This is a genomic window from Lysobacter sp. TAF61 (genome assembly GCF_052113485.1).
In the GTDB taxonomy this organism is placed as follows: Bacteria; Pseudomonadota; Gammaproteobacteria; order Xanthomonadales; family Xanthomonadaceae; genus Lysobacter_J.
Map to the genome: position 1 here is coordinate 285998 of NZ_JBFRDH010000004.1, position 55126 is coordinate 341123.

55 protein-coding genes, 1 tRNA gene and 1 riboswitch (2 of these 57 cut by a window edge) are annotated in these 55126 nt (G+C 67.5%); of the genes, 23 read left to right on the forward strand and 33 right to left on the reverse strand.

Going from position 1 to position 55126, the window contains the following annotated elements:
• The 3 genes in view from AB4Y64_RS11410 to AB4Y64_RS11420 are tightly spaced (at most 45 nt apart) and all read left to right on the forward strand, a layout consistent with a single transcriptional unit that may run on beyond the window.
• Nucleotides 1-1234: the 3' portion of a phytoene desaturase family protein gene (locus tag AB4Y64_RS11410; RefSeq protein ID WP_441816566.1), read on the forward strand. 347 nt of this gene lie to the left of the window's left edge; 1234 of the gene's 1581 nt are visible here — the last part of the coding sequence; its start codon lies beyond the left edge, outside the window; the stop codon is at nucleotides 1232-1234.
• 17 nt (nucleotides 1235-1251) lie between these two features.
• Nucleotides 1252-2772: a phytoene desaturase family protein gene (locus AB4Y64_RS11415; RefSeq protein WP_441816567.1), complete on the forward strand. Its 1521-nt coding sequence runs from the start codon at nucleotides 1252-1254 to the stop codon at nucleotides 2770-2772.
• A 45-nt stretch (nucleotides 2773-2817) separates the two neighbouring features.
• Complete coding sequence (locus AB4Y64_RS11420) at nucleotides 2818-3525, forward strand: DUF998 domain-containing protein (protein WP_441816568.1); 708 nt, start codon at nucleotides 2818-2820, stop codon at nucleotides 3523-3525.
• Between the two features lie 57 nt (nucleotides 3526-3582).
• On the opposite strand, the gene AB4Y64_RS11425 is transcribed toward AB4Y64_RS11420, so the two are convergent.
• Entirely contained in the window at nucleotides 3583-4692 is a 1110-nt protein-coding gene (locus AB4Y64_RS11425; RefSeq protein WP_441816569.1) for an aromatic ring-hydroxylating oxygenase subunit alpha, read from the reverse strand.
• A 251-nt stretch (nucleotides 4693-4943) separates the two neighbouring features.
• Here AB4Y64_RS11425 and AB4Y64_RS11430 point away from each other — a divergent pair, with 251 nt between their 5' ends.
• Together AB4Y64_RS11430 and AB4Y64_RS11435 are read left to right on the forward strand one after the other, a co-directional pair.
• Nucleotides 4944-5564, forward strand: coding sequence for a ferritin-like domain-containing protein (locus AB4Y64_RS11430; protein ID WP_441816570.1), 621 nt, complete (start codon nucleotides 4944-4946; stop codon nucleotides 5562-5564).
• Entirely contained in the window at nucleotides 5565-6845 is a 1281-nt protein-coding gene (locus AB4Y64_RS11435) for an NAD(P)/FAD-dependent oxidoreductase (RefSeq protein WP_441816571.1), read from the forward strand.
• Here AB4Y64_RS11435 and btuB read toward each other — a convergent pair.
• The 3 genes from btuB to AB4Y64_RS11450 form a co-directional block, all read right to left on the reverse strand.
• Nucleotides 6827-8707 carry a TonB-dependent vitamin B12 receptor gene (gene btuB / locus AB4Y64_RS11440; protein WP_441816572.1) on the reverse strand — a complete coding sequence of 627 codons (1881 nt, stop codon included), beginning with the start codon at nucleotides 8705-8707 and terminating at the stop codon, nucleotides 6827-6829. The genes AB4Y64_RS11435 and btuB overlap by 19 nt on opposite strands.
• 162 nt (nucleotides 8708-8869) lie before the next feature.
• A riboswitch (cobalamin riboswitch) is annotated at nucleotides 8870-9088 on the reverse strand.
• Between the two features lie 154 nt (nucleotides 9089-9242).
• The gene (locus tag AB4Y64_RS11445; RefSeq protein WP_441816573.1) at nucleotides 9243-9632 is read right to left on the reverse strand and encodes a TfoX/Sxy family protein; all 390 of its coding nucleotides are present in this window, start codon (nucleotides 9630-9632) and stop codon (nucleotides 9243-9245) included.
• Nucleotides 9629-10114, reverse strand: a complete 486-nt coding sequence (locus AB4Y64_RS11450; protein ID WP_441816574.1) for a GAF domain-containing protein — start codon at nucleotides 10112-10114, stop codon at nucleotides 9629-9631. Before AB4Y64_RS11450 ends, AB4Y64_RS11445 begins: the two co-directional genes overlap by 4 nt.
• A 54-nt stretch (nucleotides 10115-10168) precedes the next feature.
• Here AB4Y64_RS11450 and bioD point away from each other — a divergent pair, with 54 nt between their 5' ends.
• The 3 genes from bioD to AB4Y64_RS11465 all read left to right on the forward strand — a co-directional run bounded on the left by bioD (nucleotide 10169) and on the right by AB4Y64_RS11465 (nucleotide 15418).
• Nucleotides 10169-10897 carry a dethiobiotin synthase gene (gene bioD, locus AB4Y64_RS11455; protein WP_441816575.1) on the forward strand — a complete coding sequence of 243 codons (729 nt, stop codon included), beginning with the start codon at nucleotides 10169-10171 and terminating at the stop codon, nucleotides 10895-10897.
• A 147-nt stretch (nucleotides 10898-11044) separates the two neighbouring features.
• On the forward strand, nucleotides 11045-12235 hold the full coding sequence (locus tag AB4Y64_RS11460) for an efflux RND transporter periplasmic adaptor subunit (protein ID WP_441816576.1): 1191 nt from the start codon (nucleotides 11045-11047) through the stop codon (nucleotides 12233-12235).
• 9 nt (nucleotides 12236-12244) lie between these two features.
• Nucleotides 12245-15418, forward strand: a complete 3174-nt coding sequence (locus tag AB4Y64_RS11465; RefSeq protein ID WP_441816577.1) for a multidrug efflux RND transporter permease subunit — start codon at nucleotides 12245-12247, stop codon at nucleotides 15416-15418.
• A gap of 233 nt (nucleotides 15419-15651) precedes the next feature.
• Here the strand turns inward: AB4Y64_RS11465 and AB4Y64_RS11470 are convergent, their stop codons facing one another.
• The gene (locus AB4Y64_RS11470; protein ID WP_441816578.1) at nucleotides 15652-16062 is read right to left on the reverse strand and encodes a phasin family protein; all 411 of its coding nucleotides are present in this window, start codon (nucleotides 16060-16062) and stop codon (nucleotides 15652-15654) included.
• A 282-nt stretch (nucleotides 16063-16344) separates the two neighbouring features.
• Between AB4Y64_RS11470 and AB4Y64_RS11475 the strand changes: the two genes are divergently transcribed.
• Nucleotides 16345-18705, forward strand: a complete 2361-nt coding sequence (locus AB4Y64_RS11475; RefSeq protein WP_441816579.1) for a patatin-like phospholipase family protein — start codon at nucleotides 16345-16347, stop codon at nucleotides 18703-18705.
• 6 nt (nucleotides 18706-18711) lie between these two features.
• On the opposite strand, the gene queD is transcribed toward AB4Y64_RS11475, so the two are convergent.
• Nucleotides 18712-19068, reverse strand: coding sequence for a 6-carboxytetrahydropterin synthase QueD (gene queD / locus AB4Y64_RS11480; RefSeq protein WP_441816580.1), 357 nt, complete (start codon nucleotides 19066-19068; stop codon nucleotides 18712-18714).
• A 47-nt stretch (nucleotides 19069-19115) separates the two neighbouring features.
• Entirely contained in the window at nucleotides 19116-20231 is a 1116-nt protein-coding gene (locus tag AB4Y64_RS11485; RefSeq protein WP_441816581.1) for a serine hydrolase domain-containing protein, read from the reverse strand.
• Between the two features lie 256 nt (nucleotides 20232-20487).
• Between AB4Y64_RS11485 and AB4Y64_RS11490 the strand changes: the two genes are divergently transcribed.
• The gene (locus tag AB4Y64_RS11490) at nucleotides 20488-20841 is read left to right on the forward strand and encodes a BON domain-containing protein (RefSeq protein ID WP_441816582.1); all 354 of its coding nucleotides are present in this window, start codon (nucleotides 20488-20490) and stop codon (nucleotides 20839-20841) included.
• A gap of 101 nt (nucleotides 20842-20942) precedes the next feature.
• On the forward strand, nucleotides 20943-21968 hold the full coding sequence (locus AB4Y64_RS11495; RefSeq protein ID WP_441816583.1) for an SDR family oxidoreductase: 1026 nt from the start codon (nucleotides 20943-20945) through the stop codon (nucleotides 21966-21968).
• A gap of 48 nt (nucleotides 21969-22016) precedes the next feature.
• On the opposite strand, the gene AB4Y64_RS11500 is transcribed toward AB4Y64_RS11495, so the two are convergent.
• The 10 genes from AB4Y64_RS11500 to AB4Y64_RS11545 all read right to left on the reverse strand — a co-directional run bounded on the left by AB4Y64_RS11500 (nucleotide 22017) and on the right by AB4Y64_RS11545 (nucleotide 31444).
• Complete coding sequence (locus tag AB4Y64_RS11500; RefSeq protein WP_441816584.1) at nucleotides 22017-22811, reverse strand: alpha/beta hydrolase family protein; 795 nt, start codon at nucleotides 22809-22811, stop codon at nucleotides 22017-22019.
• Nucleotides 22795-23976 carry a DUF3182 family protein gene (locus AB4Y64_RS11505; protein WP_441816585.1) on the reverse strand — a complete coding sequence of 394 codons (1182 nt, stop codon included), beginning with the start codon at nucleotides 23974-23976 and terminating at the stop codon, nucleotides 22795-22797. The genes AB4Y64_RS11500 and AB4Y64_RS11505 overlap by 17 nt, the downstream gene beginning before the upstream one ends.
• 6 nt (nucleotides 23977-23982) lie before the next feature.
• Nucleotides 23983-24183 carry a hypothetical protein gene (locus AB4Y64_RS11510; protein WP_441816586.1) on the reverse strand — a complete coding sequence of 67 codons (201 nt, stop codon included), beginning with the start codon at nucleotides 24181-24183 and terminating at the stop codon, nucleotides 23983-23985.
• 108 nt (nucleotides 24184-24291) lie between these two features.
• The gene (locus AB4Y64_RS11515; protein WP_441816587.1) at nucleotides 24292-25482 is read right to left on the reverse strand and encodes a BamA/TamA family outer membrane protein; all 1191 of its coding nucleotides are present in this window, start codon (nucleotides 25480-25482) and stop codon (nucleotides 24292-24294) included.
• Between the two features lie 30 nt (nucleotides 25483-25512).
• On the reverse strand, nucleotides 25513-26466 hold the full coding sequence (locus AB4Y64_RS11520; protein WP_441816588.1) for a SphA family protein: 954 nt from the start codon (nucleotides 26464-26466) through the stop codon (nucleotides 25513-25515).
• A 25-nt stretch (nucleotides 26467-26491) separates the two neighbouring features.
• Nucleotides 26492-29101: a hypothetical protein gene (locus tag AB4Y64_RS11525; RefSeq protein ID WP_441816589.1), complete on the reverse strand. Its 2610-nt coding sequence runs from the start codon at nucleotides 29099-29101 to the stop codon at nucleotides 26492-26494.
• Nucleotides 29102-29183: 82 nt separating this feature from the next.
• The gene (locus tag AB4Y64_RS11530; protein WP_441816590.1) at nucleotides 29184-29717 is read right to left on the reverse strand and encodes a hypothetical protein; all 534 of its coding nucleotides are present in this window, start codon (nucleotides 29715-29717) and stop codon (nucleotides 29184-29186) included.
• Complete coding sequence (locus AB4Y64_RS11535) at nucleotides 29714-30523, reverse strand: DUF2092 domain-containing protein (RefSeq protein ID WP_441816591.1); 810 nt, start codon at nucleotides 30521-30523, stop codon at nucleotides 29714-29716. The genes AB4Y64_RS11530 and AB4Y64_RS11535 overlap by 4 nt, the downstream gene beginning before the upstream one ends.
• An 80-nt stretch (nucleotides 30524-30603) precedes the next feature.
• On the reverse strand, nucleotides 30604-30729 hold the full coding sequence (locus AB4Y64_RS11540; RefSeq protein ID WP_441816592.1) for a hypothetical protein: 126 nt from the start codon (nucleotides 30727-30729) through the stop codon (nucleotides 30604-30606).
• A gap of 638 nt (nucleotides 30730-31367) precedes the next feature.
• Nucleotides 31368-31444 (reverse strand) — tRNA-Met (locus AB4Y64_RS11545).
• A gap of 174 nt (nucleotides 31445-31618) precedes the next feature.
• Here AB4Y64_RS11545 and AB4Y64_RS11550 point away from each other — a divergent pair.
• The 3 genes from AB4Y64_RS11550 to bfr all read left to right on the forward strand — a co-directional run bounded on the left by AB4Y64_RS11550 (nucleotide 31619) and on the right by bfr (nucleotide 33125).
• Nucleotides 31619-32224: an RNA pyrophosphohydrolase gene (locus tag AB4Y64_RS11550; RefSeq protein ID WP_441816593.1), complete on the forward strand. Its 606-nt coding sequence runs from the start codon at nucleotides 31619-31621 to the stop codon at nucleotides 32222-32224.
• A 93-nt stretch (nucleotides 32225-32317) separates the two neighbouring features.
• On the forward strand, nucleotides 32318-32521 hold the full coding sequence (locus AB4Y64_RS11555) for a (2Fe-2S)-binding protein (protein ID WP_241920572.1): 204 nt from the start codon (nucleotides 32318-32320) through the stop codon (nucleotides 32519-32521).
• A gap of 133 nt (nucleotides 32522-32654) precedes the next feature.
• Nucleotides 32655-33125 (forward strand): bacterioferritin, encoded by a 471-nt coding sequence (bfr, locus tag AB4Y64_RS11560; RefSeq protein WP_441816594.1) that lies wholly within the window; start codon nucleotides 32655-32657, stop codon nucleotides 33123-33125.
• Nucleotides 33126-33199: 74 nt separating this feature from the next.
• Here the strand turns inward: bfr and AB4Y64_RS11565 are convergent, their stop codons facing one another.
• Nucleotides 33200-33781 (reverse strand): DUF4126 domain-containing protein, encoded by a 582-nt coding sequence (locus AB4Y64_RS11565; RefSeq protein ID WP_441816595.1) that lies wholly within the window; start codon nucleotides 33779-33781, stop codon nucleotides 33200-33202.
• A gap of 77 nt (nucleotides 33782-33858) precedes the next feature.
• On the opposite strand from AB4Y64_RS11565, the gene AB4Y64_RS11570 reads away from it, so the two are divergent.
• The 6 genes from AB4Y64_RS11570 to AB4Y64_RS11595 all read left to right on the forward strand — a co-directional run bounded on the left by AB4Y64_RS11570 (nucleotide 33859) and on the right by AB4Y64_RS11595 (nucleotide 38439).
• Nucleotides 33859-34602 (forward strand): DUF6776 family protein, encoded by a 744-nt coding sequence (locus tag AB4Y64_RS11570; RefSeq protein WP_441816596.1) that lies wholly within the window; start codon nucleotides 33859-33861, stop codon nucleotides 34600-34602.
• An 89-nt stretch (nucleotides 34603-34691) separates the two neighbouring features.
• On the forward strand, nucleotides 34692-35111 hold the full coding sequence (locus AB4Y64_RS11575) for a bactofilin family protein (protein ID WP_441816597.1): 420 nt from the start codon (nucleotides 34692-34694) through the stop codon (nucleotides 35109-35111).
• A 148-nt stretch (nucleotides 35112-35259) separates the two neighbouring features.
• Nucleotides 35260-35970, forward strand: coding sequence for a DUF6776 family protein (locus AB4Y64_RS11580; protein WP_441816598.1), 711 nt, complete (start codon nucleotides 35260-35262; stop codon nucleotides 35968-35970).
• Nucleotides 35971-36084: 114 nt separating this feature from the next.
• Nucleotides 36085-36462 (forward strand): iron-sulfur cluster insertion protein ErpA, encoded by a 378-nt coding sequence (erpA, locus tag AB4Y64_RS11585; protein WP_241920470.1) that lies wholly within the window; start codon nucleotides 36085-36087, stop codon nucleotides 36460-36462.
• A 2-nt stretch (nucleotides 36463-36464) separates the two neighbouring features.
• Nucleotides 36465-37415 (forward strand): NAD(+) diphosphatase, encoded by a 951-nt coding sequence (gene nudC, locus AB4Y64_RS11590; RefSeq protein WP_441816683.1) that lies wholly within the window; start codon nucleotides 36465-36467, stop codon nucleotides 37413-37415.
• Between the two features lie 70 nt (nucleotides 37416-37485).
• Nucleotides 37486-38439 (forward strand): hypothetical protein, encoded by a 954-nt coding sequence (locus tag AB4Y64_RS11595; RefSeq protein WP_441816599.1) that lies wholly within the window; start codon nucleotides 37486-37488, stop codon nucleotides 38437-38439.
• A 7-nt stretch (nucleotides 38440-38446) separates the two neighbouring features.
• Here AB4Y64_RS11595 and AB4Y64_RS11600 read toward each other — a convergent pair whose 3' ends face one another.
• Together AB4Y64_RS11600 and AB4Y64_RS11605 are read right to left on the reverse strand one after the other, a co-directional pair.
• Nucleotides 38447-38791 carry a CD225/dispanin family protein gene (locus AB4Y64_RS11600; RefSeq protein WP_441816600.1) on the reverse strand — a complete coding sequence of 115 codons (345 nt, stop codon included), beginning with the start codon at nucleotides 38789-38791 and terminating at the stop codon, nucleotides 38447-38449.
• Between the two features lie 76 nt (nucleotides 38792-38867).
• Nucleotides 38868-40754, reverse strand: a complete 1887-nt coding sequence (locus tag AB4Y64_RS11605; protein WP_441816601.1) for an MFS transporter — start codon at nucleotides 40752-40754, stop codon at nucleotides 38868-38870.
• A 303-nt stretch (nucleotides 40755-41057) separates the two neighbouring features.
• On the opposite strand from AB4Y64_RS11605, the gene AB4Y64_RS11610 reads away from it, so the two are divergent.
• Nucleotides 41058-41330: a hypothetical protein gene (locus tag AB4Y64_RS11610; RefSeq protein ID WP_441816602.1), complete on the forward strand. Its 273-nt coding sequence runs from the start codon at nucleotides 41058-41060 to the stop codon at nucleotides 41328-41330.
• Between the two features lie 29 nt (nucleotides 41331-41359).
• Here AB4Y64_RS11610 and purD read toward each other — a convergent pair whose 3' ends face one another.
• From purD to prmA, 8 genes are all read right to left on the reverse strand, one after another.
• Nucleotides 41360-42661 carry a phosphoribosylamine--glycine ligase gene (gene purD / locus AB4Y64_RS11615; RefSeq protein WP_441816603.1) on the reverse strand — a complete coding sequence of 434 codons (1302 nt, stop codon included), beginning with the start codon at nucleotides 42659-42661 and terminating at the stop codon, nucleotides 41360-41362.
• Between the two features lie 202 nt (nucleotides 42662-42863).
• Nucleotides 42864-43361 (reverse strand): GNAT family N-acetyltransferase, encoded by a 498-nt coding sequence (locus tag AB4Y64_RS11620; protein WP_441816604.1) that lies wholly within the window; start codon nucleotides 43359-43361, stop codon nucleotides 42864-42866.
• 57 nt (nucleotides 43362-43418) lie between these two features.
• A complete protein-coding gene (purH, locus tag AB4Y64_RS11625) occupies nucleotides 43419-45002 on the reverse strand; it encodes a bifunctional phosphoribosylaminoimidazolecarboxamide formyltransferase/IMP cyclohydrolase (protein ID WP_441816605.1) in 1584 nt (527 codons plus the stop codon).
• Nucleotides 45003-45127: 125 nt separating this feature from the next.
• Nucleotides 45128-45820, reverse strand: coding sequence for a hypothetical protein (locus AB4Y64_RS11630; protein WP_441816606.1), 693 nt, complete (start codon nucleotides 45818-45820; stop codon nucleotides 45128-45130).
• Between the two features lie 8 nt (nucleotides 45821-45828).
• Nucleotides 45829-47037: a S1 family peptidase gene (locus AB4Y64_RS11635; protein ID WP_441816607.1), complete on the reverse strand. Its 1209-nt coding sequence runs from the start codon at nucleotides 47035-47037 to the stop codon at nucleotides 45829-45831.
• 251 nt (nucleotides 47038-47288) lie between these two features.
• Complete coding sequence (gene fis, locus AB4Y64_RS11640; RefSeq protein ID WP_441816608.1) at nucleotides 47289-47561, reverse strand: DNA-binding transcriptional regulator Fis; 273 nt, start codon at nucleotides 47559-47561, stop codon at nucleotides 47289-47291.
• Nucleotides 47562-47727: 166 nt separating this feature from the next.
• Nucleotides 47728-48570, reverse strand: a complete 843-nt coding sequence (locus tag AB4Y64_RS11645; RefSeq protein ID WP_441816609.1) for a DUF3426 domain-containing protein — start codon at nucleotides 48568-48570, stop codon at nucleotides 47728-47730.
• A 195-nt stretch (nucleotides 48571-48765) separates the two neighbouring features.
• Nucleotides 48766-49686: a 50S ribosomal protein L11 methyltransferase gene (gene prmA / locus AB4Y64_RS11650; RefSeq protein ID WP_441816684.1), complete on the reverse strand. Its 921-nt coding sequence runs from the start codon at nucleotides 49684-49686 to the stop codon at nucleotides 48766-48768.
• Nucleotides 49687-49892: 206 nt separating this feature from the next.
• On the opposite strand from prmA, the gene AB4Y64_RS11655 reads away from it, so the two are divergent.
• Complete coding sequence (locus AB4Y64_RS11655; RefSeq protein WP_441816610.1) at nucleotides 49893-50843, forward strand: hypothetical protein; 951 nt, start codon at nucleotides 49893-49895, stop codon at nucleotides 50841-50843.
• Nucleotides 50840-51253, forward strand: coding sequence for a hypothetical protein (locus AB4Y64_RS11660; RefSeq protein ID WP_441816611.1), 414 nt, complete (start codon nucleotides 50840-50842; stop codon nucleotides 51251-51253). Before AB4Y64_RS11655 ends, AB4Y64_RS11660 begins: the two co-directional genes overlap by 4 nt.
• A gap of 99 nt (nucleotides 51254-51352) precedes the next feature.
• On the opposite strand, the gene accC is transcribed toward AB4Y64_RS11660, so the two are convergent.
• The 5 genes from accC to dsbD all read right to left on the reverse strand — a co-directional run.
• A complete protein-coding gene (gene accC / locus AB4Y64_RS11665) occupies nucleotides 51353-52720 on the reverse strand; it encodes an acetyl-CoA carboxylase biotin carboxylase subunit (protein ID WP_441816612.1) in 1368 nt (455 codons plus the stop codon).
• Between the two features lie 9 nt (nucleotides 52721-52729).
• Nucleotides 52730-53200, reverse strand: a complete 471-nt coding sequence (accB, locus tag AB4Y64_RS11670) for an acetyl-CoA carboxylase biotin carboxyl carrier protein (RefSeq protein ID WP_441816613.1) — start codon at nucleotides 53198-53200, stop codon at nucleotides 52730-52732.
• An 84-nt stretch (nucleotides 53201-53284) separates the two neighbouring features.
• Complete coding sequence (gene aroQ / locus AB4Y64_RS11675; RefSeq protein ID WP_441816614.1) at nucleotides 53285-53722, reverse strand: type II 3-dehydroquinate dehydratase; 438 nt, start codon at nucleotides 53720-53722, stop codon at nucleotides 53285-53287.
• 131 nt (nucleotides 53723-53853) lie between these two features.
• Complete coding sequence (locus tag AB4Y64_RS11680) at nucleotides 53854-54450, reverse strand: TlpA family protein disulfide reductase (protein WP_441816615.1); 597 nt, start codon at nucleotides 54448-54450, stop codon at nucleotides 53854-53856.
• A 61-nt stretch (nucleotides 54451-54511) separates the two neighbouring features.
• Nucleotides 54512-55126: the 3' end of a protein-disulfide reductase DsbD gene (dsbD, locus tag AB4Y64_RS11685; RefSeq protein ID WP_441816616.1), read on the reverse strand. Its footprint extends 1752 nt past the window's final position; 615 of the gene's 2367 nt are visible here — the last part of the coding sequence; its start codon lies off the right edge, out of view — the gene reads right to left on this strand; it ends in the stop codon at nucleotides 54512-54514.

Genomic DNA, 55126 nt, shown 5'->3' on the forward strand with positions numbered 1-55126 from the left:
CGATGCCGAAGCCTCCGACGAGTACGGTCGGGTGATGGCGCGCGCCGCCAAGGCGATCAAGCCGATCATCGGCCTGGTGCCGCCCGATCCGTCGTCGCTGAGCCTGCGCGACCTCAAGGGCCTGCTCAAGCTTGGCCAGTACGGCAAGAGCCTGTCGGAAAAAGAGCTCTATCAGATCGCCAAGCTGCTCACCCAGTCGGCGGCCGACCTGCTCAACGACTGGTTCGAGTTCGATCCGCTCAAGGGCACCAAGTCCGCCAGCGGCATCATCGGCACGTTCCTCGGCCCGCATTCACCGGGCACCGCCTACGTGCTGCTGCACCACTACATGGGCGAGATCGACGGCGCCTTCCGCGCCTGGGGCTTCTGCAAGAACGGCAACGGTGGCGTCACCCAGGCGATCGCCAGCTCGGCGCGCGCGCTGGGCGTGGAGATCCGCACCAACGCCGCGGTCGAGCAGGTCGTCGTACGCGGTGGTCGCGCCTCGGGCGTCGCCCTGGCCAACGGCGACGAACTGCGCGCCAAGGTCGTCATTTCCGCAGCCGACCCGAAGCGCAGCTTCCTGCAGTTCGTCGAAGGCAAGCACCTGCCCGACGAATTCGTGCAGCAGATCAGGAACTTCCGCGTCCGCGGCTCCTCGGGCAAGGTCAACATCGCCTTCAGCGGATTGCCCGATTTCACCTGCCTGCCCGGCGAAGGCCCGCTGCACCGCGGCGCGGTGTCGATCAGCCCGAGCATGGAGTACATCGAGCGCGCCTACGACGAGGCCAAGTACGGCCAGTTCGCCAAGCAGCCGTACATCGACATGATCTTCCCGTCGATGATCGACCGCGACATGGCGCCTCCTGGCCACCACGTCGCCTCGTGCTTCGTGCAGTACGCGCCCTACGACATCGAGGGCGGCTGGGACGATGCCAAGCGCGACGCGTTCGGCGAGACCGTGATCTCAACGCTGGAGCGCTACGCCCCGGACATCCGCAGCAAGATCGTCGGCAAGCAGGTGATCACGCCCAAGGACATCGAACAGATCGCCGGCATCACCGGCGGCAACATCTTCCACGGCGAGCTTCTGCTGCACCAGCTGTTCTTCCTTCGCCCGGCGCCGCAGTGGGCCGACTTCCGCACGCCGCTGCCGGGCTACTACTTCGGTGCGTCCGGCGCGCACCCGGGCGGTGGCGTCATGGGCGCGGCCGGCAAGATGGCGGCGCAGGAAGTACTGAAGGACTGGAAGTGAGCGCGATGGCGATCAACATGACGAAACAGCGATACGACATCCTCATCGTCGGCGCCGGCCACAACGGTCTGGTCGCGGCGACCTACCTGGCCAAGGCCGGCAAGAAAGTGCTGGTGCTCGAACAGCGCGAGACCGCCGGCGGGCAGCTGGCCGCCGACACGATCGGCGACAGCGCGTTCGACCCATTGCACGCCGGCGCGCAGCTGCGGCCCGACATCGTCAGCGACCTCGGCCTGGGCAAGCACGGCGTGAGTCATGAGGCGGCCGCGCCGTACGTGTCGCTGCTCGCCGATGGCAAGCGCCTGCACCTGTCGACCGCGCCCGGCGACACCGCGACGCTCGAATCGATCCGCCAGTTCTCCGCCGCCGATGCCGCGCGCTGGCCCGAGTTCGTCGCCTTCATGGACCGCGCCGCGGCCTTCCTCGATGCCGCCTACCGCACGCCGATGCCGCGCCTGCCGCACGTCGGCATGGCCGAGGGCTGGCCGCTGGCGAAGCTGGCCTGGACGCTGCGCCGCCTCGGCGGCCGCGACATGTTCCGGGTGATCCGGGCGATGTCGATGTCGACGGTGGAGTTCACCGAAGAGTGGTTCGAGTCGGAGCAGCTCAAGTCCGCTATCGCCGCCGTCGGCATCCACGGCCACACGCTCGGTTCGATGTCGGCCGGCACCGGCTACACGCTGATGCACAACTGGCTCAACCGCGGCGGCCTTGCCCATCGCCAGGTGGCCGGCGGCAGCGGCAAGGTTGCCGAAGCGCTGGTGGCTGCGTTGAAGGCGGCCGGTGGCGAACTGCGCACCGGTACCGGCGTCGACCGCATCCTGGTCGACTCGCTGCGCGTGTCCGGCGTGCGACTGGCCAATGGCGAAGAGATCGCCGCGACCACGGTGCTGTCGGCCGCCGACCCGCGCCGCACGCTGCTGGGCCTGGTCGGCGCGCCGGAACTGCCGCCGGACTTCGTCTGGCAGGTGCAGTCGATCAAGATGCGCGGCGCCGTCGCCAAGGTGCACCTGCTGACCAACGGCAACCACAGCCTGCCATCAGGCACGCTGGCCGTGGCGCCGACCCTGAAGTTCCTCGAGCGCGCCTACGACGCGGCCAAGTACGGCGAGCTCTCGGCGCATCCGTACCTGGAAGTCACCACGGCCGGCAAGGTCGTCTCGATCCACGTGCAATCCGCGCCGTACAAGCTGCGCGGCATCGGCTGGGACGAAGCCCGCGAGACCATCGCGCGCACCGCGATCGCCACCGTGGCCGAGCACTTCCCGGCGCTGGAGGCTTCGATCCGCGAAGTGCGCACGATCACGCCGGCCGACCTGGAGCAGCAATACGGCCTGAGCGAGGGCGACCTCAACCATGGCCAGCTCATCCTCGACCAGATGTTCTTCATGCGCCCGCTGCCGGGCTGGTCGAACCATGCCACGCCGGTCGATGGCCTCTACCTGTGCGGCAGCGGCAGCCATGGCGGCGGCGGCATCAGCGGCGCGGCCGGACGCAATGCCGCGCAGGCGGTGTTGAAGGTCAAGCCAGGCGCGTAAAGTCGCAGGTGGCCGCGACGCCGCGGCCGCCTCGTTGGCACAGTCATGAAGGCGCCGGTCTCCGTCGGTGCGGCAGTCCAGGGGAAGCTGGCGCGAAGCGGCTTCCTCGACGGCGTGGTGCGGCACCGCTCGGGGCTGATCTGCCTTGTCGCCGTGCTGGTGTTCCTGGCAACCTGCCTCGTGCTGCAGTGGCTGCGCACCGACCTGGACTGGCGCCACGATCCGCTCAGCGCCTACCTCAAGGGACCCTACGGCGGCTGGCTGCGGATGGCCTATTACACGCTGAGCGCGGCCCTGGTCCTGCTCGGCGCAGGCCTGTACCGGAACCTGCAGCCGCAGGCGCGCAGCGCGGTGCCGGTGTTCCTGCTGACCGTGGCCGGCGTGGCGCTGGCGGTGACCGCGATCTCCGAAACCGACCTCCCGGGCCTGGACCATGGCCAGGAAAACCAGTTGCACCGGATCGCCGCGCTGACCACGTTCCTGTGCGTGACGCTGGCGATGATGGTGCAGTCCTGGCGCTTCCACTACGACCAGGCCTGGCGCGTCCACGTGGCATGGGCGCTGCCGTGGGCCGTGGCGACCTTCATCGCACTGTGGATCTATGCGTTGTGGCACGGCCTGCCGGAAGGTCTGCGACAGAAGACCGTGATCTCGATGATCCTGCTGTGGCTCGGGTTTGCCGCATCGTGGCTGCGCCAAGAACAACGGGTGCGGTTGCAGCCGGTGCAGGAGCGGCCGCCATTTCCGCAATAGTAGCGGCCCGTCATCCCCGCGAAGGCGGGGACCCGGCGACTTTGCTCCTGTGAGGGTTCAGTCGCCCGCGCTCAGATCCTCATGCAGCAACCGATGGAACAGATGCTCACCGGCTTCGCGCCGCACCGACAGCCGTCCGGTCGAATACGCGCGCGAGTGCAACCCGCGCTGCACCGACTTGCAGATCGCCATGTCCTCGTCCTGGATCTGCTGGCCAACATCGACACTGGCGCGATTGCGCGCATGGGCCGCCTCGGACACATCGTCGAACCAGAAGTCGAAGATCACCTCGGTCTTGTCCACGCCCAGCGGCAGCACGAGGTTGGTGTCCATCATGCCCTCGTACCAGTTGATCATCAGGTTCGGGTGCATCCAGTAGTAGAGCGCGCGATCGCCCTTGCGCACGGCGGCGTAGTCCTCCTGCGCCTTGGCCGTGGTCAGTGGACTGGACTGCAGGCAGAAGCGGCCGCCGTTTTCGATGGTGTAGTTCTTGTAGTCCAGCACGCTGTCCAGGCCCTTGTGCAGGTGCGGGACGTGGTAGCCGCCATCGAGGTAATTGTCGACGAACACCTTCCAGTTGCAGTCGAACAGGTAATGGCGGCGTTCGAAGAAATGCAGCTTCGACAGCTGCAGTGGGCGGATCTGCGCGATCAGGTCGGCACCGAGGAACTCCTCCAGGCTTGGCCCCTGCGCATCCAGCAGCACGAACACCCAGTTCTCCCAGACCGCGGTGGCGACAGGCGCCAGACCATGCTGCGAGCGGTCGAAGTGGCATTCGCTGTTGAAGCTCGGCGTGCCCTTGAGCGCGCCCTCCAGCGTGTAGGTCCAGCCGTGGTACGGGCAGCGCAGGTTCTGCGCGCAGCCGGAAGGCTCGGTCATCACCGCCGCGGCATGGTGGCGGCAGACATTGAAGAAACCGCGCAGCTCGCCGTCGCTGCCGCGCACGACCAGGATGGGTTCGCCCGCGATCTCGCAGGTGACGTACTGGCCGGGTTCGCGCAACTGGTCCAGGCGCGCGGCCATCTGCCAGGAGCGCGAGAACGTGGTACGCCGCTCGCGCTCGCTGATGCGCTCATCGACGTACCACGACGCCGGAATGGTCGAGGCCTCTTCCAGCGGCAACGTCGGATCGTACTGCCCAACCAGCTCTGCAACGGATGGATTCATTCGCCTCGCCCTGATGCGCGGGCCTGGCGGCCCGGACTGCTTCCCCGCCACATACTTTCCCGCGGCTGGCGACGGTGTCAATGCGGACCCTTCCGTGCGCACAGCGAACGCTTCCAGTCGCATTCGTGACGACGCCGTTCACTTCGACGGATGGGCGGATGTCGAAGGCGCCCACCGAATTTTCCACGTCCGGTTAACGCCGCGGTGTCTACACGTGGGTCTCCTTCAAATCAGTCAGTGGAGTCCCGGCAATGGCCAGGAAAGCAACGATCGAACAGGACCAGGTCAACGAACTGCTGTTTCAGGCGCTGGAGACCGAGCTGGGCGGCATCCAGATCTACGAAACCGCCATCGCCTGCGCGGTCAACGAAGACCTGCGCGAGGAATGGCAGGGATACCTGTCCGAGACCAAGACCCATCGCAAGGTCCTGCTCAGCGTCTTCGAAGCCCTGGGCCTGGATCCAGATACAAAGACGCCCGGTCGCGAGGTTGTCGGCCACATCGGCAAGTCGCTGGTCGAGGCGATGGCCATGGCGCGCAAGAACGGCACCCCCACCGCGGCCGAACTGGTGGCGACCGAATGCGTGGTGCTGGCCGAAACCAAGGATCACCACAACTGGGAGCTGATCGGACAGATCGCCGAACACACCACCGGCAACCTGGCGAGCGTGCTCAAGCAGGCATACGAGGCCGTGGAGAAAGACGAAGACCACCATCTGTACCACACCAAGGGCTGGAGCCGGGAGTTGTGGCTGCAGTCGCTCGGCATCCCCGCGGTGCTGCCGCCGCCGGAAGAGGTCAAGCAGGTCGAGACCGCCATTGGCGCGGCGCGTGCCGAGAAGGCGCGCGAATCGATGCCGAAGAAGCACTGATTGGACCTCAAGAGCGGATACCCGTACTGGGCCGTCAACAGCGGCCTGATGCATGCATTTCCGCGCCTGCAGGCCGACATCCGTTGTGACGTGGCGATCATCGGCGGCGGCATCACCGCCGCCCTGATCGCCGATGCCCTGGTCGAGGACGGACACGAGGTGGTCGTCCTCGAGCAGCGCGACATCGGCTGGGGCAGCACCGCGGCAAGCACCGCGCTGCTGCAGTACGAGAGCGATGTGACCCTGGGCGACCTGGCCCGCCAGTACGGAATGGACGAAGCGCTCAAGTCGTACCGGGCCTGCGCCGAAACCATCTGCGGCCTGGAAGCATTGTCGCGCCGGATCCGCGATGTCGGCTTCCAGCGCGTGAAGAGCGTGTACTACGCCAGCCGTGCCTGGCACGCGCGAGCGCTTCGCGACGAGTTCGAACTTCGTGCCGGGCACGGGTTCGACGTCGAATGGCTCGGACCGGACGAACTGCAGGAGCGTCATGGCTTCCGCGCGCCGGCGGCGATAGTCAGCACGCCGGCAGCCAGCATCGACCCGTACCGGCTGACGCTTCGATTGTTCCGCGCGCTGCAGGGCGAGGGCGCGCAGGTGTTCGATCGCACCTGCGTGGAAGCGGTCATCCCTTCCGCCCGCAAGGTCGAGCTGATCACCGCAGGCGGCCAGCGCGTTCGCGCCGGGCACGTCGTCATCGCCGCCGGCTACGCTTCCCAGAACTGGCTCAAGCGACGTTACGCCAGCAACCGCAGCAGCTATGCATTCATCTCGGACCCCTTCGATCCATCGGTGCTGGAGCCGCTCCGACGCACCGTCATGTGGGAAACCGCCAGACCGTATCTCTACCTGCGCACCACGCCCGACTACCGCGTGATCGTGGGCGGCGAGGACGACGCCGTCGACATCCCGGCCCGGCGGGACAGCCGGCTGGGCAAGAAGTCACGCAAGCTGATGGAGAAACTCGCCGCCCTGCTTCCACATCTGCAGCCATTGATTCCTGCCTTCTCCTGGGCCGGCACCTTCGCCGAGACCAAGGACGGCCTGCCCTTCATGGGCCCGCACCCGCAATGGGGCCCACGCGTCCTGTTCGCGATGGCCTACGGTGGAAACGGCATCACCTACTCGATGGTCGGTCGAGACCTGATCCGCGCCGCGATCAAGCGCCAACGTCATCCGCTGACGCAACTGTTCTCTTTCGACCGCCAAAAAGAAAGGCCCGACATCGCCGGGCCCTTCAATCACATCACCACAGCGCCGCCTCAGTCCATCGGCGCATAGCGCAGCGTCAGGAACCACTCCCGACCCGGCTGGTTGTAGAACGCCACCGTCTCGTAATCACGGTCGAACACGTTGGCCACCCGTGCCTGCAGCGTCAGATCGCGGGTAAGCGCGTACTCGGCGCGCAGATCGAGCGTGCCGTAGCCGCCGAGACGACGCGTATTGGCGACATCGTCGTAGCGCGAACCTTCGCCCACCGCAGTCAGGCCAACACGGAAATCACCAAAAGCGCGATCGACATCCAGGCGAGCACTGTTCTTGGCGCGGCGGGCCAGATCGTTGCCCTCATAGAACCCACGACGATTCTCGGTGTCGAGGAAACTGATCGCACCATTGATCGTCCAGTCCGCGAGCGCCGTGTCGGCCGACAGCTCCGCACCCTGCATGCGCGCCTTCTCGACATTGTTGGGCAGATTGATGGCCGCATCGAACGCGATCAGGTCGTCGACGTCGGTGCTGAACGTATCGAGGTGCACGTTGAAACCGTTACCCAGATAGGCCACGCCAAGCTCCCAGGTCTCCGAATCTTCCGGGCGCAGGTTGGGGTTGCCGAAGAACGGGTAGTACAACTCGTTGAACGTCGGCGCCTTGAACGCACTGCCGTAGCCAGCGGTGACGCGCCAGCTGTCGGCGAACACCAGGCCCCATGCCGCGCCGCCGGTGGTGTGGCCACCGAACTGCTCGTTGTCGTCGTGGCGCACGCTGGCCTCCAGCGACTGCGCGCCGAACTTGCCCTGGTACTGCACGAAGGCTGCCTTGTTGTCGCGCTCGTCCTCGTCGTAGCGCGTGGTGCTCTCGACGCTGTCGTTGAGCCAGTCCAGGCCGACGCTGACGAGCTGGTTGGCGGCGAGGCCGAAGTCGCCCTGCAGCGTGGCGCTGTCACGGTGGGTGCTGAAGAAATCGAGGTAGGTGTCGCCGAGGAAGTTGTCGGACGAGTCGACGTTGCGGCCGGCGGTCAGGTGCACATCGACGCGGTCGGACGGGTGCCAGCGCACCTTGCCGCCGATGACCTGCTGCACGGTTTCGGCGCGGTCGGTGAAGTCGCCGTCGAACTCGTTGTCGCCTTCGTTGCGCAGGGCATGGCCTTCCAGCGTCCACTGCTCGCCGAGGTTGATTCCACCGCGCAGCGACAGGGCGTCCTTCTCGTAGCCGTCGCGGTCGGGCTGGGAGTCGAGGGCGATGAAGCAACCGGCGCCGTCGAACGTGGCCGGGTCGAAGAAGCCGTTGCAGGCGTTGATGCCGCTGGTGCGCGTGTGCTGGTAGTCGGCGCCGAACCAGCCACGGTCATTGCCTCCGCCGAAGCCGACGCCATAGCCGAGGGTGTCGTTGCTGCCGCCGTCGAAGCGCACGCGCGGGGCGAATGCATGCTTGTCGCGGCGGGTGAACACCTGGATCACGCCGCCGATGGCGTCGGCGCCGTACAGGCTCGAGCGCGGGCCACGGACGATCTCGACGCGGTCGATCATCTCGATCGGCAGGTCCTGGAACGCGGTCAGGCCGGAGGTGGCCGAGCCGACTCGGATACCGTCGACAAGCACCAGCACGTGGTCGGATTCGGCGCCGCGCAGGAACAGCGTGGTCAGCTTGCCGTCGCCGCCCTGGTTCGACATCGAGATGCCGGCGCGACCGCGCAGCAGGTCGGGCAGCGAGCGCGCCTGGCTGGCGCGGATCTGTTCGGCGTCGATGACTTCCACCGGCGCCAGTGCGTCGTTGACGCTGACCGCGGTGCGGTTGGCGGTGACGATGACCTGGTCCAGGTCGGTGGCGCCGGCGGTGTCCTGCGCCTGGGCGAGCGCGGGCGCGGCGAACAGGCACGCGACAGCGAGGTGCACGGCCATCGACATCGGGGTACGCAATTGCATCGATATTTCTCCAACGCACGGCTCGTGCCGTGACGGGCAACTGGGGAAGTCGCGAGGAGAGTGCACGGGGCTGCGGTGTGGGCGCACGGCGCCAACGTCGCCGCCGCGATGCCCTCCGCATCGCAACCAGGGGTGGGCCCGTCCGTACTGTCATGTACAGGCGCGTGACCCTGCTTCCAGGCCGGTCTCCGGACTCGCGAGTGGAGGCATGTGCTCTCCGGCGCCGCGCCTTCCCGTGTCATGCACAGTGGCGGATGCAGCGCTTGTACTCGCTTACCGTTGCGGGGGCAGTGCCGGAATGATCCCTGCGGGGACGTCACCGGCTTCCCGTTTCAACCCGCCGGCAGACGCCGCCGGGTCACCTCGAAGCGGGCGCAGTCTACGCGATATGTTCCCCGCTGCCCAAATGGCCTCTCGTGATGCGGGGGCTTCGCATGGGCGGCGTCCGCCGGGCCGGGGATTGCTTCGGCGCGTTGCCCGGTCTTCGATCTGATGTCATCCCCGCGAAGGCGGGGATCCAGGGGCGTTGCTCGCGTCAATCCCGCTCGGCGGGCTCGTCCAGCAGCGACGGCATCTCCATCGTCTCTTCGGCGATCTGGGTCGTGGTCACCGGTCCCGCCGGTGGGCGGTAGCGCGGTGGCGGCAGCAGGGCGATTGCGGCTTCGGTGGCGGCAATCAGCTCGGCGCGGCGTTCGTCGGAGACTTCCTGCCAATGGCAGTCCTGCAGCGCGCCCTCGATGGCGTACAGCAGGTTCAAGGTCGGTTTGAAGCCGGCGCGCTTGACCCGCATGAACGCCTCCACCGTGCCCACTCCGGCCAGGTCCTCGCGCGTGCGCAATCCCACCTGGCGCAGCCAGGCCGCGGACTTGGGCCCGATGTTGCGCATCTTGTCGGTGCTGTTTGCGGCGTTTTTTGCGGTATTCATGCCAGCGACTCCACGAAGGCCTGGGCAATCGCCTCCAGGCCGCGCTGGTCGTCGGCGTCGAAGCGGTCGAAGTGCGGGCTGTCCAGATCGAACACGCCGATCAGCTGGCCATCCCCCCCCACAAGTGGCACGACCAGTTCGGAGTTAGACGCAGAATCGCACGCAATGTGGCCAGGGAAGGCGTGGACGTCGGCGATCCGCTGGGTCTGGCGGGTGGTCGCGGCAGCCCCGCACACCCCCTTGTCGAGCGGAATCCGGATGCAGGCGGGCAAGCCCTGGAAGGGGCCGACCACCAGTTCGGTGCCGTCATAGAGGTAGAAACCGACCCAGTTCAGGCCCGGCAGCGAGTTGTAGACCAGCGCCGAAAGGTTCGCGGCATTGGCGACACGGTCGCGCTCGCCATGCACGAGGGCGCGCGCCTGCTCGAGCAACTGTGCGTACTGTTCGGGCTTGGGCCCGCTTAGACTTTCGCTGGTGAACATAAGCGCCTCTTTCCCGCAGTCTACCAGCGTGCATGTCAGGCCCGGGTGCCGGCCATGAGCGACGCCACGTCCCATGAATGCGCGGGCTGGTTCATTACCGGCACCGATACCGGCATCGGCAAGTCCCTGGCCAGCGCGACCTTGCTGCACGCATTGCGCGGGCGCGGCCTGCGCGCGGTCGGGATGAAGCCGCTGGCGAGCGGCTGCGAGGTCACCTGCGATGGCCTGCGCAACGAGGATGCGTTGCTGCTGCAGGCGGCCAGTGCGCCGCGGCCGGACTACGACGACGTAAACCCCTATGCACTGTTGCAGCCGCTGGCGCCGGAACTGGCCGCCGCCGATGCCGGCGTGACGGTGCGACTGGAACCGATCCTCGATGCGCACGCGCGGCTGGCGGCGATGGCCGATGCCGTCGTCGTGGAAGGTGTGGGTGGCTGGGCTGCGCCGTTGTCGGCCACGGTCGACCAGGCCGACCTGGTGCGCGCGCTGAAACTGCCGGTGGTGATGGTCGTCGGCCTGCGCCTGGGTTGCATCAATCACGCGCGCCTGACTGCGCGTGCGATCGCTGCCGATGGTTTGCAGCTGGCCGGATGGATCGGCAACGACATCGATCCGCACATGGCGCGCGCGGACGACAACTTCACGCTGCTGCGGCAGCGCCTGCCGATACCTTGTTGGGGTCGCCTGCCATTCTGCGATCGGCCCGGGCCCGATCCCGCCGAACTGGCCCATTTGCTGGACCTGTCTGGCATCCAGCCTGGCATCCAGCCTGGAATCTGCTGAGCCGGCTTGTGCCTGATCCGGCGTGATTCCCCTCTGTGTGACTTCTGGGGGATTGGCAGAAAACTCAGAATGCTAGACTGGGCGGTATAGGAATTAAACCAATCTGAGCATCATCGCTCGTACATGACGGAACCGGAGTCCTCCCCCATGGTCAAGAACCCGCGCTCGGTGGCACTGGCCGCCGCGTTGGCCCTCGCACTCTCCGCCTGTGGTGGCGGCAAGGATCAGGCACAGGGGGGCGGCATGCCTCCTCCGGAAGTCGGCGTAGTCAAGCTGCAGCCCGGCAACGTGCCGCTGCAGAAGGATCTTGTCGGTCGCCTCGCGCCGTTCCGCAGCGCCGACGTGCGCGCCCGCGTGCCGGGCGTGCTCAAGCAGCGCCTGTATGCCGAAGGCACCGACGTGAAGGCGGGGCAGGTGCTGTTCCAGATCGATCCCGACCAGCTGCAGGCATCGACCGGCCAGTCCCAGGCCGCGCTCGCGGCGGCGGAGGCGAGCTACGCCAACGCCAAGTCAGCCGCTGACCGCGCCCGTCGCCTTGCGCCGCAGAAGTTCGTCTCGCAATCCGACCTCGACAACGCCCTGGCCGCCGAGCGCAGCTCCGCAGCTGCAGTGAAGCAGGCCAAGGCCGCGCTCGCCGATGCCCGCATCAACCTGGGCTACGCCACCGTGCGCGCGCCGATCAGCGGCCGCGCCGGCAAGCAGCAGGTCACCGAAGGCGCACTGGTCGGCCAGGACACGGCGACGCTGCTGACCACCGTCGACCAGATCGATCCGCTGTACGTGAACTTCTCGGTCAGCGTCACCGAGCTCGAGCAGATCCGTCGCGCCCGCACCGGCGCCGGCACCGGCCAGGGCGAGGTCCAGATCGTCCTGCCCGACGGCAGCACCTACCAGCGCACCGGCACGATGGACTTCTCCGGCGACGTGGTCGATCCGGCCACCGGCGCGATCGCGATGCGCGCGCGCATCCCCAACCCGGACAAGAACCTGCTGCCCGGTACCTATGTGACGCTGAAGGCGACGCTCGGCGAGCAGGCCAATGCCTACCTCGTGCCGCAGGTCGGCCTGCTGCGCGACGCCAAGAGCGCCTACGTGCTCGTCGTCGGCGGCGACGGCAAGGTCGCGCGCAAGGACGTCGTTACCGATCGCCTGCAGGGCGACAGCTGGGTCGTGAGCACGGGCCTGGCCGCTGGCGACCAGGTCATCGTCTCCGGCATCCAGCGCGCAACGCCGGGTCAGCCGGCCAAGGCCGCACCGGTCGCCGCCGATGGCAAGCCAGACCAGGGCGCCAAGCCCGACGCCAAGCCTGCCGCCGAGGCGCAGGCAAACAAGGACTGACCCCCAGCCATGTCCAGATTCTTCATCAACCACCCGGTATTCGCCTGGGTCATCGCGATCCTGATTTCGCTATGCGGCGTGCTGGCGATCGCCAACCTCGGCGTCGAGTCGTACCCGAGCATCGCCCCGCCGCAGGTCACCGTGTCGGCGTCGTACCCGGGCGCGAGCGCCGAGACGGCTGAAGGCGCGGTCACCCAGGTGATCGAGCAGCAGCTGACCGGCATCGACAACCTCGTCTACTTCAACTCGTCGTCCAGCTCCAGCGGCGGTTCCAACATCACCCTGACGTTCGCACCGGGCACCGACCCGGACATCGCCCAGGTGCAGGTGCAGAACAAGGTCGCACTGGCAACGCCGCGACTGCCGACCGAAGTGAACCAGCAGGGCGTGGTGGTGGCCAAGGCCAACGCCGGCTTCCTGATGGTGGTGGCGCTGCGCGCCGACAGCGAGACCTACGACCGCGACAGCCTCAGCGACATCATCGGCTCGCGCGTGCTCGACCAGATCGCGCGCGTACCGGGCGTGGGCAGCACCCAGCTGTTCGGCAGCGAATACGCCATGAACATCTGGCTGAACCCGGACAAGCTGCGTGGCTTCGGCCTGTCGGCGACGCAGGTGCTGACCGCCGTGCGCGGCCAGAACGTGCAGTTCGCGGCCGGCAAGATCGGCGCCGATCCGGCTCCGGCCGGACAGGCGTTCACCGCGACGGTGTCGGCCGAGGGCCGCTTCAGCACGCCCGAGCAGTTCGGCAACATCATCCTGCGCACCAACACCGATGGCACCAGCGTGCGCCTGCGTGACGTGGCACGCATCGGCCTGGGCGCGACGTCCTACGGCTTCGACAGCCGCTGGGACGGCAAGCCGGCCGCCGGCTTCGCCATCCAGCTGGCGCCGGGCGCCAACGCGCTGGGCGTGGCCAAGGCGGTCTATGCGCGCATGGAGGAACTGCAGAGCACCTTCCCGCCGGGCGTGAACTGGTTCTCGCCGTACGACAGCTCGACCTTCGTCTCGGTCTCGATCAAGGAAGTGATCAAGACCCTGGGCGAAGCGATCGTGCTGGTGTTCCTGGTGATGCTGATCTTCCTGCAGAACTTCCGGGCGACGCTGATCCCGACGCTGGTGATCCCGATCGCACTGCTCGGCACGTTCCTGGGCATGTACTTCATCGGCTTCACGATCAACCAGCTCAGTCTGTTCGGCATGGTGCTGGCGATCGGCATCGTGGTCGACGACGCGATCGTGGTGATCGAGAACGTCGAACGCATCATGACCGAGGAAGGCCTGTCGCCGAAGGCGGCCACGCGCAAGTCGATGAGCCAGATCAGCGGCGCGGTCGTGGCGATCACCGTGGTGCTGGCGGCGGTGTTCATCCCGTCGGCGTTCCAGGGCGGTTCGGCCGGTGAAATCTACAAGCAGTTCGCCATCACCATCGCCATGGCGATGTTCTTCTCGGCGTTCCTGGCGCTGGGCTTCACCCCGGCGCTGTGCGCGACGCTGCTCAAGCCCACCGCCGACCACCACCGCGACAACTTCATCTTCCGCAACTTCAACAAGCTGTACGACAAGGTCAGCCGCACCTACATCGGCCATATCGGCGGCGCGATCAAGCACACACCGCGCTGGATGATGGTGTTCGGGCTGCTGGTGGTGCTGTGCGGCTTCCTGTTCACGCGCATGCCGGGCAGCTTCCTGCCGGAGGAAGACCAGGGCTATGCGATCGCCCTGATCGGCCTGCCGCCGGGCGCGTCGATCACGCGCACCAACACCGTGCTCGACCAGGTACGCGAGACCATGCAGAAGCAGGAAGGCTTCGACGGCATCTTCCAGGTCTCGGGCTTCAGCTTCGTCGGCCAGGGCGAGAACGTCGGCATCGCCTTCATCCGCCTCAAGCCCTGGGACGAGCGCAAGGTCACCGCAAGCGAGTTCATCCAGAACGCCAACATGGCGCTGTATGGCATCCGCGACGCGCAGATCTTCGTGATCAACTTGCCCACGGTCAGCGGCCTGGGCCAGTTCGGCGGCTTCGACATGTACCTGCAGGACCGTAGCGGCAAGGGCCGGGAGGCGTTGGCCGAGGCGCGCAATACGCTGCTGGGCAAGGCCAACCAGAACCCGGCGCTGACCGCGGTGCGTCCCAACCAGCTCGAGGAGTCGCCCCAGCTCAAGCTCGACGTCGACCGCGTACAGGCGCAGTCGATGGGCCTGTCGGTGTCGGACATCTACAACTCGATCCAGCTGATGCTGGCGCCGGTGTACGTCAACGACTTCGTCGACTCCGGCCGCGTCAAGCGCGTGACCATGCAGGCCGATGCGCCGTACCGCACCGGTCCGGGTTCGCTGGCGAACTTCTACACGCCCAGCCCCGACGGCGACGCCGACGACACCGATCCCAATGGCGCGATGATCCCGTTGTCGAACGTGGTCAAGAGCCACTGGATCACCGCCTCGCCGTCGCTGACCCGCTACAACGGTTACTCGGCGGTGGAGATCGTCGGTTCGCAGGCACCGGGCCACAGCTCGGGCGAGGCGATGAAGGAGATGCAGAACATCGTCGAGGAAGACCTGCCGGAAGGCTTCGGTTACGACTGGACCGGCCAGTCGTACCAGGAAATCCTCTCGGGCAACCAGGCGCCGGCGCTGCTGGCGCTGTCGATCCTGGTGGTGTTCCTGTGCCTGGCGGCGTTGTACGAAAGCTGGTCGGTGCCGGTGGCGGTGCTGCTGGTGGTGCCGCTGGGTGCGCTGGGTGCGGTGCTGTTCTCGCTGATGCGCGGCCTGCCCAACGACATCTACTTCAAGATCGGCCTGATCACGGTGATTGGCCTTGCCGCCAAGAACGCGATCCTGATCGTGGAGTTCGCGATCGAGCAGCGCCAGCATGGCAAGACGCTGCGCGAGGCCACGATCGAGGCGGCGCACCTGCGCCTGCGTCCGATCCTGATGACCTCGTTCGCCTTCATCATGGGCGTGTTCCCGCTGGCGATTTCCAGCGGCGCCGGCGCCAACTCGCGCCACGCGATCGGCACGGGCGTGATCGGCGGCATGATCTTCGCCACATTCCTGGGCCTGCTGCTGATCCCGGTGTTCTACGTGGCGGTCCGGCGCGTGCTGGGCGACAAGCTCGACGAGAAGCCGGTGCTGGTCCACGACGAAGACGAAGAACCGGTGCCGCGACCGGCGACCTGATCGCCGCTCGCGTCCGAACGCAAACAGCCCGCCATTCGGCGGGCTGTTTGTTTCCGGAGTCAGTCATTCGCGCGAAGGCTGGAATCCACGGACGTCGCCCCAGGCCGCGCAAAAGAAAAAACCCGACAGCTTTCGCTGCCGGGCTTCCATACCACCGCCGGGAGGGGTTGGCGGGGAGAGAGAATAGAAATCAGTTGGCCTGGAGAGAGGCGCCTGTTTCGACTTGCTTGGACTTACTTGGCAGCCTTGCCGGCAGCCTTGAGGGTGTTGTCGACGCTGGTCTGCACCGAGGTCTGCACGCCCTTGGCGGCGGACTCGAACTGGGCCTTGGCCAGCTCGGTGATCGCACCGTGCGTCTTGAGCGAACGGCCGAAAACTTCCTGGCCGGTGCTGACGCTGCGCTCGAGATTCTCGCGGGCGACCTGCACGCCCTTCGGCAGCAGCGACTTGGCGCTGTCGAAATCGCGCACTTCGGCGGCTTCGCCGAGGAAGGCGAAGGTCGCGTTGACGCGCTCTTCGATCGCGGCAAGCTGCAGGCCGAACACGGCCTCGGCGTTGTCGAGGGCGAGGCGGTTCACCTGCGCGGCGGTCTCCGCGAACTGGCGCGTCGCGGCGGCAAATTGCTCGTTGAACGGCTGGTACATGGTTGACTCCGTTAGGTGGATCAATCCGGGGAGGGAGTTCGGATTGTGCGGTGCAGCATAATCCCGATTGTGTTGCAGTGCAACATGGCCGGAAGGGAGGGTTCAGGCGGCGGTCAAAACCGTGGCGGGTTGCCCGGACCGGCTGCCAGAATCCATCCACACCGCGGGCCGGAACTGGGGCAAGAACTGAAGCCGGAACCGCGTCACACGACCCACAGGGCCCTTCTGTCACGGTCTGAATGCGCCGGAACAAGGATGATGGGCCTTCAGGATGACCAAACGATGATCCCAGACCCCATGCCTGGAACCCGCCTGCCTGGCGACGCTGTGCCCGGATCCCGCTTCCCGCGCCTGTTCCGGGCCGCGATCGGCCGTCTCGCCGTCCTCGCCGTGCTGGCCCTCCCGCTCGCGGCCGCTGCCCAGCAGCTAACCCCGCAGCCCACCCCGCAGCCCACCCCGCAGCCCACCCCGCAGCCCACCCCGCAGCCGGCCCAGCCTGCCGATCTCCCCTGCGTCGGCCTGGTCCTGGGCGGCGGTGGCGCCCGCGGTTCTGCCCACGTCGGCGTCCTCAAGGTCCTGGAGCGCGAGCGCATCCCGGTGTGCAAGGTCGCCGGCACCAGCATGGGCTCGATAGTGGGTGGCCTCTACGCCACCGGCTACACCCCGGCAGAGATGGAAAAGCTGATCGAGACCATCGACTGGGCCGACATGTTCGTCGACGACCCGCCGCGCCCCGGCCAGCCGATGCGCCGCAAGGACGCCGACTTCCGCTACCTGCTCGACCTGGAGATCGGCTACGCCGAAGGCCGCGTGGTGCTCCCGGTCGGCATCGTGCAAGGGCAGAAGCTGTTGATGCTGCTGCGCCGGCTGACGCTCTCGACCTGGGACGTGAAGAACTTTGACGAGCTGCCGGTGCCGTTCCGCGCCGTCGCCGCCGACATCATCACCGGCGACAAGGTCGTGTTCGACGACGGTGACCTGGCGCTGGCGATCCGCTCGAGCATGTCCGTGCCGGGCGCGTTCGCGCCGGTTCGCATCGGCGACCGCCTGCTCGTCGATGGCGGCATGGCCGACAACGTGCCGGTCGACGTGGTCCGCAAGATGGGCGCGCAACGCCTGATCGTGGTCGACGTCGGTTCGCCGCTGCACACCGAGGCGACCCTGACCAATCCGCTGGCGATCATGGACCAGATGATCTCCGCGCTGATGGCCGAGAAGGTACGCGCGCAGCTGGCCACGCTCGGCGACCAGGACGTGCTGATCCGGCCCGAGCTGGGCGACATCACCGCATCGGAATTCAACCGCGGCGCCGAAGCGATCGCGATCGGCGAGCGCGCGGCCGAAGCCATGCTGCCGCAACTGCGCACGATGGCGGTCGACGAGAAGACCTACGCCGCCTACCGTGCCAACCAGCGACAACGCAACTTCGACGTGGGGCTGGTGAAGTTCCTCGACGTCAGCAAGGGCAATTCGCCATCGGCCAATCGCCAGGTGGAGCGCGCCGTCGCCGACAACCTGGACAAGCCGTTCAACGTCGACGAGGTCGAGAAGGACATCGGCACTGCCTACGGCGACGGCCGCTTCCAGCAGATCGACTACCGCCTGGCCCAGCACGATGGCGAACTCGGCCTGGAGATCATCCCCGTCGACAAGCCGTGGCGCGCGTTCGGCAAGCTCGGCTTCCAGCTCGACGACAACTTCAACGGCCGCAGCAGCTACATGGTCTCGGCCGAGCTGACCTTCAACAACATCAACAGCCTCGGTGCGGAATGGCGCAACGTGGCGCGCCTGGGTCGCATCACCGGCCTGTTGTCGGAGTTCTACCAGCCCTTCGGCGAGACCGGCGAGTTCTACCTGAAGCCGTCGATCGAATTCCGCAACGAGTCGCTGCCGCTGTGGCTCAACGGCAACCAGCTGGCGGAATTCCGCATCAACCGTCGCGAGGCCGCCCTTGAGGCGGGCTATTCGCCGCAACCGGAGTGGCGCGTATCCGCCCAGCTCGTGCGCGGCCGCGACGAGGCCGATCTGCTGATCGGCAATCCCAACGACTTCAAGGGTGGCGACGAGAGTTTCGCCGGCGTCGACTACAACGCCACCTGGGACACGCTCGACAACATCAACTTCCCGACGAAGGGCACGCGCGTCAGCGTCGACCTGGAGACCTACTACGACGTGCTGGGGGCCAACATCGAGGGCAACGTGGCACGGGCGACGGTGGACTGGGCCCATGCGTGGGGCCGTTACCACCTGCTGCTGGGCGCGCGCACGAGCAGTGCGCTCGAGGACGACACCTTCTTCGAGACCCAGGGCTTCCTGGGCGGCTTCCTCAACCTCTCGGGTTTCGACGAGCGCGCACTGTTCGGCAACCAGACCGCGCTGGCGCGCGCTGTCCTGTACCGGCGCACCGGCAACACCAGCCGCCTGTTCTCGCTGCCGATGTACGTCGGCGCCAGTCTGGAGACGGGCAATGTCTGGCGGAGCAAGGACGAGGTCGATGCCGACGATCTGATCCTCGCCGGCAGCCTTTTCATCGGTTTCAGCACGCCGCTGGGACCGATGTTCCTGGCCTATGGCGGCAACGACGACGGCGAGAGCTCGTGGTACCTGACCTTCGGCTCGCTGTTGCGTCCGACGGTTAAGTAGCGCCGGTCAGCTGCCGCGGTAACGGCAGCCCGACGTGCAGGTCTCGTGCACGACGATCTCCGACAGCAGCGGCAGCGACGACTTGAGGTGATCCCAGATCCACACGGCCAGGCGTTCGCTGGTCGGATTGTCGAGGCCGTCGATGTCGTTGAGGTAGTGGTGGTCGAGGCGGTCGTAGAGCGGCTGGAAGGCCGTCTTGACGTCGCCGAAATCCATTACCCAGCCCGCATGCGGGTCGATCTCGCCCTCGACGTGGATCTCGATGCGGAAACTGTGCCCGTGCAGGCGCGCGCATTTGTGCCCCGGCGGCACGTTCGGCAGGCGGTGCGCGGCCTCGAGGGTGAAAGCCTTGAATATCTTCATGGCGCCAGTTTACTCCGCAGCGCCCCCGGGCCGGACCGCGGGCGCGGTCAGCTGCCGCAGCCGGCCTTGGCGCCGGCGCGGGCCGCGGCATTGGCCGCGCCGACATAGCGGCCAACCAGTGCCTTGAGCTGGTCGAACTCCTCGCGGCGGGTGACCGCTCCGGCGATGGTCCGGCCCGAGACCGGTTCGCGCACCACCAGCGTGCCCCAGAACCCGGAGTGGCCCGTCGCGCCGACGCCGTCGAAGGTGTAGGTGAGCAGGCCCAGGCGGTAGGGGCTGTCGGCGGGCAGGCCCACCGGCGACTGCATCAGCGCCAGCGTGGCGCTGTCCTTGAACACCCGGCCGGCCAGCAGTGCCTCGAAGAAGGTCGCCATGTCGGCCGGCGTGGCCACGATGCCGCCGCCGCCGAACAGGTCCATCGATGGATCCCAGTCGTAGGTGTCGTCGCCCTCGAAGAACTGATGTGCGCGCGTCCGGCCTCTGGCGGACTCGGCGCGCTCCCACCAGGTATCGGGAAGGCCGCGCTTGTCCAATGCGAGCTGGCTGCGCACCGCTTTCGGCAGCGACTGTCCGCTGACGCGCTCGATGATCGTGCCGAGCAGGATGTAGCCGGTGTCGGAGTACGAATACTTCTCGCCCGGCTTGCCGACCGGCTGCGTCCACTCCACCAGGTGCGCGACATCCTCCGCCGGCGTCCACTTCGTGCTGGGGTTGGCCTTGACCGCGGCGATGAACTGCGGCGCCTGGGCGTGATCGGCCAGCCCGGAGGTGTGGCTGAGCAACTGCCGCACGGTCATCGCGCCGGGGTCGTAGCCATCGCTCTTGAGCTGGTCGAGCCAGGGCTGCGGAAGGTAGCGATCGATGGTGCTGCGCAGGTCGAGCTTGCCGGCCTCGTGCAGTCGCAGCGCGGTGGCGGCGACGTAGGTCTTGGTCACGCTGGCGATGCGGAAGGCTTCGTCGCCTTTCAGTGGCGTTGCCGTGGGCGCCGCCAGCACGCGCGTGTCGCGTGCGCCATCGGGCGCCAGCGTCGATACCACGATCTGTCCCTTGAGGGCGGCGGCGTCGAGCGAAGACGCGGCCTGGGCCAGGCAGGCATCGGCCGCCGATGCAGCGAACGCGGCGGGGTAGAGCAGTGCAAAAAGGGCGATACGGGGCAGAGGCATGGTGGTCGGCTCGATCCGGGCGCAGTGGCGACATCTTGAACCGCTCGGGCACGGCCCGACCATGGCATTGGTCACGTCAGGGAGGTTCGCCAGCGCAACGTGGCGTTCCATGACGTTGCATGCCCACGCTGTGCACGCGACGCTCGCATCGATGAACCCCACCCGAGCGTCAACGTGCGGCTATCGATGTCTTCACGCGACGATACACGCCGATTTCCACACTGGCCCCACACCAGAGCGGGAGGAATGCATGAGGATGAAGTCCAAGACGATGAAGGCGAAGCTGCCAGTGATCGTGGCTGCGTCGCTGCTGTTTGCAGCGGCCATGCCGATGCAGGCACTGGCCCAGGACAAGACGATGGAAGCCGAGGAAGGCGATGCGTCGCAGGCCGCCAGTGACACCTGGATCACCACCAAGGTCAAGACGGACCTGATGGCGACGTCGAATGTGCCGGGCACGACGATCGATGTTGAAACGGTGAACGGCAGGGTGTCCCTGGCCGGCACCGTCGACAGCAAGGCCAGTGCCGACAAGGCGGTCACTGTCGCCAAGGGAATCAAGGGCGTCAAGAGCGTCGATGCCTCCGCGTTGAAGGTCGCCAAGAAGTAGAAGTGAAGTTGCGCGACGACCGCAACGCGCTGCCCCTCTCCCGCCCTCCGCGGGAGGGGGGTTTTTATTTGGGGGTTCCTACCCTTTGAAGGAGTCCGATCATGGCCATGAAGAAAGCCGCGAAGAAGACCGCTGCCAGGAAGCAGGCGGCATCCGCGACCACTGCCACCGTCGCCCGCCAGCGCAAGATCCAGAAACAGGTCGACACCCGCGACAAGGCCAAGCCGAAGGCGGACAAGCCTGAAGAGAAGAAGCCCGTCCAGGCAGGCGAACGCAGGCAACCGCAGAATCCGTTGCCGCGCCAGCATCTGCGCAAGCCCGGCAACGAGCACGAACTCACGCCCAGCCCGCGTTACCTGGCGCCTGACTATCGCGGCAGCGGCAAGCTAGACGGCATGCATGCACTCGTTACCGGGGGCGACTCCGGCATCGGCCGTGCGGTCGCGGTGCTGTTCGCCCGCGAGGGCGCGGACGTGGCCATCGTCTACCTCAACGAACACGTCGATGCGGAAGCCACCTGCAAGCAGATCGAAAGGGAGGGGCAGCGCTGCCTGCTGATCCCGGGCGACGTCAAGGACTCCATCTTCTGCAACGCTGCCGTGGCGGCGGCGGTGGAAGCCTTCGGCGGCCTCGACATCCTGGTCAACAACGCGGCCTTCCAGGAGCACGCCGACACGCTGGAGGCGCTGACCGACCAGCACCTGCAGGAAACGCTGCAGACCAACATCGCCGGTTACTTCCACATGGCGCGCGCCGCGCTGCCGCACCTCAAGCGCGGAAGCAGCATCATCAACTGCGGTTCGGAGACCGGCATCTTCGGCAGCAAGCACCTGCTCGACTATTCCGCAACCAAGGGTGCGATACACGCCTTCACCCGCTCGCTGGCCAGCAATCTGCTCGAGCGCGGCATCCGCGTGAACGCGGTCGCGCCGGGCCCGGTCTGGACGCCGCTCAATCCTGCCGACCGGTCGGCCGACGACGTGTCGAAGTTCGGCCAGGACAGCGACATGGGTCGCCCGGCGCAACCGGAGGAGATCTCGCCGGCGTTTGTCTTCCTCGCTTCGCCGGTGTGCGCCTCCTATGTCAACGGCGTGATCCTGCCGGTGATGGGCGGGCCGCGCGGGTGAACCGCGCCGACGCCGGACGTCACGGACCAGACCTCCACGGACGCGACCTCAGGGACGCGACGGTTCCACCCTGCCGCGCTCGCGCATGCGCAGGCCCGCGGCTTCCTCGCGCGCGCCCATGATCATCTCGCTCAGCCACTTGATCAGGATCGCGGTGTAGGCCTTCTGCGCGGGCTTGTCCGTGAACGCATGATCGGCATTGTCGACGGTGCGCCGGGTCAGCGAGCGCGCGTGCCGGAACGCCTCGGCGTAGTTGTCGATCACCGCCTCGGGCACGATCTCGTCGTGTTCGGCGGCGACCAGCAACGCATGCCCGCGGTAATCGGCACAGGCGCGCAGGGCGCGGTTCTGATCCCAGCGCAGCGTGCTGCGGCGGTACGCACGCAGGTCGGTGTCGACGTGCAGGCGCAGCTTCGGCAGGTCCCAGCCTTCGTCCTTGTAGAGGGCCGGTGAGCGCAGCGCCAGCCAGTGCACGGGGCGCAGCGCGGTCAGCAGCGCCGCCAGGTAGCCGCCGTAGCTGATGCCGACCACCGCCACGGCGGTCGGGTCGACGTTGGGCCGGCGCACCAGCCAGTCATAGGCGGCGACGAGGTCGGCCAGGTTCTGCGGCCGGTTCACGTTTTCCCAGTGGCGCGCGGTGCGCTCGTGCCCGCGCAGGTCGAAGGTCAGGCAGACGCAGCCAATGCCGGCCGCTTCGCGCGCACGCACCAGGTCGTGCTCCTGGCTGCCGCCCCAGCCGTGCACGAACAGCACGCCGGGAAGGCGCGCGGCTGGGGAGAGGACGGTGCCGCAGATGCGCTCGTCCTCGACATCGAGTTCGACGGTCTCAAGCCGGATGTCCATGACGCTCGGTGCCCTGGAGATCGCTGCCGGATTCAGATGCGCATGCCGGTGCATCGTCGGGTTCGACGATGCCGTACTTGGTGATCGCGCCCACCACCGGGTCCTCCGCGCGGAACGACACTTCGGCGCCATCCGGAACGTCGATCAGCGCGTAAACCTCGCACGAGGACACGCAGATTCGCTGCAGCCCGGGGTCGGCCTTGAACGCCTGCAGCGCGAGGACCTCGGCCGGCGATGCGCCGCCGATCCGCCACGACTGCTCCAGCACGCCGCAGCGCATGGCGCCACTGCTGTCCTCGCCGACGACGATGTCGTAGTTGCGGCGCGAGGCGAAGAACTGCGGATACGCGCGGCCGACTTCGCGGTCGTAGCCGATCGCGCTGGCAATGGCGTGGCTTTCGTCTTCGTTGCGGCTGGCCCGCAGCAGGTCGTCGAGACCCCCACGCAGGCAACGCAGCGTCGATCCGCCGTATACCTCGTGCCCGGCGTGGTTGTGCGTGGTGCGCTGGGTGCCGCTGTAGGCCAGGCCGATCGCGCCGACCGTCAACACGCCGACGCTGTAGGTGACCGCATTGGCCAGGTTCAATTCCAGTCCCAGCCCGAACTCGCGCATCGCCCCGGCATCGAGCGCGGACACGGCGGCGTCGAGTTCATCGAAGTCGGCAACCACGCGCTGGCCGGAGCCGCCGATGCCCTGGCCCGGCTTGGTCCGGATTGGCGCGCCCACCGCCAGCAACGAGCGGCCCGCGCGACGCCCGTCGTCCGGGTTGAACACGCTCATGCCGGGCAGCACGAACGGCGCCAGCGCCTCACCGAGCGAACGCGACCAGCCCTCGGGAAGATCGCGCGCGTCTGCAGGCGCCGGATGCGTGATCGACTTGGTGGCCACGAAGGGGTGGGGCACCACGCCGCCGAACAGGTCGCCGGGGCCGCGGATGCCCAGTTGCGCCGCTTCGGAAACCAGAAGGGTGCGATCGGGGACGAAGTAGAGCGGGCCAGCGTAGGCGCGATCGGGCACGTACTCGCCGGCGAAGGCCGCACCTGTCAGATCGGCCAGCCGCTGCGCGGCCCATTGCCGCGTCGCCTTCTCGTGGATACCGCGCTTGCGCGTGAGGATCAGGTCGAGCACCGATCCGCGAGCATCTGCGCCGCGACCGAACGCCATCGCGGTTCAGTCCCGCGGTTTGGCCGGCACGAACGGAGACACCGGATCGCTGGCCGGAAAGGTTTCGTTCAACGCCTCGTCGAGATTGTCGCTTTCGTGGCGCTTGCGTCGCGCCCGTTCCCCTGCGCCCTTGTCGCCAGGCGTGGCGGTGTCGGAACGGCGCGAACGATGGATCGGCGGATCTTTCCGGTCCTGATGGCCAGCCATCGCGTACTCCGTGTCTTGGGGCGTCTTCGACGATACGGACGCGACGCTAATGCCACGTGAGGACTGCGCTGCCTGCGCGTGCACGCGCGTTGCGATGCGGTGAAGAACTCAATGCCAGGCGCTGCCGACCTGGATGTAGAACGTCTCGTCTTCAGGCCCCCACGCGTAGTCGATGCCGGTGTAGAGGCCAAGCTGGCGCGCGATCAGATAGCGCACGCCGGTGCCCTTGGAGACCTGGCTCTGGCCGTCGCCGAAACTGTTGTGTCGGCCCCAGGTGCGGCCTGCGCCGGCGAAACCGATCAGGGCCCAGCGCGGAGTCACGTTCCAGCGCAGCTCCGTTTCCAGCGTGGCCGCACGCGTGTCCTGGTAGCGGGCCGAACCGATGCCGCGCAGGTCGATGTAGGGCAGGCGGTAGAATGGAACGTCGCCGTTGGCCCAGCGCACGTCCGCGCGACCGCCCAGGACGAAGCGCTTGTCGCCGAACGGCAGATACCCGAAGGCGTGGCCGCGATAGCTCTGGAAGTCGTTGTCGCTGCCGATCAGGTCGTCGTAGAAGTTGCCCTCGATCATGCCCAGCCAGCCGCTGTTGGGCGTGAACGTGTTGTCGCGGTCGTCGAACTCCAGCGACAGGCCCAACCCGGAGCTGCGCTCGTTCAGCTCCTTGTCCGTGAACAGGTTGCGATCGGACTCGATATCGAAGCCGATATCCAGGTCCATGTAGATCCACGCCAGTCCGAGGAACAGATCCTTCTTGCCCAGGCGCCTGAACACCTGCTGCAGCGACATGATGCCGTCCATGTTGTAGCCGATCTGCTGCGGCGGCAGGAAGCGGCCTTGCGTGTAGAAGTCGAGGTTGATGTCGGCCTTGGCGACGCCACCGCGATAACGCCAGCGGTCGTCGTCGAAATGCAGGATCGCACCGGCGCCGTAGGCCTGGCTGCCGTTGGAGGTGCGAATGGCGCCGAAGCCGTAGATATCAGGCGTCACCATCATCTTGCGCCCGTCCTCGCTGGTGCGCGCGGTCGAGCCCTCGGGCTTGTGGAAGAACGTCAACGCGATGCCGCCACCGGTGCCCACGGCCGGGTCGGTGATGATGATCGGCACCGGCAGGAAGCCCTTGTGCTCCAGCAGCCAGCGCGACATGTCGAACTTGCCGTCGGCGGGATCGTGCAGCAGTTCGAGGAAGCCCGGCTTGACCGGGCCGTCGGATGTCACCTCGTCAGCGGCATGCGCCGGCGTCAAAGTGGCAATTGCGAACAAGAGCGGGAAAATGGCAATCGGTGCCAGTGGTGATTTCATCCATCGTCCTTGCGGCAATCCGTTCGCAGTTCAGAACGTGATGCTGGCCGAGAGCATGAACGGCTCGCCCTTGAGCCGGTTCTCCACGTCGAACTCCTTGAGCCAGCGTGCGGAGAACTCGACCTGGCCGCCGTCCCACTTCTTCGCGTACGTGGCGATCGGGCCAAGCGCCAGCGAGTGGCCCTTGAAGCCGTCAAGGCGATCGGCGATGGCGCTGTCGTCGTCCTCGATCTGTTCGATCCAGCCACCGACGCCGCCAATGCCCCAGCCGTTGGCGAAGCGTTTGACCAGCAGCGAGTCGACGCGGAACACGGCGCCGTTCTGGTAATCGGTGGCGTCGTTCTCGGTGTAGATGTCGACCGCGGTGGTGGTGCTCCATTCCAGCGTGCCCTTCTGGAACAGCTGGGTGTAGCCAACGGTCGGCGAGAACGTCCAGTTGTTGAGGCTGGGGTTGGCCAGTCGCCCGACTTCGTAGTCACCGGTCGGCGCGTAGATGTACAGCGACAGAGAGACGTGGCGCAGCTGGTCGATGTGGTAGCTGGCGATCACAGGCGCGAAGAAGGCGTCGAACAACCCCGTGTCGCTGTCGCTGCGGCTGCCGCTGATCGGCCCCAGGCGCAGGTCGGCATCGGCGCTGACATCGATGAACGGAATCGTCGCCATCGAGGCGAAGTTCCAGCGGCCTTCGCCGGTGTCCCAGATGTACAGCCCAGTAAAGGTGAGCATGTCGAACGTGCCGGTCAGTCCGACCGCGCTGACGCCACCGATCGGGATCTCGCGCTGGCCGCCGATCTCGCCCGAGTAGTAGGCGTAGCCGATCTGCATGTTCCAGCCGGGTGTCGGTGGGATCAGTCCCGAATAGGACGCCGCCTGCAGGCCGGTGATCGGACGTCCGACCGCGCCTTCAGTTGCATGCGCCGGCGCGAAGACTGCAGCGGCGCCGACGGCCGCTGCAAGGATGGTTCCACGAATGCTTTTGTTCATCAGGCCCCCCGGCCGTCATCGAGAATCAGCGCCGCCGGAAGCCGCCGCCGCCGCGACCGCCGCCCATGCTCGGACGGAATCCGCCGACGGGTCGGTTGTAGCCGCCGGCAGGACGGTTGTAGCCACCTGCAGGGCGGTTGTAGCCGCCGGCAGGACGGTTGTAGTTGCCGCCACCCGAACCCATGTTCGAAGGCCGGCCGCCATAGCTGCCGCCAGTGATGCGTTCGTTGCCGCGATCACGCGCCATGCGTTCGCTGTCGAGGTCGCGGGTCTCGCCGCCCAGGTTCCTGGACGAGTCCGGACGCGTGACCTGGCTCCAGCCGTTCTCGTCGTGCTTGTAGACGTTGCCGTCCTTGCCGGCATAGACGTTGTCGTTGACGTTGACCACGCCACCGTGGCTGAGCGTTCCGGTGTCGGCGTTGTAGTGGAAGCCACCTGCACCCTTCGCGTCGACACGATTTCCCTGGCTGTCGAATGCGCCAGCACCGGCCGCACCGTTCGGGCCGGCAACCGCGCCGCCTGCGCTCTGGGTGACGCGGCCGGTGTTGGTATTGACCGTTGTGCGGCTGCCGCCGGCCGCTGCCTGCCCGGTGTAGGGATTGACTGCCACGGCGCCACCGCCGGCGACCGCGCGGCCGGTCTGCGGGTTGTAGCGGATGCCCTGCGCTCCTGCGGTCGTGGTGCCGGTGTAGATGTTGGTGTTGACGCCGGCGCGGCCGACGCCGCGACCGCCGGTGGCTTCGTTGTAGTAGCCACCGCGTCCACCGCGACCGACATTGCCGGTCCACGGATCGGCCCAGGCTGCGGCGGTGCCGCGAACAGCGGCGTTGCCCCAGTGGCCGTAGACATTCCACGCGGCCGCGCCGCCACCCCAGTAGCCCCAGCCGTAACCCGGGCCGTACCACGGGCCCCACCATGGGCTGTAAGGCCCGTACCAGCCGCCGTACCAGCCCCAGCCGTAGCCGAACGTCCAGCCGACCCAGGCATTCCAGCCGAAGTACACGCCCATGCCATAGGTGGCAGGGCAGCCGTACCAGTACGCACCGACCCAGGGATCGCAGGCGTAGCCGGTGCCGTAGACAACGACGTTGTCGGTGACCACCGTGCCGTAGTAGCCCGGCGTGTAGCCGACATACACCTCGTCATCGCTGCTGCCATACACGCGCACGTAGGTGACGTAATGCAACGGCGAACTGGTCGGGATCGAATAGATCTCGGCCGGCACGCTGGTCGCCACGGCCCACGGTCCGGTCGCGGAGCTGGAGGAGAACCAGATGCCCTTGTCGACTGCATAGAAACTGTTGGCCGTGACCTTGATCACCGGCACGGCGGTGTTGTGCGCGTACTGCAGGCTGGTGCCGCCGATCGAGACGAACTGCGGCGCACCGTCGTACTGCACGTTGAGCTTGGCTTCGTTGCGCTTGACCGTGGCGTTCTGCGGGATGTCGTTGGCGATCAGCGCCTCACGCGATTCGGGCGTGTTGGGGATCGAGGCCAGCACGCCGCTCTTCGCGCTGTCGGGCGGGATCTTCGCGAACTCGGCCGGCAAGCTCGCCGGTGGCACATAGCGCCACGGCCCCTTGCTGGTCGCCGCGGTGAACCAGCGGCCAGACACCAGCACGTACCAGGCGTTGTCGGCGGCGCCGTCGAGTAGAACGTCTGCGCCGGTGTTGTCGATGTAGCTCAGCTTGGTGCCCGGGATGGCGACGAACTGCGGCTCGCCCTGCACCGAAATAAGTTCTGCCGGGTGCGTGCGCACGAAGATGTCGGGGGCCCTGCCGGCGGCAAAGTCCTGCTTGAGCGCATCGGGCGGATCGTCGAACGTGTCGGCCTCCTTGCCCACCTTCGCCATCGCCTGGGTCAGCGCGGCATCGACACTGGCCGCTGCCGTCCACGGACCGCTCAGCGCGGGCGCGGTCGACCAGTGGCCGGCAACGTTGGTGTAGTACTTGCCACCCTGCTGCAACAGCAGCGAACGGGTGTTGATCACCCGCTGCACGCCCGAAACGCCGCTGGGCTTGAGCGCGGGCTCGCCATCCACCAGCACCAGCACGGCCGGCGTGGTGCTGAAGATGATGTCGGGCGGATCGTTCTTCACCGGCAGCGACGGCGGCATCTTCGCGTCGACCTTGGCAATGGCCATCGCCGACTCGAGCATGTCCAGCGACACGGTCAGGGTCGACTTGGTCTTCAACTGCTGGCGTGCCAGCTCCAGGTACTGGACCTGCTTCGCGGTTGCGGTGGGGAAGCTGGCCGAGGGCAGTTCGAGGTCGGTCAGCACCACCGCGCGCGCTTCCTTGTCGATCTCGGTGCGGGCCTGGAACTGGACCACGCCGTAGTCGAACGCGGGCTCGGACTTGCCGCTCTTGCCGGTATGGACGCCCGACTTCACCGCCATCACGAAGCGGCCCTTGAGCTGGTTGCCTTCCCAGCTGTCGTACTGCGGCTGGTGGACGCTGAAGCTGGTGCCCTGCACGGTGAAGTCACGCGGGAACGGGCGCGCGTCGATGCTGGTTGCGCCCGTGCCCGAGGCCGCCGTCCCCTGCGCGGCTACCTGCGGGATGCCGATTGCGGCGGATCCGATGAGCACTGCAATGGCCAGGCTCAGGACGGGCAGGAAGGGGTGGATGCGCATGGAAGGCCTCAATGCAGTGAAACTGGATGATTCGTTGCTGGGCGCGCGCCGTTACGCGCACTGGGATGGGCAACCGCCCGGCTCAGCCGGGCGGATTGACCACGACGTACTGGACGCTGGTGCCCGCGTACTGCGGCTGGTACCAGGTGCTGCCGCATTGCTGGTAGGCGACCCCGTTGATCACGCTGGTCACGCAGCTGGGCGGCACGGTGTTGACGATCGATCCCACCGCGGCGGCGGTAAGCGCCACCGCACCGGTGACGGCCGCGGCAGTGGCGATCGGGTGATCGTCCCAGCCGCCATTCCAGCCGTTGTCGACATCGATGTTGACGTCGTTGTGGATGTTGGTATTGCGGTTGACGTTGGTATTGCGATTGACGTTGGTGTTGCGGTTGACGTTGGCGTTGGCATTGCGGTTGACGTTGGCGTTGCCGCCGCGATTCACGTTGGCCGCGTGACCGCCGCCGCCGCCCGCCCGGGCGCCTGATGCGTGGTTGACGCTGGTGCGTGCGCCGCCGCGGGCGTCGGCGTCGAAGCTGACCGCCATCAGTGCGGTGGTGCCGGCCAGCAAGCCAAGGCCCAGGCCGATCGCGGTGACGTTGTGACGAATGCTCATGGCGACTTCTCCTCGACGGCGACCACGTCCACCGCGACCATCTCGATGCGATGCGAGTCCTTGGGCGGAGTGAACGTGAAGGCGCTGTCCTTGAGTCCGGCAGCGGTGTTCCAGGTCAGCGTGCTCGCGTACTGCGGCTGCGCCGGATCATCGGTGGTGGTGATGACCAGGCGACGCGGCAGCGGCTTGGGACCGGATTCGATCCAGACCTGCCAGTCGACGCCTTCCTGGCGGAACGCGTACTGCGACGTGACGGTTCCATTGATGCGCGCCGGGCCCACGCGCGTCGCCGCCTTCAGCGCCGACGTCGGCGCCTGGTCGGTTCCCCACAGGAACAGGTCCGCCAGCGGCATCTCGATGCCGTACTTCTGCTCGACGCTGCCAAGCATCTCGCGGATCGTCGGCGGTGCGTCGACGGTGGCGTAGTACTTCGCCTTCGGCCCGTACACCGTCAGCGACTTGCCGTCGTAGAACAGCTGGCGATTCTTGCGATCGCTGTGCAGGTCTAGCTGCAGCTTGTCGGGCGCGCGCACCTTGTAGTCCAGGTCACCGGCGAACTGCAGCTTCTGCCCGTCCTCCACCACCACGTCGAGTGTGGTGTCGGCGTGCACGGTGAAGTCCTTCAGCGAACGAAGGTACTTGCCCATCGCTTCCAGTGCGGCCACCGCCTCGGGCTCCACATCCGGTGCAGCCGCGGGTGCCGCGGCAGGCGCCTTGGCGGCCTTGGGCGGCGCGGCAGCGGCAGCCATGGCCATCGGCGCGGCGAGCGCCAGGCACAGACCTGTGATCAACGCGGGGTGACGCATGTCGTTCTCCTCGATGTGGACGGCCGTCGGCCGCCGTCAGTTCGTGCCTGCGCAGCGGGGGCGCGCAGGCACCGGTGCGATCACGGAGTCGGGGTGGCCGCTTCTTGCGCGTCATGCGTGCCGCATGCGGGAAGCAGCAATGCCGCCGCCACCGCCAACGCAATGACTGCAATCGACGGGCGGGTATGGAGTTGTGCGACGGTCATTCCCTTGTCCTTTGATGAGTATGTGCCGCGGCAACGCCATCCATGCCTGCGTTCACCGCTTGCCGGGGGCTGTGTATCGTCATTGCGTCCTCGGCGGCGGCGATGCGATCAGAACTACCCGCACCCGACAGGTGCAGGACCATTCCCCGTTCCAACAGACGGCCAGAGCGGACGCTGTATGTCGCGCCGTTGCCCGGGCCGGATGATTCATAGCTGGTACATTTCTGCCCGCGAAGCGTGAAAAGACCGTGATGGCTTTGCGCGGCAACGGCTGCGGGAAAAACGCAGCTCGGGAAGTGCGCCGCCGCCGTTCATGCGCGCGTTGATGGAAATGAACAAGGAAGGCGCGATGCGCGCGGTGTGCGCGCCAATTCGGCGAACGCGTACGAACTCGCGCATCGCATTCGTCGCGGGTCGTGTGCGGAAATGATTCCGCAGGGCACGCAATCCGTGCGTGACTGCGGTTCGTCGACACCGGTATCGGCAACGCGATCCGGTGGCGCCGCGCGACAACGCGCGGTCGATGGCGGCGACGGCGCTGCACGGTGCCCGAGATTGCCGGCTCGTTCGGGCACCGGCAGGCGCCTGGGCCAGAACGCAAAAAACCCCGCACAGGGCGGGGTTCTTGCGAAACCGAATGGTGGCTATGGGTGGACTCGAACCACCGACCCCAGCATTATGAGTGCTGTGCTCTAACCGGCTGAGCTACATAGCCACGCGGTGAACCGCGAATTATTCATGCCGAGGGGGTCCGCGTCAATCGTCTTTTGACGGTCCCTGAGCCATCGGCTTTGCAAGGCCCGCCTTTGCAAAGCCCGCCTTTGCAAAGCTTGTCGTCCCGGCGTACGGCATGGCAGAGTCGGACACAGTGAATTCAGGAGTCCGCATCGTGATCGATCCGGACGGCTACCGACCCAATGTCGGCATTGTACTGATGCACCCCGACGGACGCCTGTTCTGGGCGCGCCGGGTGCATCGCGACGGCTGGCAGTTCCCCCAGGGCGGGATGAACAGCGACGAGACGCCGCTGGAGGCCATGTATCGCGAGTTGCGCGAGGAAACCGGCCTGCTCCCCGAGCACGTCGAAGTCCTCGGCGCGACCCCCGGCTGGCTGCGCTACCGGCTGCCGCAGCGGGCGATCCGCCGCCACGACCGCCTGGTCTGCATCGGCCAGAAACAGGTCTGGTTCCTGCTGCGCCTGACCGGCCAGGAGTCGGACCTGCGCCTGGACCTCACCGACAAGCCCGAATTCGACAACTGGCGCTGGGTCGATTTCTGGTACCCGATCGAGCACGTGGTGATGTTCAAGCGCGGGGTCTATGCCCGCGCCCTGAACCACCTGGCCCCGGTCGCCCGCCAGATCGCCGGCGCCCAGGCGGTGCCGGCACCCGGCCCGGAGTGCCGCTGCCAGGATCCCCGGGCGCCCGCCCGGGGTCGCCCGCGGGCGCGCTGGAGGGGCCCAGGCGGGGCTGAACCGGGGCAGGGCTCGCGTTAATGACAATCACTGCCCGAATCAATTGACAATCATTCGCATCCATGGCGAAATGGCTCCCGTAGCCACTCCGGCTGCCAGCCCGAACCAACCGCCGTGTACGTCTGCATCTGCAATGGGGTTACCGATCACGACATCCGCCAGGCCGCTGACGCGGGCTGCAGCAGCGTGACCGAACTGACCATGCGCACCGGCGCCGGCGCCAACTGCGGCAGCTGCCTGGACATGGCCGCGTCGATGCTCGACGCCGCCCGCTCGGTCCGCGAGCTGCCTTTCGCAGTGATGCAGCAAGCCGCCTGACGCGGCACCTGCGGGCCCGCGCCCGCCCCCAATCGCCACTGATTCCTGCTCGCGGCTGCAGTCGATTCGCGTTCCGTCACGTCTTGCGTGAACGGGGTAGAGTCCGCCCATTGCACGCACAAGGAGCCGGGCCATGAAGGGCGACGCCAAGGTCATCGAATACCTCAACAAGGCGCTCTACAACGAGCTGACCGCGATCAACCAGTATTTCCTGCACGCCAAGATGCTGAAGAACTGGGGCCTGAAGGAACTCGCCGACCACGAGTACCACGAGTCGATCGACGAGATGAAGCACGCCGACAAGTTGTCGGAACGCATCCTCTTCCTCGACGGCCTGCCGAACTTCCAGGCTCTGGGCAAACTGCGCATCGGCGAGAACCCGCGCGAAGTGCTGTCGTGCGACCTTGCACTCGAGCTCGAGGCGCTGCCGATGCTTCGCGAGGCGATCAAGTACTGCGAGACGGTGGGCGACTATGTCAGCCGCAAACTGTTCGCCGACATCCTCGACTCCGAGGAAGAACACGTCGACTGGATCGAGACCCAGCTGTCGCTGATCGAGCGCCTGGGCGAACAGAACTACCTGCTGACCAAGATGGAGGAGTGAGCCGGGCGCGTCCCGCACTCATCTCCTGAGCAACGCCGCCGGCAACACCGGCGGCGTTCTTGTTTGCTTCGCGGTCAGGCCGCCCCGGGCCGCGGTGCGCGCCGGAACAGCGTCCGCCATACCCACCACAGCAGCAGCGCCAACACCACGCTGATCAGCACCACGATCGACAGCGCGATCCACGGATGAGCGAAAACCAGCGCAAGACCGCCGACCGTGGCCACGTCCTCGGTGATCGACGCGGTCCAGTTGCTTACCGGTTCGGGCGAGGTGTTTAACAACGCGCGCGAACCGGACTTGAGCACGTGGCTGGTCAGCGCCACTCCCGCGCCCGCGGCGAGGGCGCCTGCCCCCAGATGACCGTCCGGCGACAGGGTCGCAGCGGCCAGGAAAGCGCCCGCCGGAACCCGCAGCAGCGTGTGCAGCAGGTCCCAGCCCGAATCCACTCCGGGGATCTTGTCGGCAAGGAATTCCGCGGCTGCCAGCACCCCCGACACCCCCAGCACCCACGGCGAGGCCGTCACCTGCAGGGCCTGCGGCAGGTCCAGCCAGCCGAAAAAGCCGGCCAGGCCGACGCCAAAGACGGTCAGGTAGACCCGGATGCCGGCAAGCCAGGCCAGGACTACACCAATTGCGAACAGGTGCGCATCCGTCACGGCTTTTACCTCGCTAGACTGTGGTCCGAGTATAGGGGGCAGGGGATCGATGGCGCAGGCCATCGGCACGCACGCTGATGAACAAGCCGCCACGCAGGGCGCCACCGCCGCGCTTCACCATCGTCCAGCAGCGCCCCGACCGGCGGCCGCTGATCGTCACCGTGCTCGTGCTGGCCTGGGTGGCCACGCTTACGGCGGCCTGGATCGGCGCCGAACGCCGCGCCGCGCCGCGACTGCCCGAACTGACCGCACAGCTCGACGCCACCCGCGTCGAGCTCGACCACTGGCGCGACAAGGCCGAGACGCTGGAGCAGCGCGAAGCGACGCTGGCGCGCTCGGACCAGATCAGCCGCGTCGCCAACAAGCAGGTGCAGAGCGAGCTGGCCGAGCGCGAAGAGGAAATCTCCGACCTGCGCTCCAACATCGCCTTCTACGAGCGGCTGGTCGGCGCGACCGGCCAGGCCAAGGGGCTGAGCGTGCATTCGGCGCAGTTCTCGCCCGAGGCCGGCGGCACCTGGCGCTACCAGATCGTGCTCACGCAGAACCTCAACAAGGGCGCGATCAGCCGCGGCAAGCTGCGCTTCAACGTCGAGGGCGTGCGCGACGGCAAGCTCGCCTCGATTGGCTGGGACGAATTGCACCAGCGCCAGGCCTGGCCCGCGCAGGACTACTCGTTCCGCTATTTCCAGCAGCTCGGCGGCAGCGTCATGCTGCCGGCCGGCTTCACGCCGCAGCGGGTGCGGGTGTCGCTGCAGAACGGCGACGTCGCCATCGAACAGAGTCTGGGCTGGAGCCACGGTGGCACGATCGCCAGCCTCTGACTGCACTCTCTCCTACAGCACGCTTTCCTACAGCACGCATACGTAGCAACGGCCCGCTCGCGCGGGCCAACAACCGGAAGTACTGACTGATGTTCAAGAACAAGACGGCCGTGCACGATGGCCAGGTCGATACCCTGATCGGGCCGCAGGTGGTGATCCGCGGCGACCTGCTGTTCAGCGGCGGGCTCCATGTCGAAGGCCGCATCATCGGCAAGGTGATCGCGCAGGAAGGGCAGAAGGCGACCCTGACCCTGGCCGAGCAGGGCAGCATCGAAGGCGAGGTGCGCGCGCCGGTGGTGATCCTCAACGGTCAGCTCAGCGGCGATGTGTACGCCAGCGAGCGCGTCGAACTGGCAGCCATGGCACGCGTCCAGGGCAACGTCCACTATCAGGTGGTCGAGATGCTGGCCGGCTCGGTGCTGACCGGCCGCCTGATCCATGCCGAGGCGCATGCCGAAGCCGGCGCCCTGGCTGAAGGACATCTGGACGCCCACGCCGCTTTGGGCTGACCGTCACAGTCAGGCGCGGTAGGCTGGTCGCTGGAGCATCCCACCAGCGGCCGGCATGACCCACCCCGAGAACCACCCCGAAAGCGCAGTTCCCGATGGCCCGGAGCCCGCCACAGCGGCAACCCCGGCGGCGCCCGCATGGCCGGTGATGCAAGTCCAGACGCGCTGGGTCACGATTGCCGGCGTGGTTTTTGCCCTGGCCCTGGCGGTGGGCGGCTGGGGCCTGTGGCAGGTGCTCGCGCCCGCCCCGGACGATCCGCGCGCCCAGCTCGACGAAAGCCAGCGCACCAGCCGCGGCCAGCAGACGCAGATCGACCAGTTGCAGCAACGCGTCTCGACCCTGACCCGCTCCGACCAGATCAGTCGCGAGGCCAACCGCGACCTGCAGAGCACCCTGGCCGAGCGCGACGAGGAGGTCGCCGCGTTGCGCGCCGACGTGGCCTTCTACGAACGCCTGGTCGGCAGCACCGCCCAGCGCCGTGGCCTGGCCGTGCATGCGCTGCGGCTGCAGCCGCAGAACGACACCGCCTGGCACTTCACCACCACCCTGACCCAGAACCTCAACCGCGGCGCGGTCAGCACCGGCGAACTGAGCCTGACCATCGAGGGCACGCGCGCCGGCAAGCTGCAGAAACTGGTCTGGGGCGACCTGCGCCAGCAGCCGGGCGCAACCGGCGTGCCCTATTCGTTCAAGTACTTCCAGCAGGTCGAGGGCGACGTGTTCCTGCCCGCCGACTTCACCCCGGTGCGGGTGAGCGTGCGCCTGGTGCCCAGATCCGGGGCCGCGATCGAGCAGTCCTTCACCTGGGCCGATGCGATCCGCGACGTCGCCCCGGCAACGGCGGCCGAGCCGGGCTGACAGCCGTCGCGGAGGCCGCCAGGCGGCCCTCGCGCGTCGAGCGTCGCCCGTTGCGGCAGGGTGCTGGCGGCATCAAGGCTTGAACACCGTCGCGCGGCCCCCCATCCTGATCGGATGGAAACGCTCATCCCCACGCTCGCGACGCCGGACTACCAGTCGCTCGATCGCCCCCTGCAGTTCACCTCCGCAGCCGCCAGCAAGGTCCGCGAACTGATCGCCGAGGAGGGCAACGCCGCCCTCAAGCTGCGCGTCTACATCCAGGGCGGCGGTTGTTCGGGATTCCAGTACGGGTTCGAGTTCGACGACCAGCAGGGCGAAGATGACCTCGCCGTGCACACCGACGGCGTCACCCTGCTGGTCGATCCACTGAGCCTGCAGTACCTGATGGGCGCGCAGGTCGACTACACCGAAAGCCTGCACGGCGCACAGTTCGTCATCCGCAATCCGAATGCGAAGACGACCTGCGGCTGCGGCTCTTCGTTCGCGGTGTGAGTATCGAACCGGCTCCCTTCGCTTTCGTGGAGGCGGGCGTCGATGCCGCCTGCCGCGCCGCGCTCGACCGCGCCGATCGCCTGCGCGACGACCCTGATGCGCTCAACGCGTTGTGGGCGCGTGGCCATGTCGTGCTGCTCGATGAGCACGGCCACGCCTATGCCGACGATGCCGGCCAGCTGCTGGCCCCGCACGGCGAGCAGATCAGCGAAGGACCCGGCGGGATAGGCGCTGCCGTCTTCCTTGGACTGGACGCGCGGCAGCGCGCATGGTTCGCGCTGGAAGGTGCGTTGACTGCATTCTTCGCGCCGCGCCGGGTCGACCTGCGCAGTGCCGCGTCGTTGTGGCCGGGATTCGATGCCAGCGTGTTCGCGCAGGCGCGCGCGCTGCAGCACTGGCGCAGCCGCCACCGTCATTGCGGCGTCTGTGGCGGCGAAGTCGCGTTGTCTCGCGCGGGCTGGCAGGGGCGCTGCAGCCAATGCGGCGCCGAACATTACCCGCGCACCGACCCGGCCGTGATCGTGGCCGTCAGCGACGGCGCCCGCCTGCTGCTGGGGCGCCAGAAGTCCTGGCCGGCGCGGCGCTATTCGGTGATTGCCGGGTTCGTCGAACCGGGCGAATCGCTCGAGCAGACCGTGGCGCGCGAAGTGCTGGAGGAAACCGGCGTACGCGTGCGGCGCTGCCGCTATCTCGCCTCGCAGCCGTGGCCGTTTCCCGGCGCGCTGATGCTCGGCTTCAGTGCCGACGCCGAACCCGACGAGCCGCAGGTCGGCGACGAACTCGAGGAAGCGCGCTGGTTCACCCGCGAGGACGTGCTTGCGGCGCGCGCCCGTGGCGAGTGGGGCGGAGCCCAGGACGACGGCCAGGGCGCGGTGCTGTCGCCGGGCATTTCGATCTCGCGATGGCTGATCGAGCAGTGGTTGCAGGCTGGAGAGCCCACCTCGGCGCGTTGACCCCATGGTCGCGCGCGCCAGCTAGAATCGACCCGCGGGCGCATGGGCGCCTGCCCGGAGAGTCTGCTCAATGTCCGCAACCCTGATCGCCGTCGTCGTCGCGCTAGTGCTGGGCCATCTGGCGCAGTCGCTGGCCGCGTCGGTGCGCGACTACGGCTGGTATCGCAACTGGTTGCGGTGGCTGGGCGGGCGCCTGTCGGCGAATGAATTCTGGCGCGGTCGCTGGGGCATCCTCATCGCCCTGGTGCCGCCGTTGCTCGCGATCGGCCTGTTCCAGCTCGCCCTGCTGGAGCCGCTGTGGGGCCTGGCCGGCGTCGCCTTCTCCATCGCCGTCCTGTTCTATGCCTGGGGACCCCGCGACCTCGACCTCGACGTCGAGGCCATCGCCGCTGCCGGCGACACGACGTCGCGGCGCACGGCTGCCGCCCGCTTGTGGCCGGAAGGCGAAATGCCGGCGACGCTGGACGGCGCCTCGCTGATCGAGGCGGTGTTCGGCAACGCGCAGCAACGCTGGTTCGGCGTGCTGTTCTGGTTCCTCGTGCTCGGGCCGCTCGGCGCGCTGCTGTACAGGTTCACGGTACTGGCCGCGCAAGGCGAGGCGGCGAGCGAATTGCCCGGCGAGACGCGACTCGGTGCGCGCAAGCTGCTGGCCCTGCTCGATTGGCCGGTGGCGCAGTTGCTGACCTTGTCGCTGGCGCTGGTTGGCAACTTCGACACCGTCCTGGGCGCCTGGCGCGAGGCCGGGGGTGCGTCCTTCGATCTCGACCGGCCGTTCCTTGGCGCCGTCGCGCGCGCCAGCGTGAAATGCGAACTGGCCGATGAAGCCGCCGACTACGCCGATTACGGCGACGACGTCGGCAGCGTGCAAGCCGGCGAAGGTGGCCTGCCGGTGCCGCCGCCGATGCCGCCGGCCTGGTCGGCCGACCTGCCGGAACTGCGCGATGCGATGAGCCTGGTCTGGCGCAGCCTGCTGGTGTGGCTGGCGGTGCTGGCGCTGTTCGTGATCGCCGGCTGGGTCAGCTAGCCCGTCTTCATCCGTGCAGGTGGATGCGCTGGAGCTCTTCCATCATCTGCTGGTACTTCGCCCAGCCGCCGCTGTAGACGAAGAGCGTCGCCACGCACAGACCGACGATCAGCAGGACCGTGGTGATCCAGCACCACACCTTGGCGCTGCGCGATGCCTCGATGGCCCCGGTGTCGTCGCCGGCGCCGAACCTGCGCCTGGCCAGCGCCGCATACACGATCGCGACGACGCCCGAGACCATGCCGAGGATGCAGAACAGGAACACCGACGCGACCGTGGCCGCGATGGCCCACACCAGGTGAGTGGACAACGAGGGCTGCGACTGTGGCGTTGCCGATGGCGGCAGGCTCATGGTCGGTCCCTCGCAGGTGGTCCCGACCGATCCTAGGCAGTGGCCTGTCGCGGCCGTGTGGTGATGCGCGGACGGGTCAGGCGGCGTCGCCGCGCAGCTCGCGGACCCGCGCTTCCAGCATCGGCGCGTCGGCGACCGAGCCGTCGATGGGCGCCTGCGCGATCACCTCGACCGTCGCGCGCAGACGCCGCGGCACCCGCATCCGGCCCAGGCGGCCATCTCGGCGGCTCCACATGCTGGTCCACATGTTGCGCAGGGCCATCGGCACCACCGGCACCGGGCGCTGTTCGAGGATCCGCTCGACGCCGGACTTGAAGGGCGCGATCGCGCCGTCCTTGCTCAGTCCGCCTTCCGGGAAGATGCAGACCAGCTCGCCTTCGGCCAGGGCCGCGTCGATTTCGTCGAACGCGCGCTGCATCAGCACAGGGTGCTCCTTGGCGCCGGCGATCGGGATCGCCTTGGCGGTCCGGAAGATCCAGCTCATGACCGGGATGTTGAAGATCCGGTAGTACATGACGAAGCGCACCGGTCGCGGGATGCTGGCGGCCAGGATCAGCGCGTCCATGTAGCTGACGTGGTTGCACACGATCAGCGCCGCGCCTTCGTCGGGCACGTGCTTCTCCACGCCGTGCACCTTCAAGCGGTACAGGCTGCGCACCAGCACCCAGCTGAGGAAGCGCATCAGGAACTCGGGCACGATCGTGAAGATGTAGATGGCGACCACGATGTTCGCGATCGCCAGTGCCAGGAACACCTGCGGGATCGACCAGCCCAGGAAGCGCTGCACGGCGATGGCCAGCACGGCGGCGAGCACGATGAAGCCGGCATTCTGGATATTCATGCCGGCGATCACGCGCGAAACCTCGCTGCGCGGCGTGCGGCTCTGGATCAGGGCGAACAGCGGCACCACGAAGAAGCCGGTGAACATGCCGATGCCGACCAGGTCGATGACGATCCGCCAGCTGCCCGGTTGCGCCATGAACCCGGCGACCGTGCCGACCTGCGCCGGCGCGGCGCCGCTGCGGGCGAAGTACAGATCGACCATGAAGGCGCTGATGCCGAACGCGCCCAGCGGCACCAGGCCGATCTCGACGGTGCGCGCCGACAGCTTCTCGCACAGGATCGAGCCGACGCCGGTGCCGATCGAGAACAGCGCCAGCACGAACAGGTAGAGCGTGCCGCTGCCACCCAGGTTGACCTCGGCGTAGGTCGGCAACTGCGACGTCAGCACCGTGCCGATGAACCAGAACCAGGACACGCCCAGGATGGCGTTGCGCACCGCCGGCTGCTTCCTGGACAGGCGCAGGATTTCGATCGACTCGGGGATCGGGTTCCAGTTGATCTTCAGGTCCGGTGCGCCCGGTTCGGCGCGCGGGATCGCGCGGCTGACCAGGTTGCCGGCGACGGCCAGGGCGATGATCGAGACGGCCGCCACGATCGGGCCGTGCGCGCCGGCGACGGCGAAGATCAGGCCGCCGAAGATCATGCCGGCGAGGATCGAGATCGACGTGCCCATCTCGACCAGGCCGTTGCCGCCGGTGAGTTCCTCGGGCTTGAGCACCGATGGCAGGATCGAATACTTCACCGGCCCGAACAGCGTCGACTGCAGGCCGGTGCAGAACAGCGCGACCAGCAGCACGATCATGTTCTGGGTCAGGAAGCCGACCGCGGCCAGCGACATGATCGCGATTTCCATCGACGTGGTGATGCGGATCAGCCGCGACTTCTCGAGCTTCTCGGCGATCTGCCCGGCGGTGGCCGAGAACAGGAAGTAGGGCAGGATGAACAACGCCGGCGCGAGGTTGGTGTAGAGCGTGCGCTGCTCGGGACTGACGCCCAGGTAGAACAGCAGGCCGATGACGGCCTGGCGGTAGACGTTGTCGTTGAAGGCACCGAATGCCTGGGTGGCGAAAAACGGCAGGAAGCGGCGCTGCCGCAGAAGTTCGAACTGGTTGTGCGCCATGCGCTGGGGTGGTCCGTTCTCGGTTCGGGCGAGACTAGCAAACGCGCGTGCCAGGCGTCAGCGCGAGTGTTGCCAGACCGGCCGGAGAGTTGCCCGTTCGTCCTGAGCGTAGCGGCGCAGCCGCGAAGTCGAAGGACCCACCTCAGCGGACACGCCTGATCCTTCGACTTCGGCCTGCGGCCTACGCTCAGGACGAACGGGTGATGGGGCGACGGCGTGAAGACCACGCATACGCGCCCATTCCGCTCCCAGCCAGCTTCCCCCGCCTACCCTGCGGCGGACACCCTTGCAGAAGGAGGCGTCATGACCGCGGACACCAAGACCCCGCTCGAGCACGTCAACGACACCGTGCTGCAGCTCAAGGAGATGCGCCATTACTCGAAGAACAACGTCGAGCTGCTGACCACGCAATGGCTGCTGTTCGACGGCGAGCTGTCCAAGCTCAAGAAGGCGCAGGCGATCGAAGACCTGATGTCGCGCCAGGCCGAATTCCACGATGCGCTGGAAACGGCGATCACCGACCTGGAAGAGGTCGCGGTGAGCCTGCAGCCGCCGCCGGAAGAGGCGGCGGGCTGAGCGCGCTTGTGTAAGTGAGTAAGCGCGCCTCAGGCCGGCTCGAGGTCGGCGGTCTCGCGCTCGATCGCGCGCCAGCCGATGTCGTGGCGATGGAACTCGCCGTGCCAGGAGATGCCGGCGATCTCGGCGTAGGCGCGGCGCTGTGCATCGAGCACGCTGTCGCCGAGCGCGCATACGCACAGCACCCGGCCACCGGAGGTAACCACATGGTCGCCTTCGATCTTCGTTCCGGCGTGGAAGACCTTGGTGTCGTCCAGGTCGGGGGCATCCCATGCGCCGATCACGTCGCCCAGTCGCGGCGTGCCCGGGTAGCCTTCGGCCGCCATCACCACGCCCAGCGACGGGCGCGGATCCCACTTCGCCGTGACTTCATGCAGGCGCTCGTCGATCGCCGCCTCCACCAGGTCGAGCAGATCCGACTCCAGGCGCAGCATGATCGGTTGCGTCTCCGGGTCGCCGAAGCGGACGTTGAACTCGATCACCTTCGGCGCGCCTGAGGCGTCGATCATCAGGCCGGCGTAGAGGAAGCCGGTGAACGGCACGCCGTCGGCGGCCATGCCGCGCACGGTCGGCTCGACCACTTCGCGCATGATGCGCGCGTGCACCTCGGGGGTGACGACAGGCGCCGGTGAATACGCGCCCATGCCACCGGTGTTGGGGCCGGTGTCGCGGTCGCCCACGCGCTTGTGGTCCTGGCTGGTCGCCATCGGCAATGCGGTGGTGCCGTCGACCATCGAGATGAAGCTGGCTTCCTCGCCGTCGAGGAACTCCTCGATCACCACGCGCGCGCCGGCCGCGCCGAAGGCGTAATCGGAGAGCATGTCGGTGATCGCCGCCTCGGCCTCGGCCAGGGTCATCGCCACGATCACGCCCTTGCCGGCGGCCAGGCCGTCGGCCTTGATGACGATGGGTGCGCCTTTCTCCTGGATGTAGTCGAGCGCGGCATCGGCTTCGGTGAACACCGCGTAGTGCGCGGTCGGGATGCCGTGGCGGGCGAGGAAGTGCTTGGCGTACGCCTTGCTGCCTTCCAGCTGCGCGGCCTGCGCGCTCGGCCCGAAGATGCGCTTGCCGGCGGTGCGGAAGCGGTCGACCACGCCGGCGACCAGCGGGCCCTCGGGGCCGACGATGGTCACGGCCACGCCTTCGCTCTCGACCAGGGCAAGCAGGCCATCGATGTCGTTGGCGCCGACATCGACATTGCGGCACTTAAGCTCGGCCGCGGTACCGGCGTTGCCGGGCGCGACCAGCACTTCATCGATGCGCGGCGACTGCGCCAGTTTCCACGCCAGCGCGTGCTCGCGACCACCGGAACCGATTACGAGGACTTTCATGCGTGCTCCTGGTGCGTTTCGCGGGCGTGGGGCTGGAATTTTACGGGACGCGCCGTGCAGCCGCGACCGCGCCGTCGCCGCGTCCAGCGCCGGCAAGGCACTGCGAGTGACCGCAATGCCCCGATCGACTGGCCCTGCTATGGATTGAACGCTCTTCTGTGCGCAGATCGGCCTGATGAACAGACGCGGCAAGGACGAGCTGCTACGGCGCGGTGAAGCTGGCGTGGTAGGTCACCTCGCCCTCGGCGACACGATCGCCGAATGCCAGCGCCTGGAGGTACTGCGGCGGCACGTCACCGAACGTCAGGCCCGGTTCGTTGCGGAAGCCGAAGCGCTGGTAGTACGCCGGATCGCCCAGCACGACGCAACCACGCGCACCGCGCTCGGCGATTTCGCTCAGGCCGGCACGGATGAGGGCGGTGCCAACGCCGTTGCGCTGGTCGCCCGGCGCAACCGCGACCGGGCCCAGGCCATACCAGCCCACGGCGCCATCGCCGACGCGCACGGCCGAGAACGCCACATGCCCGGCAATGCGACCGTCGATATCGGCCACCAGCGACAGGCTCAGCGCCCCGTCCGCACGCAGGGCGTCGACGATGCGCTGTTCAGTCGCGCCCTCGCCGGGCTGGTCGGCGAAGGCGGCCGCGATCAGCTTGCTGATGGCCGTGTGGTCGGCCTGGCTTTCGGTTCTGATCCACATGACTGGGCACGCCTGGCAGTGTCCACGCAGTGTGCCGGAGCAACGGTTATGGCGCGGTCAGTGGCGGAAATGGCGCACGCCGGTGAAGACCATGGCGATGCCGTGCTCGTCGGCGGCGGCGATGACCTCGCCGTCGCGCATCGAACCACCGGGCTGGATCACCGCCTTGATGCCGGCCTCGGCCGCCGCGTCGATGCCGTCGCGGAACGGGAAGAACGCGTCGCTCGCCATCACCGATCCGGGCACGACCAGGCCCGCGTCGGTTGCCTTGATGCCGGCGATGCGGGCCGAATACACGCGGCTCATCTGGCCAGCACCGACGCCGATGGTGCGGTGATCCTTCGCATAGACGATCGCGTTGGACTTGACGAACTTCGCCACGCGCCAGGCGAACAGCAGGTCGGCCATCTGCTCGGCGGTGGGCGCAAGCTTGCTGACCACCTTCAGCTCGCCTGGCGTGACCTCGCGGATGTCGCTGGTCTGCATCAGCAGGCCGGAGCCAACGCGCTTGATGTCGAAGTTGTTGCGGCCCTCGCCGTGCGGGATGCGCAGCACGCGGACATTGGCCTTCTTGCGGGCGTAGTCGAGCGCGCCTTCTTCGTAGTCCGGCGCGATCAGCACTTCGACGAACTGGCGGTCGAGGATCGCCTTGGCCGTGGCCGCGTCGAGCGTGCGGTTGAACGCGATGATGCCGCCGAACGCGGACGTCGGGTCGGTCGCGTAGGCCAGCTCGTAGGCATCGCCGCACGCCACGCCCTCGGCGACGCCACAGGGATTGGCATGCTTGACGATAACGCAGGCCGGGCGCTCGAACTGGCGCACGCATTCCCATGCGGCGTCGGCGTCGGCGAGGTTGTTGAAGCTCAGCTCCTTGCCCTGCAGCTGGGTGAAGGTGGCCAGCGTGCCGGGCACCGGATACAGGTCGCGGTAGAACGCGCCGTGCTGGTGCGGGTTTTCGCCGTAGCGCAGGTCCATGACCTTGACGAAGTTGCTGTTCTGCTGCGCCGGGAACAGCGCGCGGCTGCCATCGGACTGCAGCGCCGACAGGTAGTCGCTGATGCAGGCGTCGTACTGGGCGACACGGTTGAACGCGGCCACCGACAGCGCGAAGCGCGTGGCTGCGGCAAGCGCGCCGTCATTGGCCTGCAGCTCGGCGACGATGCCGGCGTACTGTGCCGGATCGGTGGCGACGGCGACACGGGCGAAGTTCTTCGCCGCCGAGCGCAACATCGCGGGGCCGCCGATGTCGATGTTCTCGACGATGTCTTCCATCGAGCTGTCGGGGTCGACGGAGACCTTCTCGAACGGATAGAGATTCAGCACCAGCAGGTCGATCGCGCCGATGCCGTGCTGCGCCATTACCGCGTCATCGACGCCGGCGCGTCCGAGCAGGCCGCCGTGCACCAGCGGGTGCAGGGTCTTGACCCGGCCGTCCATCATCTCGGGAAAGCCGGTCACGTCCGAGACGTCCTTGACCGCCAGTCCGGCGTCGCGGATGGCCTTGGCTGTGCCGCCGGTGGACAGCAGCTCCACGCCGTGGGCGGCGAGCGCCCGGGCAAGTTCAATCAGGCCGGTCTTGTCGGACACGGAAATCAGCGCGCGGCGGAGTTTCACCGGCGAGGCAGCGGCTTCGATGCTCATGGGGGGCTTGGGAGGCGGAAAACCCCGGAATTATACGCCGGCGTTCGTTGACGCCGGGCCGGTAGTGGCCGGCGTCGCGCAGCCGGTCTGGCTGCGCGGGCCTTATGGCGCCATGCCCCGCGGGGCTACTTCGTGGCGCCGCCAGCGACGGCCTTGGCCGGAGCAGGCGGGAAGTAGAAGTCGATCTCGTCGCGCACGGCCAGCATGGCCGGGTCGTGCGGCAACTTGGCGGCCACTTCCACGGCTGTCGTCTTCAGCCATTCCAGGCCGGCCTTGCCGAGCCCGTCATCGCCCTGGGTGCCCATGGTCCACAGGTTCTGCGCGCGCGTGGCGGTGCGCTCGAAGCTGTAGGTGGTGACCGTCTTGCCGTTGAGCAGGACCTCGTAACGGATGACCAGCCGGTCGTTGGTGACGACCGGGATGATGCCCAGCGTGCTGCCCGACAGGACCGCACTGAGCAGGCCTGCGGCGGTGCCGCCGGCGGTCGGACGCACGGTGTGGGTCACGATCAGCGACAAGGGGCTGCCGGCCAGTTCCTTGTCGAGCGCCGACAGCGCCGGGTCGGCCTTGAGGACGGTGAACACCTCGTCGCCGGCAAGCGAGCTGAGGAACTTCATCGGCGGCAGCGTCGCCACCTTCTGTACGGGCACAACGGCCACCGCTACCGGCGCGGGTATCGAGGGTACCGCCGAAGGTTCGGCGGCCAGCACCTGCAACGGCAGCATCAGGGCGAGGGCGAGCACCGTTTCCCGGATCATGCCTTCCCGGACCACGCTCTCTCGGATCACGCTCTCTCGGATCACGCTATTTCGGATCATGGCGCGCCTCACTGGTAGCAGTTCAACTGGACGGTGTTGCCGAGCGCGGCCTTGTTGGCCACCTGCATGCTGCCTGCGCCGGGCGCCCGCATCGATTCGAACGGCACCTTCTCGCGGCGCAGGAACATCGCCACGTAGCGCGCGTCGAGGGCGAAGTTGACGTTCTGCGGAATCTGCCCGGTCTGGGCGAGCGACGCGGCGTTGAGCGTGCTCACGGCCATGCCGAGCAGTTCGCCGTTGTCGGACACGATCGGGCCGCCGCTGTTGCCGGGCTGGATCGGCGCCGAGAACTGGAACATGCCCAGGGAACCGCGCAGGCCCTTGCTGGCGCTGATGTTGCCGCGGGTCACGTTGGGCGAATCGCCGAGCAGTCCCTGAAGCGGATAACCGACGCTGGTGACCGATTCGCCGAGGATGATCTCGTTGCCTTCGCGCAGGGCGATGGCGCCGGCATGGGGCTTGCCCGAGTCGAGCACGGCGACATCGAGCAGGTCGCTGTAGGCCTTGGCCTTGACCGGGAACGTCTCGCCGTCCTGGTGCGCCTCGATCACCACGCAGTCGCGCGACACGTGGGCGGCGGTCAGCAGCTGGCCGCTGCCGTTGACGAAGAAGGCAGTGCCGGTGCGGACCGGTTTTTCGCGATCGACCAGCGGCGCCAGGTCGATCGCGGCGACCGAACCGGTGGCCGGCATGCGCGTCGGGTCGGGCTTGGCCCGGTACTGGATGTCGCTCATGATCTGCTGGATCGCCACCACCGAAGCACCGCTGGCGGTGGCATTGAGGTTGCCGCGCAGCGGCACGAGTTCGTCGCTGGTGCCGCTGATCAGTTTCTTGCCGTCGACGGCATAGACGTCGTACTTCACCGTCAGGCGGATCTTGCCCGCTTCACGCTTCCATTCCGGATCCATGTCGACGAGCAGTGCGTAGTGCGAATCCGCGGTCGACGGGACCACATGCAGGTTGGGGAAGTAACGCTGGCCCACCTCCGTCAGCGCATCGGAGAACGCCTTGCCGGGCTCGACCCACATGTTCGAGGCCGCCACGTACGATCTGGCGCTCAAGGCGGCAGGTGGCACGTAGACGGCGATTTCCGTGGCGTTTGCCACCACCGGGGCCGAGCGGGGCGTGGCCGAACCGGCCGGCGGCGCCGCAATGACGGATGCAACGAGCACCAGCACGGGGATCACCCGCGCAGGTGTGGACACGACAGCTCGCATTTGGACAGCCTCCCCAGACTGTTGCGCGGCAGCGGCATGCTGCGCCGTTGCGCGACGTGATCGCTTGGATTTGTTGCACTGGTCGAAGTGCTCTGGCCGGCCTGTCTGCGGCACCCCTGCCTTGGACAGCCCGGTGGCGCGAGTCTAGCCGATCGCTGTGGGCGCTGGACAAGCCGACGCCAGGCAGGCGGTGCCGGAAGGCCGGCGCCAGGACCGGGGTACGGACGGCTGTTGAAGCCGGAGCCGTCGGCTCAGTCGAGGCCGTACTCGCGCAGCTTCTTGCGCAGCGTGGCGCGATGGATGCCGAGCATCGATGCGGCGCGGCTCTGGTTGCCGTCGCAATGCTGCAGGACTTCGATGAAGAGCGGGATCTCGAGTTCGCGCAGGGCGATCTCGTAGAGGTTCTCGGTCTCGCTGCCGTCCAGGTCGCCGAGGAAGCGGCGGATCGACGTGGCGACATGATCGCGCAACGGTACGCGCGGTGCGCTACGTGCGGAGTCGTTGCGGTCGGCGGCTGCGTTCAACTTGATCCCCAAGTGCTTCGTGCTGTTCGTGTTCGATGTTCGGTGTTGCGGGCGTCGCCGGTGTTGCGGGCGCTGCCGTCGGTCCGGGCAAGGGACGACGGGCAGGGGACGACGGGAAGCGGAGTCTAGCGCGGCCCCGTCGCAGGCGACAATGTGATGGACGGTGTCATCGGAAGTCGAAGGTGAACGCAACGATTCGCGGCGCCGGTTCGATGACCTCGAGCGTCACGGTCGTACTTTGTCCGGGCAGCAGCACGTCGCTGGCCTCCTGGCCGGGACGGTACTCGTCAGGGGTGAACGCGCGCTGTCCGGCCAGGCGGCCGTCGACATCGGACAAACCCAGTAAAAGGGTCGGCCACGGCTGCGGCCAGTGCGCGTCGTTGCGGAAGCTGGCCTCGACCGACAGCACGCCGGCACTGCCCGGTTTGGCCCGCACGTTGCGCTGGATCATGGTGAAGGCGGCCGGTTCGCGCCAGGGCGGCAGGTCACAGCCGGCAACGCGGCACAGCGCGGAAACGTACGGTCGCCAGCGCGCGTCGGCGGCAAGTTCGTGGCGCTGCGCCAGCATCAGTTGCAAGGCGAGCATCACGACCAGTCCGGCCATTGCCGCATACCAGCGCCAATGCAGGCGGGTGGACGCGTAGGCGGCATGGCGGCTGGCAAAACTCGGCGCGTCCTGGCGGCGCGGTCGCGTGCCACGGCGCGAGCGCCGCGGCGAAACGGGGCGGACGGCCGCGGCCTCGATGGCCTGTTCGAATGTCGGCGTTGCGTGCTGGTCGTGCACCGCCGCGACGTCAGTCGCTGTGTGTTCCTGCGCCGGCGCGTCGGACGGTTCAATAGCGGTGCCGTCGACTGCAGCGTCGTCGATTGCCGCGCTGTCGACTGCGTCCACCGCGACATCGTGCGGCGCCTGCACCAGGCCATCGCATCGCGGGCACCGCTGCGATGCGCGATCGCGTGCGGCGATCAGCGCAACCAGGAATCCGCAATGAGGGCACGGTACGAACATGGCGTGGGTCGAATCGAAACCAGGAAAGACGACGTGGAGTGGCGAAGTGCAACGAGCAGGGGGACGGATCGCTGGAGCAGGCGGCTGCCGGCCCCGAGCCGGGCACGTGCAGTGCCCGCGAAGGCTGCAGGCGCTGCCGCTCCACGGTAATGCGTTCCGGTCGATCCCCGGTCGTATTCAATCACGTCGACGCGGTCAGCGGCGACGCACGCCTGTGACGCGCATCCAGTCTTCGAGCCGGTCCGCCTGCAGCGACTCGAACTCGGCGGAATAGCGCGCCATGACCTCGTCCTCCTGGCCGGCGAGGATGCCGGACATGGCGATGCGGCCGCCGGGCGCGACCCGCGCCGCCAGGGTATCGGCCAGCGCGACCAGGGCCGAGGCCAGGATGTTGGCGACCACGACCGGATAGGTCGCGACCGGCTCCTGGTCGGGCATGAAGGCATGCAGGCGCTCGCCCACGCCGTTGCGTTCGGCGTTGTCGGCTGTGGCCAGCAGGGCCTGGGGATCGTTGTCGACCCCGATGGCCTCGGCCGCCCCGAGCTTGAGCGCGGCCAGGGCGAGGATGCCCGAGCCGCAACCGAAATCCAGGAGACGGTTGCCGGCCAGGGCGCCTTCGCCGGCGAGCCGGTCGAGCCATTGCAGGCACAGGGCCGTGGTCGGGTGCGTGCCCGAACCGAACGCCAGGCCCGGATCCAGTCGCACCACCGCCGCATCGTTGGCGTCGGCGCCGGCGGGCAGGTCGTGGTTCCAGGGGACGATCCAGGTCCGTGCGCCGAAGTGCAGCGGCTCGTACTGGTCCATCCAGGCCCGTTCCCAGTCCTGGTCGGCCACATCGCGGAACGTCGCACGCGACCAGTCCAGGCCCTCGTCGGCGGCGCTGAGTGCATACAGCAGCAGCTCCTGGGGCGTGCCGCCCTCGAACAGCGCCGTCAGCGTCAGCTCGTGCCACAGCGGTGTCTCGCCGACGCCGGGCTCGAAGATCGCCTGTTCGTCGGGGGCGTCGGCATGGGCGTCGGCCAGGGTGACGGCCAGCGCGCCGACGTTTTCCAGGGCGCGTTCGTAGCGGGGCTGCTGGACTTCGGAACAGGGAAGGGTGAGTTCGAGGTACGGCATGGTGGCGGGCGCGATGGCGGCGCGAGGGAGGGGGGCGGCCATGTTGCCCCCGGCACGTGGGAATCGCCAGCCCGTTCAGTCGGACCGCACCGTATGGGGTGGCCTGTTGCCAGTAGAATGGCCGCCTTGATCGCAGGGGCCGCCGCACCACGCCGCACATACGGATGTCAGACACGTTGCAAACCGGGTTCAGGGCTCGACCCCCCATGGCTATGGGCACGCGCATGCGTGTATCGGCCGTGGTGGTTGCGCTTGCGATCCTGGCGGTTGCCGGCGTGGCCTGGGTCCGCAGCCACCGCACCGTCGGCGTCGACAGCGGGCTGGTGACGCTGGACGCGGTCGATGCGGCCCTGGTCGAGCGTTCCAACGGCGGCGACGTACCGCCGTCGCAGGCGATCACCGTGGCGCGCGTTGCCGCACACGTCCCGCAGATCCGCGTCGAGTTCGAGCGCAGCGACGATCTGTTCGCCTACATGCAGTCGCTGGAACCGGCCGTGCGCAGCGGCGATGCCGATGCGATGTGGATGGTGAGCCGCGTCTACGACTACTGCTCCGGCTATTCCATGGCGCCGACCGCGTACGCGCGCGACACCCAGGTGATCCGCGACATGGCCATGCGTGGCTCGCCGGCGATGGCGTCCGCGCGTGAGCGGGTCAGCCGCCGTTGCGCCCGCTTCGTGCCGCAGGACGATCTGTCGCCGCGCATGATCGTGGTCAAGCGCACTGAAGCGGCGCAGGCGGGCAGCATCGCCGCCGAGGCCTCGCTGATGGCGTCGGGCAAGCCGGTCAAGGAAGGCGAGGCGTATGCACGCGACCTCGTCCAGCGTGTGCAGGAATCGAAGGATCCCGACGCCTATTCGGCGCTTTCGCCGGGCATGGGGATTGCAGCCAGCGGACGCGTCGCGCTGTCCGACCAGGTCGCCGGCACCCAGTTCTCCGAACTGGCGTGGCAACTGGCGGCGTGCCGGATGGGTCTGGATTGCGGGCCGCAGAGTTCGCTGATGACCTCCTACTGCGCCAACGGCGGGATCTGCTCGACCGATCCCTCGCAGGATTTCCAGAGTTTCGTTTACGACGCCGCGATTCCGCGCCAGGGCGTCGATGTGGTCAATGCAATGGTCGACTCGCTGATGGGCGAGAAGAGGGCAAAAGAATGAAGAAGCTTCAATTCAGCGACAAGGCGCGCCGCTATTTCTGGGTGCTGCTGTTCGCCACGTATTCGGTTTCGGCAGCAGGCGTGGTGATCGATGTGCTCGGCGACGAGTACCGTCATCTGTCGCAGGTCTCCGTCACGACGGTCAAATCTTCCGAAGCGGTGCGCATGTCCGGCGCGGCCCAGGTCGCGGCGGTTTACCGGGCCAGCAGTGGCGCGCCGTTTTCGACCCTGCCGCCGGGGAGCACCTTCAAGGTGCTCTGGCCAGACGGCTCGAGCGAGTACGTGATGATCATCAGTCCGGCCTCGGCCGACGGCGTCAGTTCGATCCCCGGCAGTGCACAGCCGGCGAAGGCGGAACCGGGCGACGTCGAGGCGACTGCAGACGCGTCGCAGGTCGTGGGCGCGCGCTGACAGCTCACACTGCGGACAAAAGAACGGCGCCTTTCGGCGCCGTCTTCATGTCAGCCAGCTTCATGTCAGCCAGCTTCATGTCACCTGGTACGACGTCGATCAGACGATCGACAGCGCCTTTTCCTTCTGTTCCTTCAGGCGCTTTTCCAGGTAGTGGATGTTCATTCCACCCTGCTGGAAACCGGCATCGGACATGATTCGCTGCTGCAGCGGCACGTTGGTCTTGATGCCGTCGACGACCATCTCGCTCAGCGCCACGCGCATGCGCGCGATCGCGGTCTCGCGGTCGGGGCCGTGCACGATCAGCTTGCCGATCATCGAGTCGTAGTTCGGCGGCACGCGATAGCCCTCGTAGATGTGGCTGTCGACGCGCACGCCCGGGCCGCCCGGGGCATGGAAGTGCTGGATCAGGCCCGGGAACGGCATGAACGTCTCCGGATCCTCGGCGTTGATGCGGCATTCGATCGCATGGCCTTCCAGCACCACGTCGCTCTGCTTGATCGACAGCTTGTGGCCAGCGGCGATGTTGAGCTGCTCGCGCACCAGGTCGATGCCGGTGACCATCTCGGTGACCGGATGCTCGACCTGGATGCGGGTGTTCATCTCGATGAAGTAGAAGCGGCCGTTCTCGTACAGGAACTCGAACGTGCCGGCGCCGCGGTAGCCGATGCGCAGGCAGGCCTCGACGCAGACCTTGCCGATCTCCGCGCGCTGCTCGGGCGTGATGCCCGGCGCCGGCGCTTCCTCGACCACCTTCTGGTGGCGGCGCTGCATCGAGCAGTCGCGTTCGCCCAGATGGATCGCCTGGCCCTGGCCGTCGGCGAGCACCTGGATCTCCACGTGGCGCGGATTCTCCAGGAACTTCTCCATGTAGACCATGTCGTTGCCGAACGCGGCCTTGGCCTCGGACTTCGTGGTCTGGATGGCAACCGTGAGGTGCGCTTCGGTGTGGACCACGCGCATGCCGCGGCCGCCGCCGCCACCGGCGGCCTTGACGATGATCGGGTAGCCGATCTCGCGCGCGATCTTGACGTTGGTCGCCGGGTCGTCGCCGAGCGGGCCACCGCTGCCGGGCACGCACGGCACGCCAGCGGCCTTCATCGCGCGGATCGCCTCGACCTTGTCGCCCATCAGGCGGATCGTGTCGGCCTTGGGCCCGATGAAGATGAAGCCCGACTGCTCCACGCGCTCGGCGAAGTCGGCGTTCTCCGACAGGAAGCCGTAGCCCGGGTGGATTGCCTGGGCGTCGGTCACCTCGGCAGCGGCAATGATCTGCGCCATGTTGAGGTAGCTGTCGGTCGACGGTGCCGGGCCGATGCAGACCGACTCGTCGGCCATGGCGACGTGCTTGAGGTTGCGGTCGACGGTGGAATGCACCGCGACCGTACGGATGCCCAGCGCGTGGCACGCGCGCAGGATGCGCAGCGCGATCTCACCGCGGTTGGCGATTACGACTTTATCGAGCATGGGCTGATCTCACCCGATGACGAACAGCGGCTGGTCGAACTCGATCGGCTGGCCGTTCTCGACCATCACCTTGAGCACGGTGCCGGCGACGTCGGCCTCGATCGGGTTGAACATCTTCATTGCTTCAATGATGCCGAGCGTGTCGCCGGCCTTGACCGCCTGGCCGACGCTGACGAATGCCGGCTTGTCCGGCGACGGCGAGCCGTAGAAGGTGCCGACCATCGGTGCGCGCACGATGTGGCCTTCGGGCAGGTCGGCGTGCGGCTTGGCGTGGCCGCCGGTGGCGGCCTCGGTCGGGCCCTGCATCGGCATCACCGGGGCGTGCGCGACCGGTGCGGCGTGCATGACTGGTGCGGCCGCGGCGACGCCACGCGGTGTGCGGGCGAGGCGGACGGACTCTTCGCCTTCCTTGATCTCGATCTCGGCGAGGTTGGACTCCTCGAGCAGGTCGATGAGTTTCTTGATTTTGCGCAGGTCCATGGTGGGCCTCAGGTAGTCAGGTGATGTTTCGTCCGGACAGGACGGTCGAACGTAAAGGGCTGTCGGGGCTGGCCGCGGCGCGGCTCAGCCCAGGCGCTTGAGTGCGGCGTCGAGGGCGTAGCGGTAACTGTCGGCTCCGAAGCCGCAGACCACGCCGACCGCGAGGTCGCTGAAGTAGCTGGTGTGGCGGAACGGTTCGCGCCGGTGTGGGTTGGACAGGTGCACTTCGAAGAAAGGGATGGCGACCGCCGCCAGCGCGTCGCGGATGGCCACGCTGGTGTGGGTGAAGGCGGCCGGGTTGATCAGGACCAGGGCCGTGCCGTCATCACGGGCGGCCTGGATGCGATCGACCAGCACGTGCTCGGCGTTGGCCTGCAGGCTTTCGAAGGCGTGCCCGGCGGCCTCGGTGCGCTGGCGCAGGTCGCTGTCGATGTCGGCCAGGGTGGCATGGCCGTACACCTCCGGCTCGCGGCTGCCGAGCAGATTGAGGTTGGGGCCGTGCAGAACCAACAGCTTCGCCATGGCGGACCGTGACGCTCCTGACTAACAACTCTAAAGGCCGGCAGTGTGCGCGAAGCCGGGCGGGGAGTCCAGACGTTCGCTACCGTATCGGCGGAGTTCTCAGGATTTAAGCAGTTGTTTGAGTGGACGCTCTAATCTGCGACCCAGTCGTCGATTTCGCCGTGCGTAAACGGCCCGATCTTCTGCTTGAGCAGGCGCCCATCGGCGGAAATCAGCACCGTATAGGGCAAAACGCCCTTGGGATTGCCCAGTTGCACGCCGGCATCGCGCGGGCCGGCGTGGTCGAGGGCGATCGGGTAGCCGACCGGGATCCGCTGCAGGAAGGCCTGGACCGAGGCGGCATCATCCAGGGCGATGCCGACCACTTGCGTGCCGTTGGCGCCCTGGCTGGCGGCGAAGCGGTCCAGCTCCGGCATCTCCTCGATGCACGGCCCACACCAGCTCGCCCACAGGTTGATCAGGATCGGCCGGCCGGCATAGTCGGCCGGAAGGCGGAGCGGGCGGCCGTCGAGCCCGGTCAGCTGCAACGCGGGGATGGCCTCGCCACGACGGGCGACCGCCAGGCCGGCCGGTGGCGGCGGCGCGGTCGCTTCCATGGCCGTCTGCAGCGCGCGCTGGCCGACCTCGCTGCGCAACAGCGGTCCCGGGCCGTTCGACCACAGCCCGGCGATGACGCCCAGGCCGCCGGCGGCGACCGCGACGAGCAGGATCCTGGTGGTGGCGCTCAATGCCATGAGAGTCGGGCCATCAGAGGCGGGCCATCACAGGCAGGCCATCACAGGCAGGCCATCAGCGGCTGGCCTTGCCGATTCGCTCGACGAACGGCCCGGCCTTCTCGAAGCCGAAAAGCCGCAGGTTGCGGCGTTCGGCGCCGTCGACGTAATAGAGCGTCGCCGGCGGGCCGACGATCCCCAGCTGCTTCATCAGCGCCTGGTCGACATCGTCATTGGCGGTGACGTCGGCCTTGAGCAGGACGAAGCCCGAGAGCGCCGACTGCACCGAGGCATCGGGGAAGGTGTACTTCTCCATTTCCTTGCACGACACGCACCAGTCGGCATAGAAGTCGAGCATCACTGGCTTGCCCGCGGCCTTGGCCGCAGCGACTTCGCGGTCGAGATCGGCCAGCGACTTGATCGTGCGGAACGGCAGTTCGGCCGCATGGGCTTCGCCGCCGCCGCGCAGGCCGGCGAGTGGCTGCAGCGGATCGCTGGAGCCGGCCATCGCACCGAGCAGCTGACCCGCGCCGACCACACCCAGCAGCAATGCAGCCGTCGATCCGAGCACGCGAATTGCAAAACCCTGCGTCGCCTTGAGCGCCACGGAGATGGTCGCCGCGGCCGCCAGCAGCAACACGCCCCACAGCGCCAGCGTCGCCGCGCCCGGCAGCACGCGCGACAGCATCCA

Coding starts and splice junctions, on each gene's coding strand:
- AB4Y64_RS11415 (WP_441816567.1), top strand. CDS start 1,252: ATGACGAAACAGCGATACGACATCCTCATCGTCGGCGCCGGCCACAAC.
- AB4Y64_RS11420 (WP_441816568.1), top strand. CDS start 2,818: ATGAAGGCGCCGGTCTCCGTCGGTGCGGCAGTCCAGGGGAAGCTGGCG.
- AB4Y64_RS11425 (WP_441816569.1), bottom strand. CDS start 4,692: ATGAATCCATCCGTTGCAGAGCTGGTTGGGCAGTACGATCCGACGTTG.
- AB4Y64_RS11430 (WP_441816570.1), top strand. CDS start 4,944: ATGGCCAGGAAAGCAACGATCGAACAGGACCAGGTCAACGAACTGCTG.
- btuB (WP_441816572.1), bottom strand. CDS start 8,707: ATGCAATTGCGTACCCCGATGTCGATGGCCGTGCACCTCGCTGTCGCG.
- AB4Y64_RS11445 (WP_441816573.1), bottom strand. CDS start 9,632: ATGAATACCGCAAAAAACGCCGCAAACAGCACCGACAAGATGCGCAAC.
- AB4Y64_RS11450 (WP_441816574.1), bottom strand. CDS start 10,114: ATGTTCACCAGCGAAAGTCTAAGCGGGCCCAAGCCCGAACAGTACGCA.
- bioD (WP_441816575.1), top strand. CDS start 10,169: ATGAGCGACGCCACGTCCCATGAATGCGCGGGCTGGTTCATTACCGGC.
- AB4Y64_RS11460 (WP_441816576.1), top strand. CDS start 11,045: ATGGTCAAGAACCCGCGCTCGGTGGCACTGGCCGCCGCGTTGGCCCTC.
- AB4Y64_RS11465 (WP_441816577.1), top strand. CDS start 12,245: ATGTCCAGATTCTTCATCAACCACCCGGTATTCGCCTGGGTCATCGCG.
- AB4Y64_RS11470 (WP_441816578.1), bottom strand. CDS start 16,062: ATGTACCAGCCGTTCAACGAGCAATTTGCCGCCGCGACGCGCCAGTTC.
- AB4Y64_RS11475 (WP_441816579.1), top strand. CDS start 16,345: ATGATCCCAGACCCCATGCCTGGAACCCGCCTGCCTGGCGACGCTGTG.
- queD (WP_441816580.1), bottom strand. CDS start 19,068: ATGAAGATATTCAAGGCTTTCACCCTCGAGGCCGCGCACCGCCTGCCG.
- AB4Y64_RS11485 (WP_441816581.1), bottom strand. CDS start 20,231: ATGCCTCTGCCCCGTATCGCCCTTTTTGCACTGCTCTACCCCGCCGCG.
- AB4Y64_RS11490 (WP_441816582.1), top strand. CDS start 20,488: ATGAAGTCCAAGACGATGAAGGCGAAGCTGCCAGTGATCGTGGCTGCG.
- AB4Y64_RS11495 (WP_441816583.1), top strand. CDS start 20,943: ATGGCCATGAAGAAAGCCGCGAAGAAGACCGCTGCCAGGAAGCAGGCG.
- AB4Y64_RS11500 (WP_441816584.1), bottom strand. CDS start 22,811: ATGGACATCCGGCTTGAGACCGTCGAACTCGATGTCGAGGACGAGCGC.
- AB4Y64_RS11505 (WP_441816585.1), bottom strand. CDS start 23,976: ATGGCGTTCGGTCGCGGCGCAGATGCTCGCGGATCGGTGCTCGACCTG.
- AB4Y64_RS11510 (WP_441816586.1), bottom strand. CDS start 24,183: ATGGCTGGCCATCAGGACCGGAAAGATCCGCCGATCCATCGTTCGCGC.
- AB4Y64_RS11515 (WP_441816587.1), bottom strand. CDS start 25,482: ATGAAATCACCACTGGCACCGATTGCCATTTTCCCGCTCTTGTTCGCA.
- AB4Y64_RS11520 (WP_441816588.1), bottom strand. CDS start 26,466: ATGAACAAAAGCATTCGTGGAACCATCCTTGCAGCGGCCGTCGGCGCC.
- AB4Y64_RS11525 (WP_441816589.1), bottom strand. CDS start 29,101: ATGCGCATCCACCCCTTCCTGCCCGTCCTGAGCCTGGCCATTGCAGTG.
- AB4Y64_RS11530 (WP_441816590.1), bottom strand. CDS start 29,717: ATGAGCATTCGTCACAACGTCACCGCGATCGGCCTGGGCCTTGGCTTG.
- AB4Y64_RS11535 (WP_441816591.1), bottom strand. CDS start 30,523: ATGCGTCACCCCGCGTTGATCACAGGTCTGTGCCTGGCGCTCGCCGCG.
- AB4Y64_RS11540 (WP_441816592.1), bottom strand. CDS start 30,729: ATGACCGTCGCACAACTCCATACCCGCCCGTCGATTGCAGTCATTGCG.
- bfr (WP_441816594.1), top strand. CDS start 32,655: ATGAAGGGCGACGCCAAGGTCATCGAATACCTCAACAAGGCGCTCTAC.
- AB4Y64_RS11570 (WP_441816596.1), top strand. CDS start 33,859: ATGAACAAGCCGCCACGCAGGGCGCCACCGCCGCGCTTCACCATCGTC.
- AB4Y64_RS11575 (WP_441816597.1), top strand. CDS start 34,692: ATGTTCAAGAACAAGACGGCCGTGCACGATGGCCAGGTCGATACCCTG.
- AB4Y64_RS11580 (WP_441816598.1), top strand. CDS start 35,260: ATGCAAGTCCAGACGCGCTGGGTCACGATTGCCGGCGTGGTTTTTGCC.
- erpA (WP_241920470.1), top strand. CDS start 36,085: ATGGAAACGCTCATCCCCACGCTCGCGACGCCGGACTACCAGTCGCTC.
- AB4Y64_RS11595 (WP_441816599.1), top strand. CDS start 37,486: ATGTCCGCAACCCTGATCGCCGTCGTCGTCGCGCTAGTGCTGGGCCAT.
- AB4Y64_RS11600 (WP_441816600.1), bottom strand. CDS start 38,791: ATGAGCCTGCCGCCATCGGCAACGCCACAGTCGCAGCCCTCGTTGTCC.
- AB4Y64_RS11605 (WP_441816601.1), bottom strand. CDS start 40,754: ATGGCGCACAACCAGTTCGAACTTCTGCGGCAGCGCCGCTTCCTGCCG.
- AB4Y64_RS11610 (WP_441816602.1), top strand. CDS start 41,058: ATGACCGCGGACACCAAGACCCCGCTCGAGCACGTCAACGACACCGTG.
- purD (WP_441816603.1), bottom strand. CDS start 42,661: ATGAAAGTCCTCGTAATCGGTTCCGGTGGTCGCGAGCACGCGCTGGCG.
- AB4Y64_RS11620 (WP_441816604.1), bottom strand. CDS start 43,361: ATGTGGATCAGAACCGAAAGCCAGGCCGACCACACGGCCATCAGCAAG.
- purH (WP_441816605.1), bottom strand. CDS start 45,002: ATGAGCATCGAAGCCGCTGCCTCGCCGGTGAAACTCCGCCGCGCGCTG.
- AB4Y64_RS11630 (WP_441816606.1), bottom strand. CDS start 45,820: ATGATCCGAAATAGCGTGATCCGAGAGAGCGTGATCCGAGAGAGCGTG.
- AB4Y64_RS11635 (WP_441816607.1), bottom strand. CDS start 47,037: ATGCGAGCTGTCGTGTCCACACCTGCGCGGGTGATCCCCGTGCTGGTG.
- AB4Y64_RS11645 (WP_441816609.1), bottom strand. CDS start 48,570: ATGTTCGTACCGTGCCCTCATTGCGGATTCCTGGTTGCGCTGATCGCC.
- prmA (WP_441816684.1), bottom strand. CDS start 49,686: ATGCCGTACCTCGAACTCACCCTTCCCTGTTCCGAAGTCCAGCAGCCC.
- AB4Y64_RS11655 (WP_441816610.1), top strand. CDS start 49,893: ATGGCTATGGGCACGCGCATGCGTGTATCGGCCGTGGTGGTTGCGCTT.
- AB4Y64_RS11660 (WP_441816611.1), top strand. CDS start 50,840: ATGAAGAAGCTTCAATTCAGCGACAAGGCGCGCCGCTATTTCTGGGTG.
- accC (WP_441816612.1), bottom strand. CDS start 52,720: ATGCTCGATAAAGTCGTAATCGCCAACCGCGGTGAGATCGCGCTGCGC.
- accB (WP_441816613.1), bottom strand. CDS start 53,200: ATGGACCTGCGCAAAATCAAGAAACTCATCGACCTGCTCGAGGAGTCC.
- aroQ (WP_441816614.1), bottom strand. CDS start 53,722: ATGGCGAAGCTGTTGGTTCTGCACGGCCCCAACCTCAATCTGCTCGGC.